Origin of the sequence: Cyanobacterium aponinum PCC 10605 (genome assembly GCF_000317675.1) — a bacterium.
In the GTDB taxonomy this organism is placed as follows: domain Bacteria; phylum Cyanobacteriota; class Cyanobacteriia; order Cyanobacteriales; family Cyanobacteriaceae; genus PCC-10605.
This window is the reverse complement of sequence record NC_019777.1, coordinates 1-57,671: the sequence shown is the minus strand read 5'-3', so window position 1 is coordinate 57,671 and position 57,671 is coordinate 1. Positions and strand designations below refer to the sequence as shown.

Sequence of the window (57,671 nt, the reverse complement as noted above, 5' to 3'; positions counted from 1 at the left end):
TTTACTTTTCTCTAAACAACATCATCAATAAGTGAAAACATTAATTCAAATAAAAAGTAAGAATATCCCTTCTACCCTTTGCCTTCTAATAAAAAAAAGCCCTCATAAGAGAGCTAATAGTCGAAAAATAATGTTCAAAATCAATATTTATAATCTTGAATAAATATCAAGAGCATTAATCATTAAAGTATCTAACTTTTCTAAATGTCGAACTTCAATAGGATCAAATAAATTAATTGAAACTGTCATATTTCCTTCTGTTAAAAACAACTGTCCTTGTGCTATACGATAAATCCGATTTGGCTTTTCCATTAACTCAGCACAACTTAAATTTAGTAAACGAAGTGTTTCCTCTCTATTATTTGTTGTTATCATTTTGTGACCTCTTTATTAAAAATATCATCTTCTTTAAGTGAAAACATTAATAATAAAAAAAGCTCTCCTATGAGAGCTAAAATTATGAAAATTTAATCAAAACCAATCATGTCAAACCAAAATGGTTGTTGTGCATCTTCGCTATCATTGATATACTCATAAAGATAATCAAATGCTTCCTGTGGTGTCTGATTGTTATTAAATAGATGCTCATAGCTACTGTTATATTTATCTAAAATACGTTGAGAAAAATATTTAGATAATTTTTTATTTACTGCGGCTTCCCATTGTAGATATTCCATTTGTCACTTCCTTAATAAGGGTATTTATAATTATTTCATCTTAAAAAATCATTTTGTACTAGTGAAAACATCAGATGAAATAGCCCTCCCGAAGGAGAGCATTCAGATTAAACAGTAATTACTTTAGTTTTCTTAATTCGCTCGATATTAGCTTTAGTACCTTTACTTTTGCCATCCCAAATAGCCAATCCATAATCAGCAATTTCAGACATCGCAATATCTTTGGCACTATAACTTCTACCTTTTACTTTGACAGTTTGGAAGCCGATATTATTTCGAGGTTTGTTGTTGATATGATAGACAGTTACATTCTGATAATTATGATTATATAAATATTCTTGTATTAATTTATCAACACCGGAACAATCACCGACTACAACATCAAAACCCAAGTCCATAATTTTATTTAAACTATCAAGAGCAGGAGATGGTAATTCACTAACAGAACGAGAACCAGAAATCATTACAATAGTCATAATTTAAACTGATAAACAACATACTCTCTTAACGAAAGTTTCCCTCACAAGTAAGATGTAAATATTAACAGTGAGGAATGATTTAAAATTTCTGTAATAATCTAAATTAACTCAGAATAATCTCGGAAATAAAGCCATTCTCCGTTATATCGAATTTTAAATCTTCTTAATAGATAATGAATCCTTTTTTCCACAAATTTTTCTGTTATCTTTCCGTGCGATCGCATAGTGCCACTTCTTGGTCAGCTACGCTGTGCCTTTGGCATCGATAATCAAAAGTTCTAATTAATTTCAGTGTTTGAGGATGACCAGTTTAAAGTTATTTTAAACGTTTATAAGGATTTTTACTAATTCCTATTTTGTATTTATCTCCATCAGATATTAAATAAATTGTCATAAAAAAAACTCCCCGTGTAGGAGAGTTAATAAGTTTAATTATTTTGACTAAATAATAATTTCAGCCAATCTTCTAGGAATATAAATATGATGATTAAACTTGTCGCAGAGTGCAATTTTGCCCAAAGTTTCCATTCCTTCCAGAGTAATAAAACCACCATCTTCATCTAAGGTTACATAAGGTTTTAAGTCGGGATGTAATAATATCCAATCGACATTGTTGCATCCACGAGCATCGAGATACCACGTGTTATTGTGAGATTTGTAGATATTAAGATTAATCATTTATTTTACCTCCGTTGAATAACAAAATAATTATTCAGAACATTACGAATATCTTTAATTCTTAAAGACACAAGATTAATACAAGAACGTCCATAACCTCGCCAAATTCCTGTTTGATAAAGATGTAAACAAGCATAAAATCCAAAACTTGGTAAGATTAATTGTTCATTACATTTAATTCCCGTTAAACAGCTTCGGTATTCTTTTACTGGTTTTCCTATTTGTGCGATCGAACTCTTATTAATTAACCAAAAATCAGCTTCAGGAAAGTTATTATTAATTTGAAATAGTTGCATAATTCATGACTGAATAAACATCATGAACTGCAAGTGAAAACATTAATTTCTCTTTTCTGTGAATAAAAAAAAGCCCTCATAAAGAGAGCTAAAAATTATTAATTACCAAGGAATATCATCAAGGAAAACTGGTGGATTATCGAATCGCCAATTAATATAATCGACAATTTCATTACCATAAAGCCAACTACCACTTTCGATATTCCATATTTGTTTGTCTTCTTTATCTTGTTCTAAAATTTCGATAATTTTGCCATTAATTACTAATTCAATTTTCATGATTTTGCTTTTAAAAACAACATAATTTTTTAACGAAAGTTCTCTTAACGAGTTGAATAAAAAAAGCCCTAATCTTATGACTAGAGCTAAACACAAATCAAAAACAACTAATTTAGAAAGGAATATTTCCTAACGCTTCTATTGGTTGCTGATTTTGATTATTATTATTTTGATTTCGATTACGATAATATTCACTACGAACCCCTGCTAAATCTGCTTGAGTATATCTAAGTTCCGCCATAAATTTATTTAATTCAGCTAAACTCATTTTATGAATTTCATGATTAACCCATTCTTCTTTGAAAAGCTCATATAAGTCTAAACCTTTCACTTCGGAATCACGATTTTCATTCTTGTACTCTTGCCAAGCAATGATACGAAGACCATCGATTAATTGGCTTAAGATTTTTGTGTTACGATTCGGAATATTAATAGCCATAATTATGACCTCAAAAAACAACACACTCTTTTGGCGAAAGCTCCCTCACCCATGTGTTTTGAGTTGGTTTTTCTGATATTTATAATTTATATGAGGTGTATAGCAAATTCAGAAAATAAAGAGATGATCCACATTGAATAAGTGCGATCGATTAAAAAGAAATAAAAAAAGCCCTAGTATGATACTAGAGCCGCAGTTCTTATTCGTTAATATATTCTGGTTCTATTTCGACTGGTAAACAATAGCTGGTTGCTTCAGTATTCCACCATGCAATAGGGAATCTTTCAAAAGTAAACCAATAATCAGTTTTGCAATTTTCTCTCTCATATTTAAGATATTCAAGATGTTCGAGATATTCAAGATCTTCGTCTTCGTAGATGGGTCGATCACCCTGATAAAATAATACTGAAGGCATAGTATTTTCCTTTTGAAAACAACACTCTCTCTTAACGAAAGTTCCTTGACCGATTCGCATTAAAAAAAGCCCTCAAATTGAGGACTAAAGTATCAGAAGTTAAACTATTAAATTTGAGTTGCAATTAAGTCTAAAACATGATCTGCATTGAGATTTCTTACTTTCATTTCATAACGAAATTTTCCCTTTACTCTCATCTTTGCTCTTTTTTCTTCATTTTCACGAACATAACCACCCATTTCATTTATTAACTCTAAATATTTCTGTTGGATGCGATCGCTGTTAAACCCTATATAGGTAATAAAACTTTTAAAACCAGACTCAGATTCGTGAATTTCTTGCCAATGAAATTGATTGCTAAAAGTACCAACAATAGAGATACGATTAGACAATTTAACGAGAAGATAATTTCCATGTTCAGATTGTTCGATAACTTCGCCTTTTATTCCAGCAAAAGTAATTTTATTCATGATAATTATTTTTTATTTTAAACAACATAATCTAAAGGTGAAAACATTTCCGATAAAATTGAAATTATTTAATTTTTCATTAATAGCTGTTGATATAATAAAAATATTATAAAAGATTAATATAAATAAAATAATGAATATTTATTTAGAAAAAGATATATTCAAGATAAATGATTTTATTCCTAGTTTAATTAAAGGGTCATCAAATTTTTTTTATAAGTTATCTCCCATTGCAATTATCCAAACATTACCACCGATAGCATTCCTTAATAGTGTTATGGAAAATGCTGATATAATTGATATATTAATTAATATACCTAGAATATTTTTAAAGTCAATACATAGTATAAATAGAGCATTTAATTCGGAAACTTATGATAATTTATATACGAGGGGTAGTCAATTATTAAATGGTTTAGAAGACGAAACTTCTTTATACCAAAATGTCGTAAAAGCCTATAATAATACCCTTGATATAAAATATCTGGAAACAGTAATTAACCAAACTCAACCACCAATAAATGGTAATTTGGGGCAAAGTCCTTCCCTATTAATGAACCAATGGCAAGAAGAATCTGTACAACTCCTCTTTGATACTTTTAATAGATTAAAAGATGCAATCTCCCAATTAAAAGGAAAGCTAAGAAGAACAGCTCAAAATGCGTTTTACAGAGTTAGAAAAACCCTAGAAAAAGTAAGTAGATTAATCGGATTTAGTTTTAATGGTAATAATAGTCGAGAGTTAAAAAACTTTATCCTTAATCCTTTACGAATTACGAACTATGAACTACAAACTACGAATTACGAATTAAGAAGTAGAAATGGATTAACGTTAACTAATCCGAGTATGGTGGCAATAGTAGATATTCTCAATGAAATAGCTCAGTTTTTCTTACAATCATTCCTTTTTGCTCCTGTTTCCCGCAATTTACTCCCTGCTTTATCCCATACTGTTACTTCTATCGTACTCAAGTATTTAGGAAGTGGAGGTGCGATCGCATCAAATTATTTTGCAGGTCATGTGTTAAGAGCGAATGCGGGGGTTTTACCAGTAGTATTTAGAGCAACGGGGATGGGTGGCATGGCATGGACTTTTTTATCAGCGTTTGCCCCTTGGATTATTATTGCGGCGGTAATTATTATCATCGGCATCAGAAGTAATCAAAAATTGGGAGAGCATTTATATTTATTCGGAATGGGGGGAGAAATGCCAGATATGAGTTATTTAATATTAGAGAATAGTAATAATAAAGAAATATATGAGACTATTGTTAATCAAGGAGAAAAGATGAAAATGGAAAGTGGGAAAAATTATCCCCATTTATACGGGTTTTCGGTGTATGAGGATAAAGTAGTCTATGGTGTAGATGTTGCAAATGAACAACGGATATTAACAAAATTAGAAACAGAAATGAATTTTTCCCCTTATGTAAGTCTAATAGATAATTTCTTTACAAACGATTAGAACAAAGCAAAGAAATAAAAAATAATTCATAGTTCATATTTAATACGATTTTTCCTCAATCCTAATTTATTAGCTTGAACATAAACACTACGAAGACTCCGATTTAATCTTTTTGCCAGTAGTTTTGCAGGAGTATGAAAATAGTTTGCCCTCAGAATTTCATTTTCTTTTTCTGTCCATCGAGAAGGCGGTAAATTATAGTAGTGGGTAAAGCAACGAATGGAATTATATGATCGACCTAATTTATTAGCAATTTCTGCCACCGTTTTATGTTGTTTTTTGAGACTAATGATTAATTCCATCTCCGCTATAGTGATTGATTTATGATGATTTTTCGGTATCACTTTAGTTCCAGTTCAAAATTAAAAGTTAAAAGTAAGATGAATTAACTTAAAAATAATTTTTTTTCAGCTTTTCTTCTCCTTTTCAATCCTTCTAATATCCTATTTCCGGCTCGATTCCATCTCAATAATTGATTGGCAGCTTCTTGATAATTTCCCTGATTTAAGACTCTCAATAAGGTACTACCCCTAAAAGCAGTCACCCCAACATTAAATGTGAAACTCACCAACGCACTGAATTGATTATCATTTACTGGTACTGTAATAAGACGATCACACTCTTTAGCAAAAGTATCAACAGTAATCTTAAATAATTCTTCAGCTTCAGAATGACTTATGGTATCCCCCAATTTAACTTTTCGCCCATCAGGATAAAAAGTATTACCATAACCTATTGTTGGCACACCAGCAGGACATAAATAAGCATTACGTCTAAAGACTTCAAACTCTTTAATTAATTCCATTCCCGCCTGATTAACTTGTCTCTGTTTCGGCTTAAATTGCAGTAGCTTTTTAATAGTAGTTTTTCCGATCAGATTAGGATGCTCTAAGTAATTTTGTTTCTTAAAACTATTGAAGGCTTTAGTAGTGCGATCGCCCAAAATACCATCAACAATTAAAGCGTAGCCACAATTATTCAATAAAAGTTGTAATTCTCTAATTTGTTCAGAAGATAATTCCGATAAATGTTTAGTAATTTTAAGCTGTTTTAAACTCATAATTTATTCTTTCAATTGTCGAATTAAATAACCTAAATAACCAGAGATAAATATTTTCAGAAGTTCTGCCACTAATGCTTGAGTTTCGATAGATTTCTCAAAGAGAATTGAAATTAATAAAATCGATAAAGCATAAAAAATAAGCCATTCAATTTTCATTTATCATGGGGAGATAAACTATCAACGGATTTTTGTAGATTGTCTAATTTTTGATGGAAGTTATCGTTACTATGATGACTATATTCATCAGAAATATTTATTTTTTCTTTTAATTCCTCATGTTCAGTTTCTAGTTCATTTAATTGTGTTTTTACATTTGCTATTTGTTCTAAAAATATCTGATTCATTGCCGCCATTTTTGTGTCGATTAAAATATTCTGATGGTCGTAATTATTTTTGATTAGATTAATCTCATTATTAATTTTGTTGAGGTTACTATTAATTTTTTCATAGAATATAGTCCTTGATTCCTCATTCTTTTTCATAAATCTATTCATGGAATCTTTAGTTGCAAGAAGAATCTCGTCTTTGAGAGAATCTAATTTTTTATTTAGTTGATTAACAAGAAACTTAATCATTGAATAAATCAGTGTAACTATAAAAGAAATAATAGCGATAATAGCTTCAATTTTATCTAGTTTCATAAATTATTCCGACAAATTTTAACTATTCATTATAGACAATAAAAAAAAATAAATAATTAATTACTATACTAAGATTAAGTACAACAAATTAACAATAAAATGAGTAAAGGAATTGCTTTACATATAGGCATAAACAAGGTAGATAATGAATATTATGGAGTAGAAATACCTCCATTATTAGCCTGTGAAAATGATGCAATAGAATGGGAAAAAATTAGCCAGTCAAAAGGCTTCAATTCTCAAGTATTATTATCATCATCAGCAACGGCGGATAACATTATTAAACAAATAAAAAATAGTGCTAAACAGTTAAAATCTGGAGATGTATTCTTTTTAACTTATAGTGGTCATGGTAGCCAAATTCCCGACTTAAATCATGATGAAGAAGATAGTTTAGATGAATGTTGGATAGCCTATGATAAACCAATATTAGATGATGAATTAGAAATATTATGGACTAAGTTTAATGAAGGAGTAAAAATAGTTTTAATTTCAGATTCTTGTCATTCTGGCACAATGGTAAAGTCATTGAAAAGAAGAAAAATATTACATCCTCGTAATTTATCATTTACTGTCAGAAATCAAATTTGGTCTGACCATAAAAAATATAATAAACTAATCAAAAAATTAGACAAATTAGCTGATAAAAAAGGTAATTTAGAATTAAAAGCAAATATTATTTGTTTATCTGCCTGTCAAGATTATCAATTGGCATTCGAGGGTGAAAATCACGGTTTATTCACAGAGTGTTTATTAAAGATAATTCATCAGAATGAAAAACCAAAATGGGGACAAAAACCAAAACGATTAACGGCCAATTATTTGATAAATACTGCAAAAAAAATGCTCAAGGGGAAACAAATTCCTATGTATTATAAATCAGATAATATCACTCGTACTTATTTATTACAAGAAATTTTTTCTTTAACAAACTAATGAGTAAATACGGAATTTTTACAGAAGAAAATGATAGTGAGTATTATTTTCAAATAGTAAAACCGAGTAATGGTGAAAAAAAAGAAATTATTACCATTGAAAAACTGGATATGCGTTATCCCCCCAAATTCCAAATTGAAGGCATATTGAAAGAGGGTTTGGGCGATTTACTTATCTTTATTCCTTTTCCATTTTAAACTCACCTCTTTTATGAACTAAGAACTATGCTGTGTCTAAAAAATTATCTCAATTTATTATCAAAGGAGAAAAATAGATGAATACATTATTAACAGCAGAAAATAAAACCGATATTAATATTATCAATAATGCTTATTTTAATAATCAATTACCTTTAGAAAAATATGGTCAAGAAGCAGATATTGTTCGATTTGATATTAATGGGTTATTGCTAATTAGTATTAATGTAAAAAATGCTAATAATCTAACTTTATTATTATTTGATAACCAAGAAATATCAGAAGTAAAAGTAAAAGAAGGGATTAATCAAATTTACTGTCAAATAAAGTCTAATTCGTGGGGCTTCATCCTTTTTCCTATTGAGACAAAAGATATTAGTACCGTCAATATTGAACAAATCAATATAATTCCTTCTCCTCCTCATCCTGTCAGTTATTGGACGATTGGGAATGTAAATATTGATATTATTAATCGTATTTTAACTCTGAGTACCAATAAAGGAAGACCGATTTCTGTTGTCGGTAATGAGTTATTTAATGATCGTGATTATCTGCGAGATTATGGAGTTGAAGCCAGTGCTTTTGTCTTAAATAATTTACCCATAGGAGTTTATAATTTCCGAGTAGATTTAGCAAGAAAAGACAGTAATGAAAATGATTTATTATTGGCTTATAACGGAGAAAAATTAGTTACTATTACGGATAGTAATACTGAGTCAAAAACTGTTGAGGTAGAGGTAATTTATGGTTATATTTATCTAATTGCGATCGACTCTAATAAACGGAGTGGAATTACAGAATTTATCATCAGTGAAGTAAACCGAGTCAAAGATTTAGACTTTATTCCCCCCCAACCACTGTCATTAATACCAGATGAATCCCTGGGTAGAGTAATAGCGAATCGTAGATCCGCTGTTATTTCTACTGGTACAAATAGTCGTAGTATTAGTACAATCATTTCTGATTTAAGTTTAGAAGAAAAAGAAGTACCTGCTTATATACAAGAAGAATTAACAGTATTAAAGAATTTATTAGTGTCGAACTTTACTGAAGGTAGTTATGCAGTATGGAATTTAGAACAAGGACAATATCGACTGAAATGGCGATTAAAAACCACGGATAAAACTAACTTTGATTCAGTATATCTCTATGATGGTGAAACATTGGAATTATTAACGACGACGACCAATGCCACTATTCAATACTCTGCCACTCAATGGACTAGCCCTGAAACAACTACGGATATAAATATTCAGGGGAATAAATTAGCAATTATTGTACTTGATGAGCAGAGTAAGACTAGCACCACTAATTTTGAAATCGTTAGCTTAGAAAAAATTGAAACCAGTAAATCCTTTCTCATTGATACTGCTCAAGGGATTAATAGTGGTGAGATTAATTTTTCATTGGGGGCTGATTTTACTGTTTTTCATACTCTTATTAAGTGCGATCGACCTCAAGAATTAACGATTGAGATAGATAAACCAGTAATTATAGAGATTACCAATAGTGATTTAGAAGTGGTTTGTAGCAGAGAATATGTGAGTGGATTAGTAATTTGTTTAGAAATGGGAGAATATGCCCTTAATCTTTATACAGAGTCAACAATAGAAGAAGATTATCAATTAAATATCAGTACGACGGATTTTAATGAATTTGAACCTATTTATAGTGAACCACCCTACCCCATCGCTCCAACGTTGAGAAATTTAGGAGATGATTTTGCCACTGCTTTTGATTTTGGTGTGCTAAAACCGTGGGAAACCGATGGAAATACGGGACAAACTTGGCAAATGGGTTATGTTTATGCTACCGCTCATTTAGGACATAGTACCATCGAAAATAACATCAAAAAAGGATTGATAGATGTTTGTACTTTTACCTTGGAAGAAACTAGCTATCTTAATTTATTTCATCGTGGGGTAATGGTCACGATTATTGATGAAAATGGTATTATTGCCCATAGTAATAACAATGAGACAGGACAACTACAAGCAACCTTAGAAACAGGAAAATATTATCTGCAATTTGCCACGAATAATCCTGAATTATCCAATTATAGTGTGTCTATTTATTTATCTAATTCTGACCCTAATTATGCTGATTAATTAATACCTGAGTTCAATTTATGACAACGAGATTTTCTAATGAACTATATTTTACCGATGGTAGTATCGGTGAGCTAAAAACCGTCACTACATGGAATGTTTGGGATTGTGCATCCATGCAATGGACAGGGAGTCCTCCTGTTGTTCTACGCAATATTTTATTAGCTGGATTGCATCCCCGTTTGTTAATGGCGATTGGAGAGATTCAAAAGACGGATACAAACCCAAATTTGCTAAATCCTTTTGTACCGTCTAATTATCCGAAACAATATTTGGACTTAGCCAGTAATTCTCGTACTCACGGACGTTTTACTTTCAATCAAAACCCCATTGGAAGTTATTATTATGGTGAAGATTGGAAACGCATTATTTATGGTTCAATCGTCCATACTGGGTGTAAGAAATTAATTTATAAAGACATTTATTATCTAGTGGTTGATGATGAAAACCGTGATGAAAATGGCGATTATATGGACGATCCTGTCAATAATTATCATTGGTTTACGGGTGATTCCCATGCCAAAGCTAGTGCTGAGTTAATGGAGTTATTAGGACTTCCTAGAGATAAAGATGGTGTTATTAATCATATTGGTGGTTTTGTTGATGTTCGCAAACCAATACAATTTCGTGCCGCTTTTTTTGGTAAATGGGTAGGAAAAGGAACGATCGCACATAATCCAGTTTTAGATATTACTTATGATGGGAGTATTATTCAGGGATTAGAAGAGGAAGCCAAAATTGATTTAGTCATACCATTATCATCATTGAAGGGGAATAAACCGAAGTTAGGGGTGCATAAAGGGAAAATATTGATGGGCTTGGTATTTGAAGCAGAGAAAAGGAAAGCAAAACCGGGGTGGATGTTATTTCATATCAAATCCGTTTAATTAGCCACACTAAAAGATATTAATTAGGCCACCAATAAAAATTGGCTATTCCTTTAACTATTTCTTTTTCTTCCATAATTTTTTTGCATCTACTAATAACTACCTCTTCTAACTCTTCTAAATTTTTAAATGTCCTATTAGCGATGGCCTCATTTATTAATGGCCACAAACGTTCTGCCGGTTGTAATTCTGGAGAGTGAGAAGGCATCAGCATAACGTGGATTCCCTCTGGTATTTCCGTCGTTTCTTTAATCGGATGCCAACCAGCTTGATCCATTGCTAAAATCACCCTTTTGTTTTTACCTATTTCATAGTGCTGTGCAAAATCTTTTAAGACTCGATTAAACAATTCAGTATTTACATATGGTAGTAGCCACCAATATGTCTCTCCTGTATTTGGTTCCACAAAGCCATATAACCACAACCATTGAAAACGCCAATTGACCGTAGCTATCGGTTGATAACCTTTTTCTACCCATACTCTTCTCAATACTGGTTTGAGTCCTAAACGATGCTCATCCTCAGCCCACACTTGAACGTCCGCGTCGGGATATTCTTGTTGAATCTTTTTTTTTTTTCTGCTAGTTGATTTTTCCATTCATTTTGTTCAAGGCAGCTAGAATTTTGATGATTTGGACGAGGACATCGGAGACGATATTCTAATCCTTTAAGATATTCCCATCCTCTTTGAGGAGAAATAGTACGATCTAGAAGTTGAGTGAGCCATTTTGCGACTTTGACACCATTCCAAAGTCCTTGATCATCGGGGGGTGATTGTAATCTTTGATATAGCAGAGCTAATTGTTGATCGTCTAATAACGGTTTTCTACCCCGATTATGTTGTCTTTGATCCCCCAACATTTTTGCACCCGAACGATTATAACTACGAACAAGTTCGTAAATCCAACTTAAGCTATATCCTGTAACGTGGGAAACATAAGAGGTTCGTTTCCCTTGTGCTAATAACCAAATCACTTGGTAGTGAATTTTTTCAATCCCTTGTTTGGCTTTTCGATACCCTTGTTCTAATTCTTGTAAACTTAAATGGGGTTCAATTTTGATTCTTGAAGGCATTGGTCAAAATCTACGACAACAAATATACATCCTCTTGATTATACCATGTGCAATTAAGCGGATTTGATATCAGTGGTTTAATTTTGAGGTTTTGCAAAAAGATAAAATTATCGAAAGAATGATTAAGAAAGCAGAAGAGTTAAACCAAGCCTATAACAACATTATTCGATTAGCAGAAGTATTGAGAATTGAACAGGAAGACGCAGAAGCAGAATTAGACGAAGGCGATGAGATTCAGTCCATTGCTGAATATGAAAATACTATGGTTCGTATTATTAGGGCAGATAAAAAAGGAGTTTTATTATTACATCCCTATGTAGTTAGGCGAGTCAAAGAAAGAATGCAATCGGTATGGTTAAATTTAGCAAAGTCGGCTGGAGTAAGATTTTTCTCAGTTATGACTCAACCTGATGAAAGTTTAGCTCATTATCATGTGGTACTCCCTAATGGACGGATTCAGGGTAGAAAGGTATTTTGTGCACCTGATTTTAGAGAAGGAGAATACATCGTCTTTTGTAACCCGATGAGGCATTGGGGGGATTGTCAATTATGGGAAAATCGTCATGAGGGTGATTTTGTTAATGCTGAAGGAATTATGGCGGCTCCCCGTTTACTATTACTTTCTCTTGGGAGAGATACCGATGGTGATTTTGTCCAATTAATTAAATCCTCTGCTTATCCTGCTATGAGAGAGGCGATCGCTCGTTTTGATGAATCACCAGTAGTGGAGAAGTTACCTAAAGTACCATTGAAAGGTGATTTAAGAGAAGTTGCGATTGGGAGTATGAATGATTTAACGGGAGTCGTCGCAAGTTTATTAGGAAGAGCAAGAGGTGCAGGAGTAGAATATCACATATTAGAAATTCCTAATTTACAGGGTAAAAAAGAAGAAAGAAGAATTATTGATTTTCTCTCCCAAGAATTACAAATAGCGGTAGATAGTATTAAATCAGCTTACCCAAATAATACAACAGGATTAGATGTAGTAAAAAAATATTTGGATATGATTAAAGCAGATATTCCGTGGCTATCTGATTTCAAAAATCCCGATTGTTATAAAATACGTTCTTGTGAAGTAATTGCCGAAGCAACGGATACCATTAGTCGATTAGTCAAAACCGTTAATAGTTATTGGACTGCTCCTGACTTACAAGTAGCATCTAAACCCAGAAATTATCGAGATGTATTATTTAATGATGTATCCGTTGATGATTTCCAAATGGATTATGCGATGAATATTAGAAAATTATATCGTCAACAAATAGCTCAAGCGGTACGTTGGAAGGATGAAAATGAGGGAGATACTACTCAAATTAGACAAGTAGCTGAGTCCACTAAAGCAATGAAACCGATAATTTTGGAAACAAAGGGAAAGAATGGGGAACTATTCTCAACTGAGTCATGGGTAGCCTCATTTTGGAGAGTAGCCCACGAAGCTGATACGGGAGATGCAGGATTAGTATTCATGTTATTTGCGGATGAAATTATTGATGCTCTAACAGATATTCAAGGAAAGTCAGCCGATATGATCATTGCCTATGGCTGTCAACATGGGAAATGGGTAACACCCGGATGGCGATGGGAAGGGCAAACAGTACAAGTAAGGGCTTATATTCTCAATCTTTCGGGAAAACAATATCTGTCTCTGGAAATGAGCAGTTCACTAGCAACTAATTTAGTTGGGTTTCATCATCTGGGTATTATCGGGGAAAAGTATCGGGGAAAAGTGGCGATAGGAGAAACAAAAACCATGAGGATATTCACGACAAAGATGAAAAATAATTTGATGAGTGAAGCAACATTATTTGACCCTGATGTTTATACCGATGATGATATTCAAAATGTGCTTGATCCTCAATGGTGGGTGAAACAGTAAATTAACCATTAACTAAAGTGGGTTCAATCCATCTTAATTTACGTTTTGGGTTCTCTTTCTTTCTTTTTTATAATGAGAACTTTTACCTATAATTAGAGGAGATCTCACCTAATAAAATATTAATAAACAGTTCATGGCAACCAATGTTTGAATATCCTACCCTATTCTAAATTGATCTGAATATTGGACTTCTCTACATAAAAAGGATTATATCTATCTGCCTCACTAGCATAACCAACATACCATATTTGACCAGACCTAGTTTTTACAAAACCGTGAAGAAAGATTGATTGATTATTTGTTAATTTTTGTCTGACAGGATAATTTGTTCCTGCTCCATCAAAAGCATTTGTTGCCCTGACAATATTTGCAGAACTATCCTGCGGGTTAATTTTGAGGTTATGTTTAGTATCTAATAAATAACCTACGTTATATTTTTCACCGTTAAATACCCATACAGGATTAATTCTTTCATTGGGAGAGGCACTAAGATCTTTCCAACCTCTGGTCGTAGTATTTCTTTCTGTTACCCCGTTCCCCGTAAAACTGAGTACTTCTCGCCATTTTCCATTAAGATAACTATAAACACTGGTTGCACACCCTGCACTACCACACCACTTACGGTTACTATTAACAACCAATATTTCTGGAATTTTATCGTTATTCAAATCTATTTTTCTTGTCCAGATGTTATCAGTAGAAGATTCAGGATAAAAATTGTCCTTAACAAACTTAGCATCTATGCCACCTTGTTTATATAGTGAAGGGGCTGGAAAAGATCTTGACGGTTCTGTAATAAAATTCAATCCTATAATTACCAAAAAAAGCAAATCACTTAACTTTATTGTATTTAACCACATATCTCAATGCTCGATTATTATAAGAACAATGCAATTAAATACTATCATAATACTGTGAATATTTACATGAGAAGTATTTACAGAGAGTTTCTGAGTTTATTGCCGAAGCATTGTAAAATAGTAGATTTAGGCGGTGGTTCAGGAAGAGATACTCCTTATTTTCTGAAGCAGGGTTATCAGGTAACAGCCGTTGATGGTTCAGCAGAGATGGTCAAACTAAGTTCTGAATTAACAGGACAATCAACTTTCTTAATGACTTTTGACGAATTAAACTATGATAACTATTTTGATGGTGTTTGGGCTTGTGCTTCTTTACTTCATGTTCCTCGTACTAAAATATCTACTATTCTCTCTCTGATTATCAATGCTCTCAAATTTCAGGGAATCCTATACTTATCCTTTAAGTACGGCACGGAGGAAAGAATCGAGGCTAATCGCTTTTTCTGTGATTATAATGAGCAATTATTAGCTGATTTACTCACAGACTTAGACATTATCAACATCTAGTTAACGGAAGATAACACTAGACCTCTACAATGGATTAATGGATTAGCTAGAAAACCTTAATCTACGATTACCTCCCCCCCTATTTCTTCTACTAACTGTTGAGCTAAAGATTTACTTTCCACTCTATACAACCCTTAATTTAATGATTATAAATAGTTTTCTTTTCTCTTATTTTTCTTTATTTTGTTTACTAAACCAATACGAAACACGACAATGAAGTTAACCTTAAAAAAATATTTATCATATTCTTTTTTTTCTATTATATTATTTTCTCTAGTTTTGTCTATATATAAATCATCTCCTAGATTTGTTTATGCTGAGGAAATTAGTTTTTTTCGTGCCTCTCCCCGTTTAGCAAGAACACATACGACTTTTACTTTACCTAATGTTATTTCAACCTATATTTTTGAAATTGAAATACCTCAAAATGCAGTAAATTCCTTGCAAAAGATTGTTATTAATCAGCAAACAAATATGGAAACTATAGATTTTTTCCCAGACCAAACAAAGGCTTTTATCATTAATAATAATCAACAAAAAATTAATGTTACAGCAATAAATAATCTTAGTGATAATAAAAATGAACTTATTATTGAATTAGAACCAAGTATTCCATCAGGAAATACATTAAAACTAGAAGTAAAAACTCGTAATCCTCTTTATGGGGGTATTTATCAATATGGTGTCACAACATATCCACAAGGGAACAATCCTCGTGGTTTATATCTGGGTATTGCAAGATTTCATTTTGACCAACCGGGGGGAAGATTTTAACAATTCATTAAATTAATGATTGATATGACGATTTCTATTTTATTTATACTATTCCTTTTGCCATAAATGTAAAATTAATGTTGATTGATCTACTTTTATATTAAATCCAAAATAAATTGTGACAATTGTGATACTTGAGTAAAAATGTAATCGGCATTAATATTTTGATTGACTTTTGTTAACCCCCAAGTGGCATACACAGATAAAATTCCTGCCTGACTAGATGCAATAATATCATCTTCTTGAACACCTACATAAATAACAGAATTTGCCTCACCTGATAATTGTTGTATTGCTTTATATAGTGACTCAGGATGTGGTTTATGATATACCGTATCATGATAAGCGACTATACTGTCTATCTGCCATCCCCAATAATTAATTACTTTTAAACAATAATTTTTAGGACTTGAGGTTACAATCCCTATTTTTAGATTATTTGACTTTAAATTATACAATAATTCATTGATACCGTTATAAGGTAATAATTGGGGGATTAAATCATACACTTTAGACCATTCTCTATTTTTACGATAAATTTCTGCTTGTCGAGAATCAATTAATGTTTGGTCAAAGTCAAATTTAAAAGTCTTGTCTAGTATGCTATCGAGGCTCACAACGCATTTACTTAATTTGAGGTCATTTTGGTTGAGGGTCGCAGTTATATGATGATTGATTTAGGGGGATTTGTCAGTTCCGAACTTTGCCCCCATATCTCCATCTGTTTCAAAGTATGAGCAGAAATTGGATAAAATCTCAAATTGTCTTCATTTTCTTTAAAAACTTTTTTTAATCTTTTTCTCAATTCTTTATATTGTTTTGCATTTAACACAGACTCAAACACACTATATTGAACTCTTGAGCCATAGCCTTCAAGAATATCTGCAATTTTTTTTCTTCTTTTGTCATCAGGAATATCATAACAAATTAGGTAAAATAGCATTATTTTTATCTTAATAAATAGGGTTCGTAGGTGTTAGCTGGACTATAAAAAAATTGTTTTATTTTTTTCACCTGTTGCATTAATAAATCCCATCTTGGTTCTTTATAGCCCTGTTCATTTGTGATCATTTCCTCCATTCTGGTCACAAATGCCTGTAAATATTTTCTTCTACCATTATCATTAAGATAACAACCACCATTGCGAAAAACAAAATCTTCCTCGGCATTAATGATATTTTTATTAACTAAATAAAGAATTAAAGAGTCAACAATTCCAGCCCTAAATTCTTCAATTAAATCTGATGTTAAAGCCGCATGGCGATCGCTACTTTGATGTAAACAACCGTAGTAAGGATCTAAGCCTTGTAATTCAATAAGGGCAAATAAATGATTCCATAATACTTGATAACCAAAACTAAGAAGAGCGTTAACTTGATTACCAGGAGGGCGACGAGAGCGAGAATAAAAGATAAAACTAGGGTTATTAAAACACTGCCCAAAGGCAGAGAAATAACTAGCGGCACTAGCACCTTCATAACCAAATAGTTTCTCAATACTATCGGCTTTTTCAGCCTGTTGGCAAAGATAATTTAAACTATCGATTGTTTGTTGTAATTCAAGATTTTCTTTTCTTCTTTGCTGTCTTTGCAGGATGGTTTTTGAGTTCTTAATTTTAGCAGAAACAATATTTCTTGCGACTATTAATTGATCGTAAAATTCCAGTTGTTGTTGATAACGAGATAATTGGCGATAACCTCTTTCAATAGCAATTATGCGTCCATAACAATAGCCCATTCGTGATAAATAGAGAATTGGTATATCTCGCCACAGACAACTTCTAATTAATTGAGTAGTGAGTTGAGACTTACCAAATATTAAAATTTGCTCTACTAACGGTAACTGAATTTGGTTGATTATATCTTTATTTTTTTTGACTAATATTAGTTCTTTTTCTAAGCATAAATAACATCCCTGTTGAGAAATATATACTGTTTTCATTTTGATACCTTCGAGTGACTTTTAGTGGTATATTTTGCCTGTACTTATTGCCGATCGCTTCTATCTAAATAATTAGGATCATTTTGTCTGGTTATTCCCCCCTGAAATTGTCCATCTAAAGGGCGATCTAAATATCGTGGATCTTGAGATTGTTGTAACCAAAACGCAATAGCATCGAAAACCATTGTGACCAAAAAAGTAGAAATCGTCACAGCGATGGTATTAAAAATAACGGCGGCTAATCCTAAAGGTGCGATTAAAAGTAGAGAAAGGGTAATTAAACCATTAATAAAGGCGGAAGCAATATTTTTCACAAGGCTTCCTTTGAATCGATTATTCATTTTTATTTATTATTAATAACTATTATTTTTGTAAATAAATTGATTTAATCTCTTTTCGATTTCTCCTAAATGCGGTGATTTAAGTCTTTTCTTCGGTGGTTTAGCTAAATTTTGAGCGGTTTCTGTTAATTGTAATTCTAAAATAATTCTCTCTAATTGTTGAGTATCAATGGGAATTTCATTATTGACGGTGATTGTTTCGGAAATAGGAGCTTTTTTCTCTTTATCCTCATTAATGATTTCCGCTTCTATCTTCACAGGTGGATTTTCTGGTGGAGGAACATTAGTAACATTCGTATTATTAATAGTGTTGTTGTCAGAGTTAATTTTCGTATAATTAGCGGAGAATTGAGAAGGATTAGGGGAAGGAGTGGTTTCTGGGGTGGGTTGAGAAGGGATTATTTCTCCTTCCTGATATTGATTAACTAAGGCTTGAATTGTCGGTAAATCAATTTTGCCATTCTTTTTCATTTCCTTCTGGTAAAGGGTGATTAATATTTCCTGTTCCCATGTCGTTAGGTTCATATTCATAGTGGTAGCTGTTTTCTAAAGATTGAATGGTTGGATCTAGTTCGGAGATAATATGGGTGTCGTTGGCTTGGGCTATCATTAAAGCCTGTCTCATTTCTTGAAAGTAGTCATCAATAATGATTTGTAATTGGGGATCGTACGAGTTTTGCACATCTTTACTGAGGGCGTGGGTTAATGCCATCACGCAGGAGGCTATACTGGTAATAGCTGATAAGATAAAGATGAAGTAAGAAAGACCTAATTCTGTCCATTTTCCCTTAGATAGTTTATTAAATACTTCGGTAGTGGCTAACCCCACAAGGATTGTTCCCGACTTGATCTCTCGTTGATTTGTAAAATGTTCGTTAAAGACTTGGAGGGCAAATTTTTCTAAAAAGACTAAATCTGATCCTGTTTGACTACGTTCGGTTAGGAGGTTTTGATAAGATAAAATCGCAGTTTCTAATTCTTGATTTTTTTCGTTTTCTAAACGGGTAACTTGACGACAAACGGGTAATTTTTCAAAGGGTAAATTGTTCCAGTTAGTATCTTTTTGGGCAAAAGCACCGTATAAACTCACATATAAAGCATCTCGGTTAGGATGCCTAGGGGGAAGGGTATTAAATTGAGTTGTGCCGACATCGCATCTTTCTTTAACATTAAGGTAGATGGGGTTTTCTGATTGTTGTAGGTAGGTAATTTGATTTTCTTTATCGGTTAAATAATTATTGGCGATTTTAGTTGCATAGATGCGGTTCAATTCAGAGCGGTTATTCATCATTTCTACACCGATACCAGTAGCCCCTGTTTGTATGACGTTTAAGCCTACTAAAGCCAGTAAACCACCCCATAATGACCAACTACGATTACCTTTGCGACATTTCGCCACACTTGCACCAAAGGTGTTACCAATGCCTAAAACCGCTCCTGTGGCTAATATCGCTCCCATTCCTCCAACAATAGGTAAAAATGTAGTTTCCACTAAAAAGAAAAAGAGGGGAAAGTTAGAGATGCCATTAATCCAGTTAGCAATGGTGATGGAACTAGCGGTGAGGTGCGATCGAGATTCCACATTATCGGTTACATATACTTTACCATGTAAATCATTAGGATTAACAATAATTAAATTAAGGAAACAACGGAGAAATTTTTTATCATTATTATCAAGAGTATTGTCTTGGTTAGGATCGTATTTACCTTGGGCGATTAGTTTAGCCTTTGCCACCAAATCAGGGCGAGTGGAGATAAGCCAAGTAATATCAGAGCGAACCTTATCAAAATTATCGGATAGATTCATAGATAATCAATACAATATGAAGGGATATGATTTGTAGATTTGTAGATGCTTACTGCAAAGGGGTTTACTGGTGTTGGGTTACGCTATCGCACTTCCCAACCTACGAAAGCGATTTTAGAATGATTGATTTCTTGGTATTAATTTTCTAAGTTTGCCTCAACAGTCACTATTGTTACCCATTCCTAAACAAATAACTCTCATAAGCTAATATTCATTAAAAGATTTTTTTTTCTCAAAACTTCTTATTTATAAATCTTTTATCAGATATGAACTAAAATGATTAATATTAAATTTTTCAAAATTCTATGGCAAAAAAACCAACTCTACATCCCCATAGCGATTTAAAATCCTTTCAACGATTAATGTTATTAATCCTCACTATCATTAATCATCCCAACCTCGGCACAGAAGAAGACTCCAACACCAACGTTATCCATCAACTGCAAGAAAAAATCATCTCCATTGCCCAACAATATCATATTGACATTCCTCCTCCAGCCATTGCCACTCTCAGAAAAGATTTAGAAACTCTCCGAGAATACAATATTTTAGAAAGAAGAATGTATCGTTGGGGTTACTATTTCGGTACTGGCGTTATGACTAAACCCGAATTTAAAACCGCTTTTGATGCTTTAGAGTCTATGGCAAATTATCAAGGAGATGCCACAGCCAAAAAAATTTATCAACAATTAGAAAAAAGAATTAGAGGATTAGAGTTAAAGACAAAGGATGATTTTTTCTATCCCATCAAAAGAAATTATAACCGAGCCGTTAACTATACAGATCCTAAAGAAATGATTTTAAAGGGAAATAATCAAAAGACTTTATATCATCATATACCATCTTTAGAAGAAGCAATTATTAAAGGACAGACTATCGAAATTAGTCGCAAAAAAGATTTTTATAATCAAGGAAATATCGGCATAGAAATCGTCATTCCTATACAGTTAATTTATTACAATATTGCTTGGTATTTAGTATATGAAAACTGTGCTAATGGTCATTTAATTATAGGAAGATTAAACCGTTTTAGTGATTATTTTCAATTATTATCCCCGGCGGGTAGAAATATTCAAGCTCAAAAAGAATGTCTGAAAAATGTTGAACAGTTATTAACTAATGGTTGGGGATTAAACTTAGGTAATTTAGAGGAACAACAATTAGAATTAAAAGGAAAACTGACACTGGAAAAAATTAAAGTCAGGTTTTATCCTCCTATTTCTAATTTTATTTTGGAAGGAGATTTAAGACACTCTAAACAAAGAATAAAAGTTACTAAAGATAACTATAATAATCAAATTTTATTTCTCGATTATTTTATAAGTCTTCCTCCCCGTTCTCTTAATGAATTTTTATTTTGGTTACAGAGTTATGGTAGTTGTGTCGAAGTTATTTACCCTGAAGATTTACGGGATAGACATAAAGAAGGTGCGATCGCACTCTCCCAACGCTACCAAAAACTAGACAAAACATCGTAGTTTCCCCCATTAAGGGAGAGATAATTACATAGCGTGTTATCGTTATAATCCCAAGTTTCCATTCAATTAGTTTCTCCCATTAAGGGAGAGTGCGTTAACGAAAAAGCTTCGTCTAAAACCATCGAAGCCTTGTTTCCATTCAATTAGTTTCTCCCATTAAGGGAGAGTTCTTTTTTATGTACTTTATTTAGTTCATAGATATGAACGGTTTCCATTCAATTAGTTTCTCCCATTAAGGGAGAGCTTAAATAATAATAAACTGATGATCATCTCTCAATAAAGTTTCCATTCAATTAGTTTCTCCCATTAAGGGAGAGCCTTTCATTGTTAAACAAAACAACGATACCAATATTGAGTTTCCATTCAATTAGTTTCTCCCATTAAGGGAGAGGGCAGGTAGTACAGGTGCTCATGCTTGGATTTGTTTCTGGGTACGTTTCCATTCAATTAGTTTCTCCCATTAAGGGAGAGTGATTATGTAGTAACTGTTAGCTACGATGAAATAAAGTTTCCATTCAATTAGTTTCTCCCATTAAGGGAGAGCCGAGGACGAATATACTCGAACTGAAAAGATTTATTTGTTTCCATTCAATTAGTTTCTCCCATTAAGGGAGAGGTTAATGGCACGAACACAGTAAATCCCTTAACTTCTTTTTCAACCTGTTTCCATTCAATTAGTTTCTCCCATTAAGGGAGAGCCTGAAAAATATTCCGACTTAGCAGATGACGCTGCCATGTGCGTTTCCATTCAATTAGTTTCTCCCATTAAGGGAGAGAATAGACCGTTCTCTCCAGTGACGGCAACGTTAGCCATGTGTTTCCATTCAATTAGTTTCTCCCATTAAGGGAGAGTCTTATTCTCGAGGAGATGGCAACTCAGGAGGACGACCTGTTTCCATTCAATTAGTTTCTCCCATTAAGGGAGAGGTAGTGTTGCTGGAGATTATGAAACCGCATTATCTTTAGTTTCCATTCAATTAGTTTCTCCCATTAAGGGAGAGTTTTTCTTTTTCTTGGCAAGCTATCCTCAACTCGTCTAAGGTTTCCATTCAATTAGTTTCTCCCATTAAGGGAGAGTCTAGTTCCCACGAGACTGTACAGCTTTATATGACTGCGTTTCCATTCAATTAGTTTCTCCCATTAAGGGAGAGTGGTTAATAATTCAGCCTCCTCGAAAGAGGAGCTATGGGTTTCCATTCAATTAGTTTCTCCCATTAAGGGAGAGCGGTAAATCTGCTATTGTTAATTCTACTATTACTTCTAAAGTTTCCATTCAATTAGTTTCTCCCATTAAGGGAGAGAAATCTATGCGTCCAGATGAATTGTATCACCTAGATCTAAGTTTCCATTCAATTAGTTTCTCCCATTAAGGGAGAGATTGGTTACATGCTAATTGCCCAGAGACTGTTGGATTGTTTCCATTCAATTAGTTTCTCCCATTAAGGGAGAGAACTGGGCTGATTTAACTCAAGAAGAAAAGGGTATGAAGGTTTCCATTCAATTAGTTTCTCCCATTAAGGGAGAGATTAATGCTGATGTTATTAAAGGTGGGGATATACCTCGTTTCCATTCAATTAGTTTCTCCCATTAAGGGAGAGGATAAAGTAGCCGAGGCAGAGCAGAAAACTGAAGAAGAGATTGTTTCCATTCAATTAGTTTCTCCCATTAAGGGAGAGGGCTGCTTCTGGCGGATATCCCACTATATTCTTAAATTCAGTTTCCATTCAATTAGTTTCTCCCATTAAGGGAGAGCAGTTGCTACCTATCTATTCTCCAGAACTCTGTTACGATATTTGTTTCCATTCAATTAGTTTCTCCCATTAAGGGAGAGCCTGCCTCCACCTTAAAGACAACAGAGCGCAATGTTGAGTTTCCATTCAATTAGTTTCTCCCATTAAGGGAGAGAGTAAATTTAAGCCCGTACCTTCTGAATGGGCAAGTTGTTTCCATTCAATTAGTTTCTCCCATTAAGGGAGAGTTTAAACGTCAAATCAATATTGTTGATTAACTTGGAGGTTTCCATTCAATTAGTTTCTCCCATTAAGGGAGAGTCTCACCCAAGGGATGACTTTCGATGAGGACGCGGATATGGTTTCCATTCAATTAGTTTCTCCCATTAAGGGAGAGTTTAATTTGTCAACCAATTCAGGGTTTGCATCTAATTGCGTTTCCATTCAATTAGTTTCTCCCATTAAGGGAGAGCGAATGCCTTTATCATAGGTAGTAATAAAAACTTAGGTTTCCATTCAATTAGTTTCTCCCATTAAGGGAGAGATAAACTTTTCTTGCCAAGATACAAGTTGGTATGAAGTTTCCATTCAATTAGTTTCTCCCATTAAGGGAGAGCCCGGCTATAGCAGAGCTAGTTCAGCAACACCAAGCCTTCTTGTTTCCATTCAATTAGTTTCTCCCATTAAGGGAGAGCTCATTAAACTCTTCGCGAGATACTGAATTTGCTAATTGGGCTTTTAAGTTTCCATTCAATTAGTTTCTCCCATTAAGGGAGAGATGGGATAAGCTGAAGATGTCACGATTGCCTTCTAGTTTCCATTCAATTAGTTTCTCCCATTAAGGGAGAGGCAGTGATTGAGATGAACGTGTATAGTGATCGCATATCAGTTTCCATTCAATTAGTTTCTCCCATTAAGGGAGAGGATACTATCAATGCTGTTCGCCAAGGTAATGATATTCCGATGCAGGTTTCCATTCAATTAGTTTCTCCCATTAAGGGAGAGCTGTACAGCATTTAGCTAGTGATATCTTAACTAGCGTGTTTGGTTTCCATTCAATTAGTTTCTCCCATTAAGGGAGAGGAGTTTCTTTCCTTTTTATGAAGCTATAACAGGGGCTATGTTTCCATTCAATTAGTTTCTCCCATTAAGGGAGAGAGAAGTTTTTTGCTATCGAGGGTCTACGCGGTCAGGTCAGTTTCCATTCAATTAGTTTCTCCCATTAAGGGAGAGATCTTGATAAACTCCCACCAAAGTTACATTATGTGCTTGTTTCCATTCAATTAGTTTCTCCCATTAAGGGAGAGTGTTTACCGTTTAGCACTAAAGAGAACAAACCCTCTTTACGGTTTCCATTCAATTAGTTTCTCCCATTAAGGGAGAGCTAACTCAGGAAACCGCCCGTGTTGAGGCTGAAAAACTAGTTTCCATTCAATTAGTTTCTCCCATTAAGGGAGAGACTGTTTAATAATCGCAGGGAGATATAGATATATATCGTTTCCATTCAATTAGTTTCTCCCATTAAGGGAGAGCTAATTCATTGGGGGATTAGTAAAACAAAACTTAGTTTCCATTCAATTAGTTTCTCCCATTAAGGGAGAGCGCCAGTTTTAAAACGCTTATCTGATAATAATTCCAGAGGCGGTTTGCGACCGATAGCAAAATTATAATCAATTTAACCTATTTTTGTCAAAGAAAAATCTCTGAAATCCTTATCTAACAATACATCGAGGGATAAAACGAGAGAATAAGTATTTAAGTTCATTTCTGCTATCCGTCGCTATTGATTAGTTTTGCCATAATCTTTTTATTTAATACAGCAAAACAGCTTTCCTTAATAAAAGAATCAGGAAACAAGTCACTTAGAATACTCTGAATTTTATTAACCATATCATTCAACTCAGTTTCCGTAATATCGGACTCAGAGACTCCCTCAAACTGATGTACTAATTCATTGCGTTTGTCACAATAAGATTCTAAATGAAGTAAATTATCGATTAAAGATTTAGGGCAAGAAAAAGAAGGATACTGAATAATTCTTAACATCACAATTCGACTCATCTTGTCTATTTGTAGAGTTTGATTATATTGTCTATATTTCTGAACATATTTTCTCAATTCACCATGTTCATAATTATTACAAGCATTAATGACTGATTGTTTAAGATTTTGATTCCAAGATTTATTTAATAAATCAGGAGAAATAAATTTTCTCACCAAAAACTTTAATACGAACTCTTGAAAACCAAAAACTAAAATTAAAAACTGAGAATATTCTTTCGTTTTTAAATGAGCTAAAATATGATAATAAAGTTCAATTAAAATGCTCTCTTGATTTTTACTAGCTAATCTGTTGATTTCTTTGGTTAATCTTTCCTCAAAAAAAGAACGAAAATCTCGAATATATTCACTAGCATCCTTAAAATTAAAAGCAAGGCGATAAGCCCCATATTGTAAAAAATAACCAATTCCATTATCAACCAGTGAGCTATTAGATAAAGTTTTTAAAGCACCATTATAGTTATAGTTACTAACCTGTTCTTTAATTACTTTAATATCAAATTCTTGTTTTAAAATATCCACATTAGTCTTAAATACTCTTGCTTGTCCTTCTCTCATTTCACGGGGATTTCTCACCTGCCAAATATTACTTTTAGGGAGATAACCAGCACCCTGTAAAACCCCTAAAGATGCTTTCATTGTAGGAGTACCAGAAGAAGAATTTAACTCTAAAATATCATCACCTTTTTGAATTTCCTGAATTTTCTTAATTTGTGTTTTTACTTCTTCAATAACTAAAGATAAATTAACAGGATCAGTTGATAACTTTTCTTGTACTTGAATTAAGCTAAAATCTTCAGGTTTAAAAGGAGAATTTTCTAAAATATCGAGTAACCATTCTTGAGTTTCTTTTGCCCCTTTTGCCGTAGTTTCAGTATATAAAAGAATAATTTTTTTGATGGTTTTTTGTTGAGCTAATAAATATCTAACTAGAGTAACGATTGATCCTTCCTCATTAGTGTTGTGAGAAACAGGATCTTGATTTCCAACAAAAGAAAATAAAATACTAGCCATAATAATATTGAAATACTAAGATAAAATATCTACTGTGGATTGGGAGCTATTAAACCAAATAAATTGCGACTACCATTAATTCGGGCTAAATCTCGTAAAAATCTCGCTCTTAAATGGTTAGGGTGATTAACAGGGATTCCCCCCATGAAAATACAGACAACCTCCTGACAAAAAGAATTTTTAATTTCAGGATGATGCGCATTAACCCGTTTAATGCTAACCCATGAACAGTAAGCACCACCGCTTCCTGCATTGCCTCCCACATCCTGCTTTCTTTTGTAAGTAGGTTGATAAATCAAGTCCATTCCTTCTCCACGAGTATCTTCTACATAATCAAAATCACCCCATGTATTATTATCTAAAGGATCTTCTTTTGGATAAGGTACAACGTAAACAGAGCAAGTATGAGGAGAAAATACCTCCGCCTGAGAATTATTGTTAGCATTAAGACGTATTCGAGAACCCCAAATTTCCCTCACAGAATTTAGCCAATTATCATAAGTCGTTTGCCAAGTTTGCGGTTGATTAGGAAATAAACCAAAGAGTTTAGTTTTTAGTTCTTCGGTGGTTTTATCTTTAACTTTATGATGCAGAATTAAATGACAACCCCTTGCTGATTCTCTACCATTGTTCATTGTAAAGATATGTAAAGGTCTTCGCCACCCTCTACCCACACCACCAACACTGACGGCAAACTTAACAATGGGTAAAATAATTTTATTGAGAATATTTGTGGGTGCAGTTAGTTTTAAATTTCCTTTCCAGAGGTAAAAATCAGGGCTATCATCCGATTCAAGATACCATTCTTTTTTACCAAGTTTTTGTAAGTTCATTTCTAGCCGTAAACAACCCATTTGAGAGCTATTATCATTCTCAGCGTTGATAGTACCCATTAACTCCCCGATAGTTCTTTCTGCATCTTGCCTCGACATCACCCCTAATAAAAATCGTAACACCCATGATCGCAACCAACCTCGCCAATGGGAAGGGCGTAACTGTATATCTTTAACACTAGCACCACCGCAACCCTGACTATAAAGACTAAAGGTAAAAGTTTTCGTTTTATGATTAGGTTGCGATCGCAATTTGAGTTTACTATTAGCTTGAATTGCTCCATAACCAGAAGCAGTACGACTGCCCACACCATATAAACTCAGGGCTTGTTCTACCCATTTCCATACTTGGGCTACTTCTTCAGAGGTTACTTTTCCTTCAATGCCTCGAATAGCTACTTTTACTCTAATTTTATTGTTGCCATTACCGAGGGTATAAAAAGATAAAGGGGTACTTTGCCCATTATGATAAACTTGAAAATCTTGCTGTGGGTTAACAATATCGAGAGTGACTTTTGTTTCTTTTTCAGGATATGCGTCTAAAAATTCGATTTTTCCAGCGTTAATAGTATCATCCTCTTGTTTACCTAATAATCGCTCCATTTCTGACTTAATTTCGCCACCTTGTTTTGTTGCCCATGCCCTCACTAAACCTCGAATACTAGAAGCAGGAAGATAACCTCGATAGGGTAACTCACGAAAATATTGATAATTTTCTCCCACATTTCTTTTTGCTTCAGGACGTGCTATATTACGAGGACAACCATTGTTAGGTGTCCATGTGCCACAAGGTTCACTGGCAGGAATCATGGTTTCTAAGTCAGGATGAGGATGAGAACCACATTTTGCCCTCCATTGAATGGTAAAAATTCCCTGTTTAAATAAATCAGCTTTTCCTCTGTTTTGATGCTGTTTTTCTAATAATTCAATCAGTTTTGGTGCAGTATATAACATATATTTATTAATAAATTGAGAATAAGCAAATAAATTATTAAGCCGAAACTAACTCAAATCTGACAGCCATTTTTAGAGCATTAGCAATTAAACTTAACATTAAAAAAGAATCTCCCTCATAATCTCCATTTTCCAGAGAATCTATAGTTAATGGATCAGTATTAATGAGTTTAGCTAAGTCTTGATTTGAGAGATTATATAGTTTTTTTACTTTGGTTATTTCTCTAGAAACTTGGTCATCTAAACGCATTTTTTCAAGTTCTAATTGACGCTCTAAATTATCTTTATAGTAACGATTATATAAAATTTGTAAACCGTCATTTGTCATATTAGGATTATTCATGATAATTCTTGATAATAAGTATGTAATTCAGGATTTTGTTCAAATTTATTTTTGTTAGTTATAGCTTTGTCGATTTCAAGAGGAGGCACTCTTTTCTCTTTAGTTAAACCATGAGAGACAATAATAGCTTGATTTTTATAAAAGAAATATAAAATTCGGTAATTTATAACTTGAAAACCAATCCTCAACTCATAAATATTATCTCTTAATAAATCAGCTTCTGGTCTTCTTAATTCATGACCTAATTGTGACAATCTTTCTAACTTCACAAAGCATTTAGTTTGTACTTTATTGGGAAGTCTATCTAACCATTCTAATAGGGGAACTTTGCCATTTTGTTCTTGGTAGAAAATTATTTTTATTTGTGGCATTATCTACACAATATATCTCTAAAAATTTTATAAAATCTGTTGGCTAAAAAACCCTATTATTTAATCATTTTGTGTATAAGCCCTCCCCCAAAAGTTCCAGTATTGCGACAAAATTAAGGATTTTCGCCACATCATCATATATTCTGTTGAGTTATTTCTTGCCATATTTTGTACTGTTTCCATTAATTCTCTGGCTTGAGGAGGGTTTTCTGGGTTTATCAGTTGCCCTAAGAGCGATCTCCATACGGGTATTGTACGCTGTCTGACTTCCCCTTGTTGGTCATTACTTTGATTAATATAACCAACAGCAGAAAGTAAACCAAAGACTCTTAAATGGGTAGATAATCTGAGTATAGCAGTTAAGTCTTTTTCCTCTAAAGAGGGGCGATTCTTAGATTGTAAATAAATTTGAATCTGTTGATGGGCTGTTAAGCTCATTTGTTCAGGTTGTACCATAATTGTTCGAGTTGATTGAGTTAGTAATTGAGTGGAATTATTGGGTTGTGTAAATTGATTGTTAGTAGAATTACTAGATTGATTAACGGTTGATAATGTAGTAGTCGTTTTTGGTTGATTAGGAGAATGATTCAGGCGAATTGGTGGAGGTGTTAACTTTGATTGAGGATTATTTGATTTTTGGTGAGTTTTGTTTTTTTTAGCCATAATTTTATTTTTATTAACTTGTAGGGTGGGCAATGCCCACATTTGTCAATAATTTAGACTTCCCCAGAAATGGGGCTAGAAGCCCGAAATACGGTGTAAAAACGATAATTTTTGGAGAACTCTATTTAGTTTCGTAGGGGCATAATACATTATGCCCGTAGAAGACTTTAGCCCTTTCTTCTCAAAGGTTTTAAACTCCTAGAGAGGTGACAACAAACTTTTTTAAGTACATATTAACTGTTAATATTTGCAGTTTGTTTTGCTTGACTATCATCTACAGGAGAAGCAGAATTAGCTACCCAACTTTGCACCCAACCACGCCCCACATTAGCCTGTCCTCCCACTTGTATTAACCCTTGTATAATTTCCATTAATTTATCGTGATATTCGCTAGTAATTTGATGATTAGTTTTTAATTTATAACCCCATGAATAATAGAAAATTGTATCTCTGGGAATACAAACATCAGTCCAAAATACTTCGGCACTCCCTGCTTGATCACCTGAATCTTGAATTTTGTTTCTTACTTGTGTCCATAGTGAATGTTCCATTAAAATTTGAAAGTCAGCATCAGGTAAAATTAAGTGACTGTTTTCCCATGCCGTTTTGACTGAATCCCCCAGAGATGGACTCCAATCACCACTGAGTGTGATTGCACCCTTTTGAGCATCAGATAAAGTTGAGATAGGAGTAACATTAATTTGAGCATCTGCCACATGATAAGTCCCCCCAGAAGTACCCACGGCACAATTAGGCAAAGAAACGGGAGGTAAATGAGCAATTAAAGCATGATCTCGTATTAAACTATGACAACTTACCCATGTAAAAACGTCCTGATTATTATGAGACATGGTACGCATCGGAATCCATAAAATACGGGCATCACCAAACCAAACTTGATGTACTCCCATTTGTCCATTATCGTCTAACTTTCTGCCAAATAATTTCTCCGCAATAGTTTCATCAATGCTTTCTAACTCATCCCGAATATTACCTCGCAAAGTTGAACCGGGTATATAAGGGAAATTAGTATGAACTTCTCTGGCAATTTCTAAAATATTACCTAAATCTCCCTCACCACCACAATGTACAGGCGATAAGCTGTATAAATAACCCACACGAAAATCAGACATAGTAAAAATCTCCTTAATATTTAAACCAAAGTAATTGTGAATAACCCAAACTCCGCCACTTTTTAGCCACTTCTAAGCCCTTTGTCGGTGGACTTTGAGGATTTTCTGCATAGAGATATTCAGGTTGATTGAGATAGTAAACACTACCTGCTGTTGCCCCGAATACTTGCGGTGCAGGAATACTGGTATTTTTTTCTCTATCTTGAATACGACAACTAATCGGTACAGGTTTAGCAGTTGCCACACTAACTAAATTACCGATCGTTTGATTACCGTTAACCCGATGGGCTAATTTCCATTCCCAAGGCCATGCTTGACAGTAAACCTTGTTATTTTGATATTTACGCTCGAATATTCCCGTTGTTGTCAAATAAGCTAGGGATTTACTCTTATTAGCTTGATTTTCCTCAAAATTACCTTGACTTAGTTTTGTCAATTCTTGCCATTGTTGAGCTAAATCTGGACATTCTTCGATAATCACTCGATGCCCTTCACCTCCTAATTGCATAATGTTAGGAGTCGGTAATTTAAAATCTAATGCGATCGCCAAACTCCAACCTTGTTTAAGTCTAATGGCATTTTCCACAAAATAACCATCACTTTCTTTTACTTGCCCTGTTTGAGAATTAATAGCATTATGGGATCTAGTTTCTGAGAAATAAGGCTCAGATTCTACAGGATTTTCTAGCTCTAATTCTACTTTATTATGATGTTCATTAACTGCTTTTGTCAATAAATTTTTTAATTGATTAAAACTTATATATTTGCCTGTTTTTTCTTCACTTTTACTGGTTTTTGGCTCTCGCTCTTTAAGTTGTTTTAATAGTAAAGGTGCAGGTTGTAATCTATCCCATAATATTTTTTGTAAAGGATAATCACTTTCTAACCAAGGTAAAGGATATAAGAGATTTTTTCCCACATAATTTAAGGGGCGAGGAAAATATAATTGATCTCCATAAGTGAGAAAAGAACCTATTAAATTAAAATTGGTTTTTTTCCCTAATAATCCTCGAATTGCACCCGCTAAAGTATGTCCATTAGGAGGAAAAACACTTGCCGCCCAAGCTCTTTCACCAGGACTAAAAGGTTTTCCATCTCTTAATAATAAAACATCAATAGGTGTTAATTTGTACCAAAACATGATTGATTAATGAGTAATAAATAATTTAAAGCGTAGATATTTAATACAAAACAAAACTTGGTAGATTATTTTGTACTTAAATCACCAGTTTTTATTTTTCTGCTCCTAATAATAAAAGCCCCTAATCTCAACCAATTACTAATTTCTTGATTTAAAAATTCAGGTTGATTTGTTACCCACATTCTTTGTATAAATTCCGTTAATTGTTTTTTAAATTTTCTTAATTTTTCCTCCTTTAAATTTGTTCTTCTTTCACTAAAAGCCTTCACCCAAGGCATAATTGCATTGTATTCAGGTATCGGAAATTGTTTTATATATTCTCCAGCTACCTCAAAAAGACTGCTAGTTAAATCTAATTCGGAATTAATGAGTGTTTGCCATGTTGGAAATACATCAAATTTAGCTGTAGCCGTTAAAATATTACCGTTACCATAGATAACTCTTACTTGAACTGCATCTTTGGCTATTTTTGCTCCATTTTCTTGATATTCGTGTTCTTTTGCTTTTTCTTCCGCTTCCCATAAATTCTCAAGGGCGATCGCAAGGGGTACAGAATGATGAGAGATCGTAATACCAAAACTAATACTAGCAGAACTACCCATGGTAAACAAGGGGCGAGAAGATAGAGATTCGGATTGATTATTACCACATTGCCAGTAATCACCCTTACTGATAAACTCCTTTTGCGGATCATCTGCACCCTTGAAACATTGACGTAAATCCCATAACCAGTTATCCCATTCCCATAAATTGGTATAGGCTAAAACATCGTCACCACCACCATAAATTAATCTTCCTGCGTATCTTGATTCCGTTAAATAAGGAACAAGTTGATTAGAAAAATCGAGTAAGGCACGGCTTAAAGCACTATGAGTAGCTGGACCCATTCTTTTTGGCACTTCTAGGAATTTTTTGAGAGAAGAACGATATTTTTCGGGCATTTGTTCTATTTTAGTTTTCAATGCTTCGGGAATATAATCAGCATAGGGCTTTAATTTTGTTCCTTTTAGCCATTCTCCCATGCCGTCTCCATCTCCTGCGGCTAAAATATACCAATCAGTAGGATTTTCCCCCGTAGGATAAAATTTGGCTATTTCTGTTCTTAATTTGCTTAATTCTTCTTGTTTTTGTTGTTTTACTGTTTCTATATCTTCTGAGGTAGAGTTAAAATCATCCATTAACCAACCTGCATTTAACAAACGAGGATTTTGCCAATCAGGGTGATGTTTCGCTATCCAAGGAATACCCCAAGGGAGATTGGCGGGGGCATCTTTACCTTTATTTACCCACGGAAATTTAGTGCTTATATTCTTACAAGCCTGATGATAATAATTAATCGCCTCTATATCGCCTTGTTTGGCTAAATTGCGTAAATAACCTGCTACACCTGAGCTTAAGTCAGGATAAAGCACAGATACTTTGGTTTGCTCTGATTGACTAGCTATACCTAATTGTGACAATAAAATCTGATGTAATCCCCGTTTCAAAACCTCCGTTGCATTTAATTCTTCAATGCCATCGAATAAGCCAAGATTATTTGCCCAAAATTGAGCGGTTTCCCCCTCTGTTATCCATTCAGGTTTAGATTCGTCTATGATGGGATGCACCACTGAACCTAAACCTGATATGGTTGATCTAGGTCCAAAAGCTGTAGGTATTCGCCAATTACGGGCATTTTTCACCGCATTTAAACTATAACGTAATTGGTCAAATGTACTAGCCCACCATGAACCTACATTTAAGTTAGGTTGTTTATAACGAAATGTTTTATTACTATCGGATTCAGTTTCGTCTTGATTGAGGTTAAAAATTGCCGCTAAAAAATCTCGTTCGGAATCTGAAAATAAATATGGTTGAGGATTAGCATAGTCATTTTGTTGGTTTATCCACTTATCATATTCTCTATCTTCTGGTGATTTTTCTTGCTCGCCTTTTTTCGGGCGAGGTGACATACTCAATTCTTCTATATTCGGGCTTCCTAATGGTAAAGATACCCAATAATGTTGCCATTGAGCTTTAAGCCAATTATCATAAGTGTGCAGATTAATATTTTCCCATTTTTTACCTTCGTGTCTATTTTGAATAAACTCCAGAACTTCTTTTCCTATATTCTGCCATTCTTGTTTTAATGTGTTGTTTGCATATTCCATCGCTGATCGCACTGGATTATCTTTTATAGTTTCTTCATCTTTTCCATTGTTGGGTAAAATCATCACCAAAACGTTAGGAAAACCTGCGGTTAACAAAGATTCTGTGGACGGTTGTTTAATCCACTCCTTCAAATCTGGATATTTTTGTAATAGCCAATGATCTATTAAGGGTTGTTGATAAAGACAAGGATATAATAATGTGTCTGCTCCATATTTAGATGCGATTGCCCATGCAACTTTAGCTGATAGATAATGTAATAACCATGAACCTGCCCAAAAGTCTCGCATCTTACGACTAGCTTTAATTAATTCTTGTACAGGAGTAAAACTAAAAGTAGTTAAATAAGGACGAGAACGTTGTTTAAAATGTTCTCCTTTCCGAGGATATTGGCTATCATCAGTATAATAACCTGCTAATCCTCCTGCGATCGCCGAAGTAATGCTAGTATGACTCCACAAAGAAGCATCAGGTAAACGAGTTTCGGCAGGTAACAGATTAGTATTTTGATTTTGTTGAGCGATAACTTCAGGGTAACAACGCCATAGCCACCAATGGACCTTTTCCGCATCTTCCCAATTTAAAATCGGTTGTAAGGCTTCAACTTCAATATTTTCTAAAAACTCTTTTCTTTTGCCATTATTTAACTGAGAATGCCAATTATCAACAATAATTTGTTGCGGTTTTCCTGATAATAAGTGATGAACATTTAAACCCTCTTCCCTGTAAGTTATACTACTATGTTCAGGAGGTAATCTACCGATGGTAGTGCGATCACTTGCTGAGGCAATTAAATCACATAAATTAATTCTTTTTAACCATTCTCGATGGAAGTTTTCTTGGGAGGATGAATCTTTAGGAGAGTGCCAACCTTCCATACATTTTAATAAATCCCATCTACCTTCTCTGCTTAAATCCCTACTTGAAGATAATGCTTTTAAAATAGGATCATGAAGTAGTCCCCAAATTTTGGATTGCCAATATGGTCGTGCCATTATGGTTTTTTCCTTTTTTCTTTAATATTTTTATAGTTTAGCTAACTAACTCAAGCCCTATACATCAGATAAAGATATTGACAGCTTTTATAGTTAAACGCTTTAAAATTCAATTATAAAGACTATTTCGGACTACTGATTACTTATATAATAAATATTATTTGTTTGTAACTTTTCTTTATATTTTTTTTTGATTATTAATTTAATTATGTTATGTCACTTTTTAATCGGTGTTCCTGCTTCTGGTAAATCAACATTTGCTCAACTTTTAGCCAAAACTGGTAATTATCAAATTATCTCTACTGATACTATTCGTCAACAACTATATGGAGACGAAGTTATACAGGGTAATTGGTTAAAAATTGAAGATGAAGTTATTAATCAAATGAAAGAAGCGATTGCACTCAAGCAAGGGATTATTTACGATGCAACCAATGCTCAAAGGGCATGGAGAATGGACTTATTATCGAAAATACAGAAGCAAATCGGTAAAATTGATTGGTTGGGATGGTATCTTAATTTAGATCTCAAAATTGCTCAAACATGGAATAGTCAGCGAGAACGTACCGTGCCTGATAATATAATAGAGAGGATGAGTGATTCATTACAACAATTTCCACCTCATGTAGCCGAAGGTTTTATTAATATTGTAGAAATTAAACAACCCCAACAGTGCAATTTATCGTTTATTGAAGAAAAATTAAATGGTTTAGAACGTTGTATAATTAACAGAAATAATCGTACAAAAATAGAGAATATTATCCTCCATCGTTATTCTAAATTATTAGATTTTGACAGGTTAATGCACCTAATATCTTTGTTAATTGCTTATCCTGAGTTGGGTAATTTACAATATGCCTATCCCGATATTTTAGAGCAAATATTTGGTAATCCTGTTACCTTTGATGATTCTCTTAGTGAAATTAGTGCTGTTATGGCAAAATTAAAAGGTAATATTTATGCTGACAAATTAGCTATTGAAAAAGATTTACAATTTCTTATTAATTATGGATTAATCAAACATAATATTACAGAACCTAAATATGAATCATCATTGACAGAAATTAACGATAATTTAGATGATATTATTACTCATTATGCGTCCGATAAATACACTTTTGAGAGAATTTTAAACACGATTAAGACTATTGCTGACTATCCTTTTCTACCTAATGTTAAAGCTGACTTTCTCAATCAATTATGTCCTAATGAGCAAAGTGTCAAAGATAGTAGCAAATCTAATCTTTCTGGACATTTGACTAATTTAACCTATAAGTTGATGAAGCTGGAAAAATGTCCTGATAAACACTTAAAAGCAAGACGAGATTTACTTAGAAAAGATATTCAATTTATTCTCAAACCTTATCAAATTTTACCTAAGACTATGCGTAATGGTTACTTCCTCGGCACTGGAATCCTTTCTGAAAGAGAACTAATTGAGACATTTCGTCTACTGCAAACTCAAGCTAAAAATATTGATGATCCCCTCGCTTTAAATCTATATAATCGATTTAAAGATAAGATGAAATGGGCTAATTTTTATGATCATTATACTTATCCTGTAAGGGTGATCGCTAATCGTTCAATGATTGATATAAAATCCTTAGACTCGAAAACATTAAGTAATCAAACCCAGAGAATACAGGAAATTATTGAACAGGGGAAATTAGTAACGCTGAATAAATTTGCTAATCGTGGAAGCTATGAAGGGGAAGAAAAAGGAGCTTTTTGTGCGTGGTTATTACAGATAGTTTTTTATAATTTTGCATGGTATTTAGGATTTGAACAAGAGGGAGGAGAAAATCATAAATTATTTCGTTTTGAGCGGTTGGATAGACTTTATATTCAAAAGGAAACAGACAAAACCAGAACTATAACAGAACAGAAAAAGGCATTAAATAAATTAACTAAATTACTATCTGCCAGTTACGGTCTTTATTTAGGAAATGATGTTGAACAACAAAAATTATTTTTGAGTAGTGATAAACAAAAAGCACAGGAAACTGTTGAACTTTGGTTTACTGAAAAAATATTTGGTTTTATTGCAGAGGGTACAAAAAGATTCCCTACCCAACAAATGAAAATGACTAAACCCCCTCGTTCATTATCAAATAGTAATTCATCTTTATTTTCCTTAAGTAAAAGTAAAAATCCACAATACCCCTATCGTTTTCAGGTCACATTACCTATATGGTCACTAGATGAATTTGATTTTATTCGGTGGATATTAGGATTCGGTGGAGAAGTTAAAGTACATAAACCCAAAAAACTACAGGAAAAAATTATCACACTATCAAGTAATACTATAGATGTCTATCAACAACAAAAAATTGAGAGTGTACTGTAAATATTCGCACACTTAATAATTTCCATAGGATATGAGAAGCATAGGATAGATGGATGCAATTTGACTCTCAGAATTATCGATACCATAATATTAATCATCAGTATCTATTTCATAGACAACTTCCTCAATAGTAGTTTTTGTATATTTGACTGATTTGATTTTTTTGTCTTTAATATTTATATCTATATCTCCAGTCAAATTAGTTTGAACATTTTTTTTGACTAATTTACTTTTATTACTGGTGTTTACAGTCATTTCTATTTCGGTTTTTGGAGAATCTTTTTTGACTAAATTAGAAGATTTTTGTTTAGGTTTGATTGTTTTGGACGCAGAGGGGTGATCGATCGCATCCGCCTTCATATCAATAGTATAAAAGGGAGTGTTAGCATCATTACTGTTAAATTTCGTAGTCATAGGGCGGTAAGAGGAAGTATTGCGTCCACCAAAAACACTATGGCAAATAGATGTGATGATCTTAAAAAGAACCCAAAATACAAAAATTACGAATACAAAAGCTAAAACTAATTGCCAGTAAGATACAAGTAATCCTACTACAAATAATGCAATAATCAAAGATAAACATCCTGCACAGCCATTTTCATTTTGATTAGTCATAACTTATCCTTGCCCCTGTGTTGAGTTTCCTTGTTAATTAGCGGTACAGGTTAATCATTTACCTGATATTTACTAATTTAAGGGGAAAGTTATCAACTAACAACTCTCTCATGCGAACAACTAATTACTAAAAGATAAAATATAATCGACATTTAATAAAGAAAAAAATTCATCAACTTAATTTATTTTTCTAAATATTAAAAAATTTTGAGGAAGAGTTAACCTAATATGAATTTATTTTATTGTATTTTATATTTCAATTTAGCAACGTCTAAATAAAGATGTGGCAAATATTCAGTAGTTATAAATAGTTTAATTAAAGGGTTAAATTATTGAAGATGGATGTTTTACCATCAATGATTTTGATTACCCTCAAGTCCTGTGACGATACCATCTTTGTGCAAGTAATTTACTACGGGCTTCGAAAACAAACACCTTGTTAAGTCTTTTATACTGCCAATCATCATGGGGATAGTGTAAATATTTACAGCATTGGTAATGCTAAACTGAAATCAACAGCATAACCTAAAGTCTCAATTAAAACCCTGAACAACCCATGACTATTTTATATGAAGATGAATATATTATTTGTGACGATGATGCTTTAACTATTCTCTATTACTATTTTCCTTTCGGAGATAAACGTATTCCCTACAAAAAAATAAATCAGGTTAGCACACAAGAAATGACATGGTGGACTGGAAAGGCTAGAATATGGGGCGGTTCATTAAGCTATTGGCTAAATTTAGACCCTAAACGTCCATGTAAAGATAAGTTAATCATTATTGATGAAGGGGAGTTAACAAAACCCGTTATTACTCCTGATAACCCTGAACAGGTTTACCAAATTCTTCTAAGTGAAGTATATAGTTAAGTCAGGATGCTTCCAAATCTTTAGGTGAAGGTAAGGAAAAGGAAACAAGTAAATGTTCTAATCATTTTTAATAATCAATAAAATTAAAGTTAATTGCGTCTCAGTTTATGAAAATAGATAAGTGCGATCGCTGTCAGTTTTATAGTAATAGTCCACATCTAGTCTGTGCTGTCCATCCTTCTGGGGTAGATAAAGATTGTTTAGACTATCGGTTAAACCCTAGCTACATCTTTGAGGAACAATGGTGTCCAGACGGCTATGTTTATTATGATGGAGAACTAATTAAATTACCAGATAAACCAAACAAAGAGAGACAGTTATGGTTATTGAATAATCACCCTGCTTTTATATCAAATCCGCTTAATTGCACATGGTATAATCAAGAGGATGTATATTTGTTGTCGTAGATTTTGACCAATGCCTTCAAGAATCAAAATTGAACCCCATTTAAGTTTACAAGAATTAGAACAAGGGTATCGAAAAGCCAAACAAGGGATTGAAAAAATTCACTACCAAGTGATTTGGTTATTAGCACAAGGGAAACGAACCTCTTATGTTTCCCACGTTACAGGATATAGCTTAAGTTGGATTTACGAACTTGTTCGTAGTTATAATCGTTCGGGTGCAAAAATGTTGGGGGATCAAAGACAACATAATCGGGGTAGAAAACCGTTATTAGACGATCAACAATTAGCTCTGCTATATCAAAGATTACAATCACCCCCCGATGATCAAGGACTTTGGAATGGTGTCAAAGTCGCAAAATGGCTCACTCAACTTCTAGATCGTACTATTTCTCCTCAAAGAGGATGGGAATATCTTAAAGGATTAGAATATCGTCTCCGATGTCCTCGTCCAAATCATCAAAATTCTAGCTGCCTTGAACAAAATGAATGGAAAAATCAACTAGCAGAAAAAAAAAAAAGATTCAACAAGAATATCCCGACGCGGACGTTCAAGTGTGGGCTGAGGATGAGCATCGTTTAGGACTCAAACCAGTATTAAGAAGAGTATGGGTAGAAAAAGGTTATCAACCGATAGCTACGGTCAATTGGGGTTTTCAATGGTTGTGGTTATATGGCTTTGTGGAACCAAATACAGGAGAGACATATTGGTGGCTACTACCATATGTAAATACTGAATTGTTTAATCGAGTCTTAAAAGATTTTGCACAGCATTATGAAATAGGTAAAAACAAAAGGGTGATTTTGGCAATGGATCAAGCTGGTTGGCATCCGATTAAAGAAACGACGGAAATACCAGAGGGAATCCACGTTATGCTGATGCCTTCTCACTCTCCAGAATTACAACCGGCAGAACGTTTGTGGCCATTAATAAATGAGGCCATCGCTAATAGGACATTTAAAAATTTAGAAGAGTTAGAAGAGGTAGTTATTAGTAGATGCAAAAAAATTATGGAAGAAAAAGAAATAGTTAAAGGAATAGCCAATTTTTATTGGTGGCCTAATTAATATCTTTTAGTGTGGCTAATTAAACGGATTTGATATAACATGATAAAAATAATAGATGAAAAGTGAAAGTGCCGACAGTAAAAAATTGTAATTAGCTATGTTTTTCAGTAAATCCCATTAAATTATGATTAATCTGATGTTCTTGAATAAGCTCAATTAATTGTTTGTACCAAGAATTATTAGGACTAACAAAATTCAACAAATAATTTAACATTACTAAAGTATTATATAAACGACGTTTCTCATTTTGATTCATTTTTTCAGCTAAATATGTTGGGTTTTTAGGAATAGTTAAAGTGACAGTAAACTTTCTATTCCATAGTCTGCTATGATGCGCACAAATATTTCTCACTTCTGTTAAATGTCTTAAAAAACTAGCTAAAATTTCATGGTCTAAATTATATTGATTAGCTATCTTTTTTCTAGTTGCCATTGGTTTTAAATTAGTAAACCAACGGGAGAATAACCCTAATGACATTACCTCTGAGACTGCCCAAATTGGTGGTAAATCTGGTTGAGTATATTTATTTTTATAATGCTCAATAAATACCTCTTTAGAGCGTTTAACCTCATTTTCCAATGATTGAAGATTACTTACCCAATAACTTTCTTTACGAGCTAACGTAGAATCTAAATAACTATGAGAACCGTGATTATGTGCCATGAAATAAGCCCACTGAGTTCGACAAGATACTTCTATTCTTTCAATGGCATCTAAAACAAGTAATCGTAATTTACGGTCAAATATATACAGATTAAGAACATCATCAAAATAAGTTCCCGATCTAAAAATATGATTTTCATGGTCTTGTTCAAAAGGTAGCCAATAAGCACCTAAACGATAATAATTGACATGAGTTAAAACATCATGAACTTTAGGATGATCTGTGATAATCATTCCTCTGGAAATTAGAAGTTCTATTTGTTCATCAATAGTTTTAGGGGATTTATTAAACAGCATTACTCAGAGTGTAGAGAAAGAGTAACCCACCTCTTTGCAGATACCGTAGTAGAGCTGTGGCGGGTTTTATTATCCCCATTATAATCTATTAGGGTAAATAGTTGGATCGCACCTAAGATGATAAAAATAATAGATGGTTTAATGGAAGTGCCGACAGTGAATGATTACACCTCAGCACTCAGGAAAATAGAGATGACAGAGTTACAGACAGAACTGTTAAGGATACAGTATTCTGCTCCTCACCACCAAATAAAACTTGAGGATTTAGCTATAGCTGTCTCAAAACCCATTGAAACGATTAATGCTGTTTACGGTAACTTAGCTCATAAAATCAAGGACTTATTAGCAGTAGAGATTATAGGAGAAGGATATTGGAAAGTATTAAGTATAGGCTATGAACAAGATAACCGCTATTATTGGCAAATGCGTAACCAAGTTGTTTATGCTCTTAGAGAATTAAACTGGTTTTAGCTTAAACAATGACTCAAAGACGTAAATTTCTCAGATTATTGGCTGTTTCTTTCATTGCGATCGCCTGTGGAAATCAATATCCTGTGGTTTCACAACAAAATTTATCAGATGATTACCTATGGTCAAAGTTACAAGAAAAAGGAAAAGTTTATGTTGTGTTGTTTCGACACGCCTTCGCACCAGGTACGGGAGATCCCCCAAACTTCAGTCTGAATGATTGCTCAACTCAACGAAATTTATCCTCTGAAGGAAAAGCCCAAGCTATCCGCATGGGAGAAGCATTTAAAAGCCGTCAAATCAATGTAACAAAGATTTTATCAAGTCAGTGGTGTCGTTGTTTAGACACAGCAAATCTAATGAATGTGGGAAAAGTACAATCGTTTCCTCCTTTAAATTCATTTTTTAGTACACCCAGTCGTTTAGAAGAACAAACAAATCAATTACGAAAATTTCTGTTAGAAGAAACTCATCAAGACGGGGTGATAGTTCTGGTTTCTCATCAGGTCAACATTACCGCAATCAGCGATATTTTTCCCCGTTCTGGTGAAGGAGTGGTGTTGCACATTGACTCAAACAATAATCAAATTAAAGTATTAGGACGAATATTTCCTTAATAAATAAATATGTACCGCTAACCATAAACAATCATTAGAAATAGTGAGGACTTGATGGGGAATCATAGCAGAAATAAAAATATAATCCCCTGCTTTCAGGTTAACAATATCATCGTTAATTCTTAGCTGTGCCTCTCCTTTAACCAAGATTACCTATTTGTCTTGTTCCTGATTATAAACCTTATTATCGGATTTGTCGCTACTAACAATTCTCTCAATGACAACGTTACGGCAGTTGAGTAGTTCAGAGAAATCCTCCCCCTCAACTAAAGAAGGAATATTGTCGAATAAATTTTCAGGGTTAATCATTGGATGTTTAGTATTTTTTATCAATAATAGTCTCAGGGAATTTAATCAGCATCGCAACCAATAAATTAAGGAAAATTAAAGATTAGGTGACGACGACCCTCAACCAAAATGACCTCAAATTAAGTAAATGCGTTGTGAGCCTCGATAGCATACTAGGCAGGACTTTTAACTATGTACATCAAGGTATATAGAAAGCAATCTGAAGACAATTTAGCTAAGGTTCGCAAACCGTTTCTAGACATCAGACAGGGTAAGTGGTTAAAATTAGTTAATTGCTACTCTTATGGGTAGTGGAATTAATGGAAACCCTTTGGTGGGAGTTAATCAAGATGACGTCATCTTCACATTGCTACTCTTATGGGTAGTGGAATTAATGGAAACCGGCATTTACTTTATTCACACGCCGCTTTGATGATATGGATTGCTACTCTTATGGGTAGTGGAATTAATGGAAACCTCTTGCCTAAACTATTCCCAGCTGTAATCATTAATGGCAATTGCTACTCTTATGGGTAGTGGAATTAATGGAAACCTTGGTACAAGGAACTGTATCAGACTCAAACTGAAGGAATTGCTACTCTTATGGGTAGTGGAATTAATGGAAACGTTAAGCATTTATAGACATACGAGGGATCAAGATAAGTTCTTTTACCTATCGCTATCCTTCGGGGTAGTGGAAATATAGATAAAAGGTGATCGCACCATTATGAGGAAATAGGGATTGCTTTAGTTAGTAAGATGCAAAGATTGTAGAGAAAGAGCAGTAACAAAAAATCCTCGGCAATAACTGACGAGACAATTTATTGCCTACCAAACATCAATAATTTATACGACGAGAAGTAATAGAGCCAAATTAATTATATTTTTAAGTGATTACAGGAATCATAAGGGTAAACCAATTTTTGCATTCCCCTTAACTGTATTTTGACCTGTTTTCTACTGCTTAATTGCTTCAAACAAAGATTAATCATACTAACAGGACGATTGATACTATAACTGAGTTGTTTGATAGTTAATCCTAATCCTTGAGGATGTTGGTTAATTACACCCAATAACTGCTCACTCGTAGTCAAGCCACCACGAGCTTCTATAAATATTAAATTCATTTCCTCACACACAAATTTTGAATAATTATTAAGTAATTATAGTGTAAGGGTTTGATAACGAGAAAATATACTTTATTATTATTTGATATTAAAGATTCTAATTCTGTTAAGTCGAAAAGGCAGTTAACGAAGAAACAGAAATTAGGACTAGAGAAAGGCAGGATAAAACGAGAAATTAAGCAATTCCTTAATCATGAGTACGATCGAATATTAGACTATAATAGAGCCGTAAAGTGGGCGAATAAATGGCGAAATGATAAATTCCTTATCCTTGACACGGAAACAACGGGGTTGGAAAATACTGAAATAATTGAAATTGCCGTTATTAACCAAGATAAACAAATATTGATTAATACTCTAGTAAAACCTGCCTGTTTTATTCCTTATGAAGTAATCAAAATACACAGCATTACCAATGAAATGGTAGCTGATGCTCCTTGTTTTACTAATATTTATGACCGATTAAAGGAAATTCTGAGTAACCAAAATGTGTTAATTTACAACACCAGTTTTGACCATCCGATTATAAATAGTGAGTGTAGGAGAAATGAATTACCAAGAATTAACTTTAATTCCCATTGTTTGATGGAAATGTACGCTATATTTATGGGGGAATATTCTGGTTACTACGATGATTATAAATGGCAACCTCTTAATGGCGGTCATAGGGCATTAGATGATTGTCTGAGAGCTTTTGAAGTATTAGAAGAAATGGCTGATTCTACTATCGATATTGTTGAATATCTTTATGATATTTTTTCTGATTCAATATTAACCAAAGAAGAAATCTGTCACTGTTACCAAGAATGACTTAATCAGAAATAAATTTTCCATCCACACTTTGACTGTTTATATTATAATCTAGTTAACTAGACTATTATTCAGAAATAGTCATGCTTGATATTGATAAACTAGAAAAAGCTGAACATCAGATAGAACAACTGTTAATTACCCCTGAATCCAGTTGGCGAGAAGTTGCTAAAATAGCTATTGTCGTTCGACAAAAGGAATTATTTAAACAGTCTGGACAAACATCTTTTACCGCATGGGTTCACCATATTGCCAAGAAATGTGATCGTCAACCCTCCTTAATTTGGAGATATATTAAAGCGGGGAAATACTATCTTTACACTGTAGGAAGTAAGGAAATTGAGGAAATTGATCATGCGGTAGCATCCCCCGAAGCTCTGGAAAATTTAGAGAAAGTAGAACGAAATGCACCAGCTCCTGTCTATGAGAAACTCAAACAACAAGTTTTAGAAGGTAATATCACTGTTAAAGAAACAAGGGCGATTGAACAACAGTACAGACCTCTCAATGCTAAAACTAATAGGGGAAGACCGACAAAAGGAAACGAAGGCAAATATGAACATTTAGGATTAATCGGCGAAAAAACCATTGATAATGAGACAAAGCAAATATCAACACAACAAATAGCCCCTAGTATCGTTCGCTCTTTAAAAATAAATCTAGTTGACTGGACTAAAAAATGTAGTCAAATGCGTTATCCCCCAAAACATTATCAAGACCATACAGAAGTAAGAATAAACTTTGAGGGGAAAAGATTAAGGATAGATTTTATGACGGTAATCCGATGGAGTTATAAGCGTCCGAAAGATGTTTTTATTGTTGAAATAAAGTCTAGTCAGCAAGATTTTATTTCAGATCATAAATGGCATAAATATCTTAATTTCTGTCACTACTTCTGTTTTGCCATTCCATCTCAGAATCTGAGTTTGATCAAAATGATAGAAGAAACAACAAATAGCGAAGTGGGCATATTACTGATTGATTTGATGGCAGAAGTTAATGAACACCTCAGCTATCCTGTCGAAATATATCGTTATCCAAAAAAACTAACCCCATCATCAGTCAGTTTCATTTATGAGACTTTATATGAAAGAGTATTGAATTGGTCTGGCTCTGATGAACAAGATATTTGCATAAACGACGAAAATGACACTGATAGTTAATTAGAACCAATTATTGTGTAAACAATGGACAAATTAATTACTAATATAGCTAGTCTCGGAGTATCTGGGTTAATTCTCTTATTTCTAATGTTCTTTTCTGGTTATACGGGAGCGGCGGCGATTACTACTGCTTTAGCTACTTTAGGTGGTCCACTAGGAATGTTAGGAGGTATAGGAGTATTGTTGCTATTAACAAAAATATCTGAAGGAATAGCAGAATATGGGTTTGAGAATATAGCAAAGGGAGTGGTGACAGAAATGAGGAATAAAGGGAAAACAAAATTAGAGATAGTTTTGGAAATTGAGCAGTTCCCTCTTATTTCTGTGGAGTTAAAACAAAAGTTAATCAAATTTGCCAAAGAATATTTCTAAATTCTGCATAAATCAGAAAAATGACACTGATATATAAGTAAGAACTTAAAAGATAATTTATGACTGGATAAATTCCTGATACCTTCATTTATAACGAAGATAAATTCGAGTTAGTCTATCTAAAAGGTGGAGACTTAATTATTCCCCAAGATTATGGCATGAATCCTCAAATGCTCCATACCGCTTGTTATCGAGGTTTTTATTCTACTTACGAAATTAAAGACAATCAATTATTATTACAAGAAATGGTAGTGGGGGAAATAAAAGGACAATATCCTGAGATTAATGGAGTAGAACCTAAACAACAAGATTATGGAGTTTATTATGAAAACCTTCGTTTACTTACTGATTTTACGGGAGTAATCAGGATTGCTAAAGAACTAATTGATACTCTCTATATTCACATGGGTTATCAAAAGGGAACAGCATATAACACATTATTAGAATTAAAATTTCAACATGGAAATTTAATTGATATTAGAGACTTATCAAAACAAAATACAAGAAAAAGAGGAGCGTTTAAGAAAAGTATAGAAAAGACTTCTCCTTTAAATATTATTGATAATAGTTTTGACCTCACTTTTGATGACTTGCTTGAAGAAAATTAATAGAAATTATTATTTTTTTTCTCACCAATAGAACTGTAAATATTTACAGCCTTCTCCCTTTCCTAGTACTGATAAATTAAATTGTCTGATGAAGCTAGATAAAATTAACTTTCAGACAGTTCAGATAATTGTTATTCTAATTGGTGGCGTATTGGTCGCTTCTCCATTTATTGCCAGAATCATAGAGCGATCGCATTATCAAGTATTAGGGACAGAGATAGTGAGTTATATTGATGGGATTAGGGAGAAAGGGGGAAACTGTACGGTAATAGAGAGGAGGAAATTAGTTCTGATTGTGGGGATAGAATGATCTTACCAAACCATATCAGGACTGGTTATTATGATGGTCAATGCCGTACTTTTGAATATGAATAAAAAATATTTAATTATAATTATCACTTTTTTTATATCTTTCATTCCTAATTTTATTGTTTTAGCCAATAATCAAAATCAGGAAATTATACAAGAAGTATATAAAAATAGAAAGAAAATTAATTTATGTCCAGATGCCCTTGTTTGGGATTATGCACAAACAGTATCAGAAGTTATTAAATTCAATCAACAGGAATATATTGTTATTTTTTATTGTTTTTTAGCTGCCTATCAGACTAATTTTTCTTTTGTTAAGTATGTCAAAACCAATTCAGGTAATCAAATAGAGCTCTTAAAATTAGACGGGTTTCAAGAAAATGAATTAGGTAAATTAGAAAGAACTAATGTTGATAATTTCGCCGGATTCATTTATCGTGACGAGAAAAACCCCTCGATTCTTAAAATCCATACTATTTCTGGATGTGCAAAAAATATAGGAGCATTAGCTACCTATAAAATCAATGGTTCAAATTTTACATTATTAGAATATCGAGCAAAAACTGATTGTACCGATGTTTTCGTTGAACCTGAAAATTATCCTCTTATTTATCGAGCGAAATAAATTCCTAAGAAAAAAACTTTTAATCTTCTAACAATAAATTAATCTTTTCCAATAGTTTCTCTACCTTCTCCCACTTCTTCGGTTCTGTTTCCCATAATTTCTTTTTCTTCATCTGTTTTACCGTTATATCTATTTTTATCGAAGGGGTATCTTTTGTTTCTCTTTTATTTAATTCTTTTATCCTTGCCTTTATCTGTCTGACCGATAAATTAAGCTCGATTGCATCTTTCAATAACTTTTCCCGTTGTTGTTCATCTTTTATTTTACTAAGTGCGATCGCTTTTGTATAAGCTATTTTCCCTTGTCTGAGAACCGATAAAATATCTGATGGTAATTTCAGTAAAGGTAATCTCGTTTCCACAAAAGACTTAGCCGTAATTCCTACCGTTTGAAAGACCGTCTCCACTATTTCTGAGTTAGGTGAAACGTTTCGCTTAAATTCTTCCTTCCCTTCATTTCTTAAACGATAAAGCAAAGAGATTACTTCTTGCACATCTTGATTTAATTTTCCTGAAAGTAACTTTAAAATAGCTTCTGTTTCTTCAATGGGATTAAGATTTTCTCGTTGTAAATTCTCTAAAATGGCGATTTCTAGGGCTTCATCATCAGTCAAATTAAGAATAATTACAGGTACTTCCGTTAAAGATAAAAGTTGAACTGCTCGATAACGTCTTCCTCCTGCCACCACTTCATATTTACCTTCGCCAGCGGGACGCACTAATAAAGGTTCTAAGATACCATGAACTTTGATACTTTCTGCTAATTGAGAGATACTTTCCGAATCAAAATATTGCCGGGGTTGATATTCGGGTAATATTAATACATCAATTGCCATAGTCTTAGGTCTTTGAGAAGATTGTAAATCTTGATTATCCCCCCCAAATAAAGCATCGATACGATTATTTAAACTGGTTTTTAACGGTGTTTTCTTACTAGCCATTGATAATTAAGATAGGTGATAAGTTTATTAAAAAGCGAGAAAAAGATAAGTGTTTAACAGTTCAAACCATTAGGCGAAACGTTTCACCTAAGATAACCAATATTAATTGAGTTAGAAGTAAAATCTTCGATAGTGATAAAAATTCAAAACCTTTCCGAATCAAATATTCTCATATATCATTCATTTATTCAGTTGTAGTAAATGTTTAGCAATATCATTAAAAACTTTCACTGCTGGATGTTTGGGTTTATATAAAGCTAAAGGTAATCTTTCCTCAGTGCTATCTGGAAAAACAGTGGAGTCAGGAATAGGTGTAAATACAGTACCTAATTTAGTCAATTCTTCTTTCATTTGCTCATAAGTCCGAAGATGTTGAGAACGTCTTTTATCAAATTTCATCGGTACAAAACCAGCAAAATCTAAATCAGGATTAACATGACGACGAATACGAGCTACCGTATCCAATAATAACCCAGTACCAAAATAACTTTTAAATTCAGTTTCAATCGGAACTAATAAATGAGTCGCCGCCGTTAAAGCTAAAATCGATAAAATACCCAAACTAGGAGGGCAATCAATCAGAATAAAATCGTAATTAGGCAATATAGGGAAAAGAACTTGTTTTAAACGTTGCTCTCGATTTAAAGCTGATACTAATTCCATTTCCGCTAAACTAAGATTAATGTTTGTTGGAGCTAAATCCAAACCATGTATCTTATTTTTAATGTTTAGGTGAAACGTTTCGACTAGAGCATCATAAACAGTAATATCTAACTCATGGGGTTCAATACCCATAAAAGTAGTAAGAGAGGCTTGAGGATCTAAATCCAATAGTAAAACCTTCTTTTTTTTCTTGGCAAGGGCATAACCCAAATTCATGGTAAGAGTAGATTTGCCTACCCCCCCCGCTTGATTAAATAAAGCAATTACATTAGTTTTCATTTTTATCTCTATTAAAATCCATAATTAATATCAGCACCGAAAATATTATCATCATTGAGATTTAACTCAACTTCACGATGTTCATCATTGCCATTCGTGTAAGGTACAAGATAAAGATTTTTTTTACTCCTAGTAAAAGCAACATAGGTAAGATTCTCTTCCTGTTGGGTTTCTTTAGAAGTTAATTCTCGGTTAGTCGGAATATAAGGTAAAAGATTATCACCTAAGATGACTACATGATCAGATTCTGTTCCTTTTGCCCGATGAATACTACCGAATTTGATTACTCCCTCTGAAATAATAACCGAGTTTAATACATTCTCTAAATCATTGATAGTAGATGGTTCAATATAACGCCAAGTGGACATTAAACATTTGCAATAATCGGCTTTGCTACTATCCATCTGTTCTGAATAATATTCAACATAACCATTGAGAATTTGATTAATTTTACTAAAATCTGTAAAACGACTAGGTAATATTTGACGAGCTAGTTTCACTAATTCTCCAGCCAAATCTTTACCCAACAAAGAAACCTTAATTTTATCCCCAAAAGCACACTGACAAAGTACATCAAAGAAAATATAATTGAGTCGAGAAATTAATAAGATTTCTGTTCCTGTCTGATAACAACCTTTGACTAAATCTCGAACTTCTGTAATGGTTAACTGTTTAATTAGTCCATCTTCTTGTTTAAAGGCTTCTATCTGGGGATTATATTCTTTGGCTAATTTCAGATGATTAGGCGGACATCGATAACATAAAGATAAAGGATATTTATTACAATTAAAATACTTTTTAATTAAACTCATACAATCTGGTTTTGCACCGTTAAACAAATAAATACTTTGTTTTGAGTCTCCGACAAAGATATAGGTACTGCTTGATTTTCCCAATACTTTAATTAGTCTTGCCTGATTTAAGTTTAAATCTTGAGATTCATCAACAATAATCCAATCATATTTAGTAATGGGGAATAATCCCATTGTTAGAGGTAGCCACAGTTGGTCGCTAAAGTCGATCGTACTTTCATTGAGGTAACTATTGATGCCGTACTCAAGAGCTTTATTGATAGCTTCAACGGCGATGGTTTGATGTAATTCTTTCTTTTTGAGATAATCTGATATTTCAAGAGGATATTCCGCCATCAGATTCTGTAAGTCCTCGATGGACAAGAAATGTTTTGAATATTCTTTACGACAGGTATTGACTACTTGGACAAAATCATTAAATTCATCGAAAACATAAGGATAATCAGACTTTCTTCGAGCTTTTAATCTCTCAAAACCAATTACCCCGTTCTTTTTTCCTTTATATTCTGCATTTACTAACCCTTTCAACTTTAATTCGAATAAATAAGAAGGAGAAAAATAATCGATTACTTGTTCACATATTGAATAATATTTATTGGTATTTATTTTGATTTGTCGAGGGTAACTATGTCGCACTAAAATACCGTGTCCGATCGCATTTAGGGTTTTAGAGACAAATTTAGTTCCTTTTATTTTCTGGGATAGTGTTACTTCGATGTGTTTATTAAAAGCACAGACTAATCCATTGCCATTATTTCGAGACACTAATCCTTTTTTTTTCAAGAGTTTAACAATTTCTATAATCGTAGTAGTTTTACCACTACCTGCTACTGCTTCAATCAGCATATTATGACTCGGGGCGATCGACTCAAATATTTTTTGTTGATAATTACTCCATTTCATTTGTTATCATGATAGTTGCATTTTAGGTTGATAGCAAGTCAAGAAAGAACAAATTTCATCTTGATTTTTGCTATCTTATTTTATTTATTATATCATTTATTTTCTGGTTTATTCTCTTATTAAATCTTCGCAATTTTTAGAGTAATAGTGACAATTTTTATTAATATATTTATTTATTTTAATAAATAATTAAACTTTTTATTTTCATACTATTAATTTTGCTTAACGCTTCAAAATGAGTAACATTAAAATAAATAGAAATAACTCCTATTTTTTTGAGAATATTTGAATGTTAGCATCCTATTCTCCAGAAAATCTGAGAGTTGATGATAAAGTATAAATAATTGTGAGTGATTTATTTATCATTATTTTTGTCGATATTCAATTACTTTAGAAAGAGGTACTTTAATCCATTTTGTCATTCCTGATTCTTTACCAATTAGATAGCTTTTTTCTTGTCTTAAATTGACTAAAATTTGGCTTTTTGCATATTCCACCGGTACAATCGCATATAATCCCTCATATTTATCTCCACCGTCAAATCTGGGTTTTGGATTAATAGAAGATTGAGATAGATTAGTATTTTGGTGTTGATGAGATAGAGAAGAATTTTTGGTCGTTTTTGGTTTACTGTCTGACTTCAATGAGGGAGATTGAGGGGCTAAAGGCTCACTTTTTAGTTCTGATCCCTGAGTGGGTTTGTCTTGAAGAATATCAGAAGGACTAGATGGTTCATAAAATGAGTTAGAGGAAAGAATTGAATCACTATCCTCAATATTTACGGTAGTTGATAACTGAGTATGAGGATTAGGGATGATTTCTGACTTATTGTTATTTAACTCATTCTTGAGCAGTTCGGATTTTTCGGTTTTAATTTCTCTGTTTGAATAATTGTCAACATTGTCAATATTTATGGGGATAACTGACTTAACTTTATTATTTTCAGTATTTTGAGGCTGATTTTGATTGTCAACAAATTCGTCAACATTGTCAACATTAAAGGTTAAAGAATGATAGTTTGAATTGTGAGTTATAAGTTCTGAGTTTGGAGGTGATGGTTGGTAAGCATAACTATATGGTTCAGGTTTATTAGATGTTAAATTCTGAGTTACTCGCTTCTGTTCGCCTTTCTTTAAATTATGTAGGCTTTCAGTTTCTGAGTTCGAGAAGCACCATTCCATTGCCTTGCCGACTCCCCTAATTACTCCGAATCCTAAATCAATTAAGTTTTGAAAATGATGACGAATCTCCACCGTAGTTAATTTCCGAAAATAACGATCGCCCTGTTTTAAATCCCGTGCTTTTAACCAACCTTTACGCTGAGATAACATAATGATACGAGAATAAATTGGGGATAAATTCTTTTCATCGCTACCTTCATGACGAAGATAAATAGCTTTTATTTCAGAGATATAACGTTTAGCTAATTCCACTCCCATCGCTACAAACTCAGGGTCAATATAGGTAATTTCATTATTCTCATCATCTATGTGATAAAAGGCTTTATGGAGAGATTGAAGTAAAAGAGCTATTTCTCCGGCCACTCGTTTAAATTTTGCGTAAACAGTTCTCATAGCTTGATTTGGCTCGTTAATCTTATTATCTTCCATCTCATTGAAGAAATCCTCATAAATATTTACCCCTAATGGACATAAATGATATTGATAAGCAGGTAAACGTTCTAAATTCTCGTATAAGCTACATAACATTGGATAAATATCAATATTCAACTCATTATCAGGGAATTTACACTTTTTCATCGGTAAATAAGAGTAACAAAATCTTGCCCAGTATCCCGATTCATCCTGACAAGTTCCCATTTGCTGACGCAAAATATCAGGGGTAATTGCTCCTAAAATCGAATAAGTAGAACGACTATTATGGAAGCGATCTCCCCCTTTACGATTAACCTTCCAACCAGTGCCATCACGTCCTGAGAGTATTTTTTCTTGGTCTGCCCCTCGTCCGCCACGATAAGCATTATTCTGTTTAATTAAACCTGATAATTCATCATAATACATAAGAAATCCCTTATGGGGTTGCTCATTGATAATTTGAGCTAAACATTCAGAAGTTACATCGGAAACATAATATTCAATGGCGTTAGGTTTGGGAGGTTTATTATCAATGGATTTATCAGCTTTTATAGCTTCATACTCAGCTAATTGATGCTGATAAACATTTTCGGCTTTTCCTTGCATATATTGGGTAAGAGGATCAGTAAAAATTTTGATGGTAGGGGATTTAGCACAACCACTTTCACCGACAACCGCCGAGTAAAAAATAGGACGGGCATAAAATTTACTACTTTTGACCAGAGTTAATTTCGTATCTGGATTAATGATAGAAGCCACAACAGGTAATAATGCAGTTAATTGGCTAAGACTATTTGAACCAAGAATTTCTGCTATATGATTTAAAGGTTTAACCATTTCTATCGGTAAATAATCCCCTAAATCCAGATGAGTTGATTCTAGTGTCAACAACTGTTTAATTTCCTGTTTGACAATAGGGCGATCATTCTCTTTTTCAATATCTGCAATTAAATCTTGGTATAATTTTCGGATTTCATTAACAGAACGTCCAGTGGACTTTGATAATTGGAAGAATAAGACGGTGATGGTGGACTTAGAAGGAGCTATATCGATAATTTCATGTAGTTTAGCGATTAATTCAGCTTCATTCATTTGTTGACACTGTTGATGATTGTTGATGGAGGTGCTGACAGATTTGTTGACAGAGGAATTACCTACCCCAACTGAGTTTGAGGATAATGTGTTGACATTGTTGACAGATAAAGATTGATTAAATAAATCTGTATTCAGTTCTGAGTTCAAATTTCTGTAGTTTTCAATGGAACTGTAAATAGTCTTGACAATTTGGTTATCAGAAAGGCGATAACTGTGTTTTAATTCATCAATCCAGTCCTCAATATCTAAACCATTACTATGGGGTAAAGAAACGTTCCACAAGGGTGATAAAGGGAAAGCATAGAGCCATTGGGCATGAGGGAAATCTTGATAAATTCTCTCCGTATGTTCTACCCCCGGTTTATCCCTGTCTGGACAAAGCACTATTGAGGGGACGGCTGATCGCTCTCTACTCCCTTCTAACAAGTCTTGAGTATGAGAAGAACGCCATTTTTTCGAGCCACCGATATTAGTAGTAGCTGGAATACCTAACTCCCATAATTTATCGGCACAACTTTCGCCTTCCACAATGAAGATGGTTTTATTTTCGGATATTGCCTTTTGAATCTCGTGGTAACGGTATATGGGGATATGTTGACGTTTTTCTTCTTTCAGTTGATTAAATAATTCCCATTGGGCTTGGGTACATTTGCCCTTGTCATAATCTTTTTGGGATAATTTCACCCAGTATCCCTCCGTTCTGAATTTGGCTAAGTCTGGGTGTTCTAACCAGTATTCCTGCCAGATAATTTTTTGAGGATCTATCCTTACCACTCTGACTAATTTATTTCCTGTGGGATCTAAATATTCCCATGTCCTTGTGTTCGATTGTTTGGGTTGTTTTTCAGGTAAATCATGAATGGGGGCATAATAAAAATGACCATCTCGATCTGTTTTATTGGTTTGATACCAACCATCAGCCGGGGGATTATCACGATTACAGACGGAAAGGTTACCGATGGAATAACACCAGTCTGGTTTACCGCAGTGGGGACAGGGATTTTGTTTCGTTACTTCTTTAATCGGTTTCATAAATTTTTAAGTAAAGATTTAAGTTAAAGATTATTACTTATTACTTGATTACAAATACTTTTAAGTTCTGATGTCTAACTTATGACTTCGAGAAGAATTCTTATTTTTACGGATAAATAAGAGAATTTCAGAAATAGATTTATCTCGGTCAATCATGTATCTAACGAATTTAACGAGACAAGGAGGAACACGAATAGAGTTAGTTCTCCACAAATCGGTAAGCTCGTCTTTTTCTGCCCATTGATAAAACCAGGTAAACCAGTGAGGATAATCTTCGGGACAATCTAATTTTCGAGCCTGTCTTTCTTGTAAATCAACTCCACTAATTGCTGGATAAGCCTTTCCGTTCTTAAATTCAATGACTGGGGCGAGGTGTCCACTGGGGGGAATTTTTTGTTTTCCTCTCGGTATTATTCTGGGACTATCGATAAAATGAAATTTTTGTGACATAATGAAGAAGTTACCTGATTAATAAAATAAAAGGTAAAAAATAATTTTTTTTTGCTTTTTTCTTCGCCGCTTTTAGTGGCTTTTTTTATCAATATGTTAAAATACATTATATATGCACTTATCATTTTTATCAATTACTAAAGGTAATAAATTTTATTTAGATTCAATGAATTATGAAGACTCATGAATGTTTAGATATAGTGTTAACTGAATATAAAGATTTTTTTTGTGCGAGAGATCTTGCAAGAATTTCAGGAGTACCAGAAGTAACCTTGAGTTTATTTAGAAATGGGGAGAAAAATACAGGAGTGAAAATATTTGATAAAATCAGAGAGGGGCTAAAAAAACTATCACCTGAAGCCTATCAGCGTTTTATAGAATTATTAGCAGAGGCTGAACTAGAACCGCCAAAACCAGACTTAGTAAAACTTATCGCCGAAGCTCCATTTTCTGTTCAGGCGGAAGTATTGAAAACCATTGCTTCTAATGGTGTGTTTACTTTATTATCGGAATTGGCTCAAGAAAAAAGATTAATTCATTGAAGTCTTTATTTATTTCAATGTCTTTGTTATATTTTTATGTACTAAAAAGTAATAATATTGTTAACAAAGAAATATTTAATGCTTAATCAGGATATTTTAGGAACAAAAGAATTATTTGCAGAGTCAACACAGGTAGTTGTAAAAGAGGAAAAAGTCAAGATGAAATCGATTAGTAATGAAGAACAAGAAAAGGATAAAAGTCATCCAATTTTGATTATTGGATCAAATAATGTGGTTGGGAAAAATGTCTTTCTTATTAATACAGGTTCTGACCAAGAGACGATACAAGAGGCTTTGCAAATCTTTCCTCCTGAAATTTTGGATAAATTCATGTTTGGTTTAGGGACGGAGATACAGAAAAAAAGTAGTGAAATTAATTAATACTTTCTCGTTATAAAAAAATATCTTTTTCGTAAGAAAAAAGGCTTGATTAAAAACCTAAATTTTCTACGGCATTACGTCTAATCTCATCATCACGGCGATCATAACTAGCAGTAGTTATAGGAGAGGCATGACCGGCTAATTTTTGCACGGTGACAATGTCCACTCCTGCCGACAATAAATCACCGCAGAAAGTACGTCTTAAATCATGGGGACAGCAAGATTTAAGATTCGCCATTTTTGCTCGTTTTTGAAGCATACGCCAGATAGAATCAGAGTGCATTTTTCCCATTTTCAGATGTCCACCCCGATGAATACGACAGAATAGATAACCATCTTCATAACCTCGTAACTGTAGCCATTGTTTAACAAATTCCAAAGCCGATGAAGGAATATAAACATGACGAGTTTTATGTCCTTTTCCCTGACGAATAATTAATTTACCAGTATCTAACTCTAAATCTCGTAATTCCAAATTAATTAATTCCCCTCGTCGTAAACCACCACCGCGCAAAATACCGATAATTGCCCGATCACGAATATCAGTAGGACTATTGCCATCACAAGTAGCAATGATTTGCCCAATCTCCTTTTTACTTAATGCCCGTCCTTTTGGCTCTGCTGTACCAACAACTTTTTTAAAATCAACAGTTTTTTGATAAACCTCAAACTCCATCAATCCCAGTTTCTGAGTTTCTCCTAATACCCTTTTAAAGGCTGTCAACATCGAATTAATCGTAGTCGGATGATATTTATCTATTAATGCCGAACGTAAAGCCATAGTATGATGATAACGTATTTTACTCCAATCAATAGTTATACAATCACATTGTCCTTGAGAGAGAATTTTCGCTACAGTATCAAGACAATAACGAATGCTACGATAAGAATTATTCCTTAAACCAGAAAGATAAACTGCCGCCGGATGGAGAGTGAGGGGAATAGGAGCTGATAATTGTAGAGACTCAGGATTATTGGTTTGTGAGAGCATAATTTGACTCGTTCAGATAATAGTTATCACGTTCCATCTTACCCTTTTTTCTTACGAAAGTTTATTGCCAATTTTGTTCCTGTTCATCAATAAACAAAATCAGAGAACTATCTGAGTCTTCAGGGTCTATTTTTATCTCTGTCTTTATTTCAACTGGACAATACCTTCCCCAAACAAAACAAGTTATTAAACTTAATATTCTTAATTGCATAAATGAAGGATTAGACACTGATAATTCATTAGACCATTATTTTAAAT

At 33.4% G+C, this 57,671-nt stretch carries 60 protein-coding genes, 2 pseudogenes and 2 CRISPR repeat arrays; of the genes and pseudogenes, 22 read left to right on the top strand and 40 right to left on the bottom strand.

The genetic code is table 11. The features are described 5' to 3' along the window. Positions 1-147: 147 nt before the first annotated feature. The 9 genes from CYAN10605_RS17615 to CYAN10605_RS17580 all read right to left on the bottom strand — a co-directional run bounded on the left by CYAN10605_RS17615 (position 148) and on the right by CYAN10605_RS17580 (position 3,733). Positions 148-375 carry a hypothetical protein gene (locus CYAN10605_RS17615; RefSeq protein WP_015221296.1) on the bottom strand — a complete coding sequence of 76 codons (228 nt, stop codon included), beginning with the start codon at positions 373-375 and terminating at the stop codon, positions 148-150. Between the two features lie 92 nt (positions 376-467). Further along, positions 468-677, bottom strand: coding sequence for a hypothetical protein (locus CYAN10605_RS17610; protein ID WP_015221295.1), 210 nt, complete (start codon positions 675-677; stop codon positions 468-470). A 107-nt stretch (positions 678-784) separates the two neighbouring features. Continuing rightward, a complete protein-coding gene (locus CYAN10605_RS17605) occupies positions 785-1,153 on the bottom strand; it encodes a hypothetical protein (protein ID WP_015221294.1) in 369 nt (122 codons plus the stop codon). A 444-nt stretch (positions 1,154-1,597) separates the two neighbouring features. Then, on the bottom strand, positions 1,598-1,834 hold the full coding sequence (locus CYAN10605_RS17600; protein WP_015221293.1) for a hypothetical protein: 237 nt from the start codon (positions 1,832-1,834) through the stop codon (positions 1,598-1,600). Between the two features lie 5 nt (positions 1,835-1,839). Beyond that, complete coding sequence (locus tag CYAN10605_RS17595) at positions 1,840-2,130, bottom strand: hypothetical protein (protein WP_015221292.1); 291 nt, start codon at positions 2,128-2,130, stop codon at positions 1,840-1,842. Positions 2,131-2,232: 102 nt separating this feature from the next. Next, on the bottom strand, positions 2,233-2,409 hold the full coding sequence (locus CYAN10605_RS18970) for a hypothetical protein (RefSeq protein WP_015221291.1): 177 nt from the start codon (positions 2,407-2,409) through the stop codon (positions 2,233-2,235). 112 nt (positions 2,410-2,521) lie between these two features. After that, entirely contained in the window at positions 2,522-2,848 is a 327-nt protein-coding gene (locus tag CYAN10605_RS17590) for a hypothetical protein (RefSeq protein WP_015221290.1), read from the bottom strand. A 199-nt stretch (positions 2,849-3,047) separates the two neighbouring features. Further along, entirely contained in the window at positions 3,048-3,263 is a 216-nt protein-coding gene (locus CYAN10605_RS17585; protein WP_150109020.1) for a hypothetical protein, read from the bottom strand. Between the two features lie 107 nt (positions 3,264-3,370). Next, on the bottom strand, positions 3,371-3,733 hold the full coding sequence (locus tag CYAN10605_RS17580) for a hypothetical protein (RefSeq protein ID WP_015221288.1): 363 nt from the start codon (positions 3,731-3,733) through the stop codon (positions 3,371-3,373). 133 nt (positions 3,734-3,866) lie between these two features. On the opposite strand from CYAN10605_RS17580, the gene CYAN10605_RS17575 reads away from it, so the two are divergent. Next, positions 3,867-5,198: a hypothetical protein gene (locus tag CYAN10605_RS17575; protein WP_015221287.1), complete on the top strand. Its 1,332-nt coding sequence runs from the start codon at positions 3,867-3,869 to the stop codon at positions 5,196-5,198. A gap of 26 nt (positions 5,199-5,224) precedes the next feature. Here the strand turns inward: CYAN10605_RS17575 and CYAN10605_RS17570 are convergent, their stop codons facing one another. Genes CYAN10605_RS17570 through CYAN10605_RS17560 form a run of 4 tightly spaced genes read right to left on the bottom strand, consistent with a single transcriptional unit; the run spans position 5,225 to position 6,902 of the window. Beyond that, on the bottom strand, positions 5,225-5,542 hold the full coding sequence (locus CYAN10605_RS17570) for a hypothetical protein (protein WP_150109019.1): 318 nt from the start codon (positions 5,540-5,542) through the stop codon (positions 5,225-5,227). 41 nt (positions 5,543-5,583) lie between these two features. Continuing rightward, complete coding sequence (locus CYAN10605_RS19250; protein ID WP_015221285.1) at positions 5,584-6,258, bottom strand: glycoside hydrolase family protein; 675 nt, start codon at positions 6,256-6,258, stop codon at positions 5,584-5,586. Between the two features lie 3 nt (positions 6,259-6,261). Next, positions 6,262-6,417 carry a hypothetical protein gene (locus CYAN10605_RS18965; protein WP_015221284.1) on the bottom strand — a complete coding sequence of 52 codons (156 nt, stop codon included), beginning with the start codon at positions 6,415-6,417 and terminating at the stop codon, positions 6,262-6,264. Continuing rightward, the gene (locus CYAN10605_RS17560; protein ID WP_015221283.1) at positions 6,414-6,902 is read right to left on the bottom strand and encodes a hypothetical protein; all 489 of its coding nucleotides are present in this window, start codon (positions 6,900-6,902) and stop codon (positions 6,414-6,416) included. Before CYAN10605_RS17560 ends, CYAN10605_RS18965 begins: the two co-directional genes overlap by 4 nt. Before the next feature lie 99 nt (positions 6,903-7,001). Between CYAN10605_RS17560 and CYAN10605_RS17555 the strand changes: the two genes are divergently transcribed. From CYAN10605_RS17555 to CYAN10605_RS17540, 4 genes are all read left to right on the top strand, one after another. After that, positions 7,002-7,838, top strand: a complete 837-nt coding sequence (locus CYAN10605_RS17555; protein ID WP_015221282.1) for a caspase family protein — start codon at positions 7,002-7,004, stop codon at positions 7,836-7,838. Next, positions 7,838-8,035: a hypothetical protein gene (locus CYAN10605_RS17550; RefSeq protein WP_015221281.1), complete on the top strand. Its 198-nt coding sequence runs from the start codon at positions 7,838-7,840 to the stop codon at positions 8,033-8,035. The genes CYAN10605_RS17555 and CYAN10605_RS17550 overlap by 1 nt, the downstream gene beginning before the upstream one ends. Before the next feature lie 77 nt (positions 8,036-8,112). Beyond that, the gene (locus CYAN10605_RS17545) at positions 8,113-10,143 is read left to right on the top strand and encodes a hypothetical protein (protein WP_015221280.1); all 2,031 of its coding nucleotides are present in this window, start codon (positions 8,113-8,115) and stop codon (positions 10,141-10,143) included. Positions 10,144-10,163: 20 nt separating this feature from the next. Beyond that, positions 10,164-11,030, top strand: coding sequence for a hypothetical protein (locus tag CYAN10605_RS17540; RefSeq protein WP_015221279.1), 867 nt, complete (start codon positions 10,164-10,166; stop codon positions 11,028-11,030). 19 nt (positions 11,031-11,049) lie between these two features. On the opposite strand, the pseudogene CYAN10605_RS18445 reads toward CYAN10605_RS17540, so the two are convergent. Further along, positions 11,050-12,104 (bottom strand): annotated as a pseudogene (locus CYAN10605_RS18445) (IS630 family transposase). A 118-nt stretch (positions 12,105-12,222) separates the two neighbouring features. Here CYAN10605_RS18445 and CYAN10605_RS17525 point away from each other — a divergent pair. Further along, positions 12,223-13,980: a hypothetical protein gene (locus tag CYAN10605_RS17525; RefSeq protein WP_015221278.1), complete on the top strand. Its 1,758-nt coding sequence runs from the start codon at positions 12,223-12,225 to the stop codon at positions 13,978-13,980. A 161-nt stretch (positions 13,981-14,141) separates the two neighbouring features. On the opposite strand, the gene CYAN10605_RS18005 is transcribed toward CYAN10605_RS17525, so the two are convergent. Beyond that, on the bottom strand, positions 14,142-14,840 hold the full coding sequence (locus CYAN10605_RS18005; RefSeq protein WP_015221277.1) for a hypothetical protein: 699 nt from the start codon (positions 14,838-14,840) through the stop codon (positions 14,142-14,144). 66 nt (positions 14,841-14,906) lie between these two features. On the opposite strand from CYAN10605_RS18005, the gene CYAN10605_RS17515 reads away from it, so the two are divergent. Together CYAN10605_RS17515 and CYAN10605_RS17510 are read left to right on the top strand one after the other, a co-directional pair. After that, positions 14,907-15,347: a class I SAM-dependent methyltransferase gene (locus CYAN10605_RS17515; protein ID WP_241212847.1), complete on the top strand. Its 441-nt coding sequence runs from the start codon at positions 14,907-14,909 to the stop codon at positions 15,345-15,347. Between the two features lie 279 nt (positions 15,348-15,626). Then, complete coding sequence (locus tag CYAN10605_RS17510; RefSeq protein ID WP_190275037.1) at positions 15,627-16,121, top strand: DUF2808 domain-containing protein; 495 nt, start codon at positions 15,627-15,629, stop codon at positions 16,119-16,121. Between the two features lie 95 nt (positions 16,122-16,216). Here CYAN10605_RS17510 and CYAN10605_RS17505 read toward each other — a convergent pair whose 3' ends face one another. From CYAN10605_RS17505 to CYAN10605_RS17480, 6 genes are read right to left on the bottom strand one after another with little or no spacing between them, the layout of a single operon-like run. After that, complete coding sequence (locus tag CYAN10605_RS17505; protein ID WP_015221274.1) at positions 16,217-16,738, bottom strand: HAD family hydrolase; 522 nt, start codon at positions 16,736-16,738, stop codon at positions 16,217-16,219. Positions 16,739-16,782: 44 nt separating this feature from the next. Beyond that, complete coding sequence (gene cas2 / locus CYAN10605_RS17500; protein ID WP_015221273.1) at positions 16,783-17,064, bottom strand: CRISPR-associated endonuclease Cas2, Ssr7093 family; 282 nt, start codon at positions 17,062-17,064, stop codon at positions 16,783-16,785. A 5-nt stretch (positions 17,065-17,069) separates the two neighbouring features. Beyond that, positions 17,070-18,062: a CRISPR-associated endonuclease Cas1, Slr7092 subtype gene (locus tag CYAN10605_RS17495; protein ID WP_015221272.1), complete on the bottom strand. Its 993-nt coding sequence runs from the start codon at positions 18,060-18,062 to the stop codon at positions 17,070-17,072. Positions 18,063-18,106: 44 nt separating this feature from the next. Continuing rightward, the gene (gene csx18, locus CYAN10605_RS17490; protein ID WP_015221271.1) at positions 18,107-18,403 is read right to left on the bottom strand and encodes a CRISPR-associated protein Csx18; all 297 of its coding nucleotides are present in this window, start codon (positions 18,401-18,403) and stop codon (positions 18,107-18,109) included. Positions 18,404-18,415: 12 nt separating this feature from the next. Further along, entirely contained in the window at positions 18,416-18,874 is a 459-nt protein-coding gene (locus tag CYAN10605_RS17485) for a hypothetical protein (protein ID WP_015221270.1), read from the bottom strand. After that, the gene (locus CYAN10605_RS17480) at positions 18,852-20,210 is read right to left on the bottom strand and encodes a hypothetical protein (protein WP_015221269.1); all 1,359 of its coding nucleotides are present in this window, start codon (positions 20,208-20,210) and stop codon (positions 18,852-18,854) included. The genes CYAN10605_RS17485 and CYAN10605_RS17480 overlap by 23 nt, the downstream gene beginning before the upstream one ends. A 305-nt stretch (positions 20,211-20,515) precedes the next feature. Between CYAN10605_RS17480 and CYAN10605_RS19245 the strand changes: the two genes are divergently transcribed. Beyond that, a complete protein-coding gene (locus CYAN10605_RS19245; protein WP_015221268.1) occupies positions 20,516-21,688 on the top strand; it encodes a helix-turn-helix transcriptional regulator in 1,173 nt (390 codons plus the stop codon). A 54-nt stretch (positions 21,689-21,742) separates the two neighbouring features. Then, positions 21,743-25,020: direct repeats of the CRISPR family, unit length 36 nt; unit sequence GTTTCCATTCAATTAGTTTCTCCCATTAAGGGAGAG. 168 nt (positions 25,021-25,188) lie between these two features. Here the strand turns inward: CYAN10605_RS19245 and CYAN10605_RS17475 are convergent. From CYAN10605_RS17475 to cas10, 8 genes are all read right to left on the bottom strand, one after another. Beyond that, complete coding sequence (locus tag CYAN10605_RS17475) at positions 25,189-26,493, bottom strand: hypothetical protein (protein ID WP_015221267.1); 1,305 nt, start codon at positions 26,491-26,493, stop codon at positions 25,189-25,191. A gap of 29 nt (positions 26,494-26,522) precedes the next feature. After that, complete coding sequence (locus CYAN10605_RS17470; RefSeq protein WP_015221266.1) at positions 26,523-28,280, bottom strand: RAMP superfamily CRISPR-associated protein; 1,758 nt, start codon at positions 28,278-28,280, stop codon at positions 26,523-26,525. Between the two features lie 37 nt (positions 28,281-28,317). Next, positions 28,318-28,623 (bottom strand): hypothetical protein, encoded by a 306-nt coding sequence (locus CYAN10605_RS17465; protein WP_041923006.1) that lies wholly within the window; start codon positions 28,621-28,623, stop codon positions 28,318-28,320. Beyond that, positions 28,620-28,994, bottom strand: a complete 375-nt coding sequence (locus CYAN10605_RS17460) for a type II toxin-antitoxin system RelE/ParE family toxin (protein WP_015221264.1) — start codon at positions 28,992-28,994, stop codon at positions 28,620-28,622. Before CYAN10605_RS17460 ends, CYAN10605_RS17465 begins: the two co-directional genes overlap by 4 nt. A 60-nt stretch (positions 28,995-29,054) precedes the next feature. Then, entirely contained in the window at positions 29,055-29,657 is a 603-nt protein-coding gene (locus CYAN10605_RS18725) for a hypothetical protein (protein ID WP_241212848.1), read from the bottom strand. A 233-nt stretch (positions 29,658-29,890) separates the two neighbouring features. Further along, positions 29,891-30,790 (bottom strand): type III-B CRISPR module RAMP protein Cmr4, encoded by a 900-nt coding sequence (cmr4, locus tag CYAN10605_RS17450; RefSeq protein WP_015221262.1) that lies wholly within the window; start codon positions 30,788-30,790, stop codon positions 29,891-29,893. Positions 30,791-30,803: 13 nt separating this feature from the next. Beyond that, complete coding sequence (locus CYAN10605_RS17445; RefSeq protein WP_015221261.1) at positions 30,804-31,931, bottom strand: type III-B CRISPR module-associated Cmr3 family protein; 1,128 nt, start codon at positions 31,929-31,931, stop codon at positions 30,804-30,806. A gap of 65 nt (positions 31,932-31,996) precedes the next feature. Next, positions 31,997-35,074 (bottom strand): type III-B CRISPR-associated protein Cas10/Cmr2, encoded by a 3,078-nt coding sequence (cas10, locus tag CYAN10605_RS17440; protein ID WP_015221260.1) that lies wholly within the window; start codon positions 35,072-35,074, stop codon positions 31,997-31,999. Between the two features lie 208 nt (positions 35,075-35,282). On the opposite strand from cas10, the gene CYAN10605_RS17435 reads away from it, so the two are divergent. Further along, entirely contained in the window at positions 35,283-37,421 is a 2,139-nt protein-coding gene (locus CYAN10605_RS17435; RefSeq protein WP_015221259.1) for a WYL domain-containing protein, read from the top strand. Between the two features lie 90 nt (positions 37,422-37,511). Here the strand turns inward: CYAN10605_RS17435 and CYAN10605_RS17430 are convergent, their stop codons facing one another. Further along, positions 37,512-38,036, bottom strand: coding sequence for a hypothetical protein (locus CYAN10605_RS17430; protein ID WP_015221258.1), 525 nt, complete (start codon positions 38,034-38,036; stop codon positions 37,512-37,514). Positions 38,037-38,592: 556 nt separating this feature from the next. Between CYAN10605_RS17430 and CYAN10605_RS17425 the strand changes: the two genes are divergently transcribed. From CYAN10605_RS17425 to CYAN10605_RS18435, 3 genes and pseudogenes are all read left to right on the top strand, one after another. Continuing rightward, positions 38,593-38,910 carry a hypothetical protein gene (locus CYAN10605_RS17425; protein WP_015221257.1) on the top strand — a complete coding sequence of 106 codons (318 nt, stop codon included), beginning with the start codon at positions 38,593-38,595 and terminating at the stop codon, positions 38,908-38,910. A gap of 107 nt (positions 38,911-39,017) precedes the next feature. Next, positions 39,018-39,317 carry a hypothetical protein gene (locus tag CYAN10605_RS17420; protein WP_015221256.1) on the top strand — a complete coding sequence of 100 codons (300 nt, stop codon included), beginning with the start codon at positions 39,018-39,020 and terminating at the stop codon, positions 39,315-39,317. A 10-nt stretch (positions 39,318-39,327) separates the two neighbouring features. Then, positions 39,328-40,382 (top strand): annotated as a pseudogene (locus tag CYAN10605_RS18435) (IS630 family transposase). 91 nt (positions 40,383-40,473) lie between these two features. Here CYAN10605_RS18435 and CYAN10605_RS17405 read toward each other — a convergent pair. Continuing rightward, on the bottom strand, positions 40,474-41,343 hold the full coding sequence (locus CYAN10605_RS17405; protein WP_015221254.1) for an Abi family protein: 870 nt from the start codon (positions 41,341-41,343) through the stop codon (positions 40,474-40,476). A 117-nt stretch (positions 41,344-41,460) separates the two neighbouring features. On the opposite strand from CYAN10605_RS17405, the gene CYAN10605_RS17400 reads away from it, so the two are divergent. Beyond that, positions 41,461-41,814 carry a hypothetical protein gene (locus CYAN10605_RS17400; protein ID WP_041923005.1) on the top strand — a complete coding sequence of 118 codons (354 nt, stop codon included), beginning with the start codon at positions 41,461-41,463 and terminating at the stop codon, positions 41,812-41,814. Between the two features lie 8 nt (positions 41,815-41,822). After that, on the top strand, positions 41,823-42,428 hold the full coding sequence (locus CYAN10605_RS17395) for a histidine phosphatase family protein (RefSeq protein WP_015221252.1): 606 nt from the start codon (positions 41,823-41,825) through the stop codon (positions 42,426-42,428). Here CYAN10605_RS17395 and CYAN10605_RS19410 read toward each other — a convergent pair. The 3 genes from CYAN10605_RS19410 to CYAN10605_RS17385 form a co-directional block, all read right to left on the bottom strand. Then, positions 42,408-42,575 carry a cupin domain-containing protein gene (locus CYAN10605_RS19410; RefSeq protein ID WP_306302783.1) on the bottom strand — a complete coding sequence of 56 codons (168 nt, stop codon included), beginning with the start codon at positions 42,573-42,575 and terminating at the stop codon, positions 42,408-42,410. The two genes, CYAN10605_RS17395 and CYAN10605_RS19410, sit on opposite strands and share 21 nt — an antisense overlap. A gap of 6 nt (positions 42,576-42,581) precedes the next feature. Continuing rightward, positions 42,582-42,737, bottom strand: a complete 156-nt coding sequence (locus tag CYAN10605_RS19405) for a cupin domain-containing protein (RefSeq protein WP_306302782.1) — start codon at positions 42,735-42,737, stop codon at positions 42,582-42,584. A gap of 271 nt (positions 42,738-43,008) precedes the next feature. Continuing rightward, positions 43,009-43,344: direct repeats of the CRISPR family, unit length 37 nt; unit sequence ATTGCTACTCTTATGGGTAGTGGAATTAATGGAAACC. A 250-nt stretch (positions 43,345-43,594) separates the two neighbouring features. Beyond that, entirely contained in the window at positions 43,595-43,843 is a 249-nt protein-coding gene (locus CYAN10605_RS17385; protein WP_015221251.1) for a hypothetical protein, read from the bottom strand. 51 nt (positions 43,844-43,894) lie between these two features. On the opposite strand from CYAN10605_RS17385, the gene CYAN10605_RS17380 reads away from it, so the two are divergent. From CYAN10605_RS17380 to CYAN10605_RS17355, 5 genes are all read left to right on the top strand, one after another. Then, on the top strand, positions 43,895-44,653 hold the full coding sequence (locus CYAN10605_RS17380) for a 3'-5' exonuclease (RefSeq protein WP_015221250.1): 759 nt from the start codon (positions 43,895-43,897) through the stop codon (positions 44,651-44,653). Between the two features lie 83 nt (positions 44,654-44,736). Next, positions 44,737-45,816: an MmcB family DNA repair protein gene (locus CYAN10605_RS17375; RefSeq protein WP_015221249.1), complete on the top strand. Its 1,080-nt coding sequence runs from the start codon at positions 44,737-44,739 to the stop codon at positions 45,814-45,816. A gap of 24 nt (positions 45,817-45,840) precedes the next feature. Then, positions 45,841-46,188: a hypothetical protein gene (locus CYAN10605_RS17370; RefSeq protein ID WP_015221248.1), complete on the top strand. Its 348-nt coding sequence runs from the start codon at positions 45,841-45,843 to the stop codon at positions 46,186-46,188. A gap of 158 nt (positions 46,189-46,346) precedes the next feature. After that, the gene (locus tag CYAN10605_RS17365) at positions 46,347-46,796 is read left to right on the top strand and encodes a hypothetical protein (protein WP_041923004.1); all 450 of its coding nucleotides are present in this window, start codon (positions 46,347-46,349) and stop codon (positions 46,794-46,796) included. A 367-nt stretch (positions 46,797-47,163) separates the two neighbouring features. Next, the gene (locus CYAN10605_RS17355) at positions 47,164-47,730 is read left to right on the top strand and encodes a hypothetical protein (RefSeq protein ID WP_041923002.1); all 567 of its coding nucleotides are present in this window, start codon (positions 47,164-47,166) and stop codon (positions 47,728-47,730) included. 19 nt (positions 47,731-47,749) lie between these two features. On the opposite strand, the gene CYAN10605_RS17350 is transcribed toward CYAN10605_RS17355, so the two are convergent. The 5 genes from CYAN10605_RS17350 to CYAN10605_RS17330 form a co-directional block, all read right to left on the bottom strand. Beyond that, on the bottom strand, positions 47,750-48,670 hold the full coding sequence (locus CYAN10605_RS17350; RefSeq protein WP_015221246.1) for a ParB/RepB/Spo0J family partition protein: 921 nt from the start codon (positions 48,668-48,670) through the stop codon (positions 47,750-47,752). A gap of 180 nt (positions 48,671-48,850) precedes the next feature. Then, entirely contained in the window at positions 48,851-49,612 is a 762-nt protein-coding gene (locus CYAN10605_RS17345; protein WP_015221245.1) for a ParA family protein, read from the bottom strand. Positions 49,613-49,623: 11 nt separating this feature from the next. Continuing rightward, positions 49,624-51,327, bottom strand: coding sequence for a UvrD-helicase domain-containing protein (locus CYAN10605_RS17340; protein WP_015221244.1), 1,704 nt, complete (start codon positions 51,325-51,327; stop codon positions 49,624-49,626). A gap of 365 nt (positions 51,328-51,692) precedes the next feature. Further along, the gene (locus CYAN10605_RS17335; protein ID WP_015221243.1) at positions 51,693-55,049 is read right to left on the bottom strand and encodes a DUF3987 domain-containing protein; all 3,357 of its coding nucleotides are present in this window, start codon (positions 55,047-55,049) and stop codon (positions 51,693-51,695) included. Positions 55,050-55,109: 60 nt separating this feature from the next. Then, positions 55,110-55,499, bottom strand: coding sequence for a hypothetical protein (locus tag CYAN10605_RS17330; RefSeq protein WP_015221242.1), 390 nt, complete (start codon positions 55,497-55,499; stop codon positions 55,110-55,112). Positions 55,500-55,672: 173 nt separating this feature from the next. On the opposite strand from CYAN10605_RS17330, the gene CYAN10605_RS17325 reads away from it, so the two are divergent. Then, positions 55,673-56,041 carry a hypothetical protein gene (locus tag CYAN10605_RS17325; RefSeq protein ID WP_015221241.1) on the top strand — a complete coding sequence of 123 codons (369 nt, stop codon included), beginning with the start codon at positions 55,673-55,675 and terminating at the stop codon, positions 56,039-56,041. Positions 56,042-56,119: 78 nt separating this feature from the next. Next, entirely contained in the window at positions 56,120-56,422 is a 303-nt protein-coding gene (locus tag CYAN10605_RS17320) for a hypothetical protein (protein WP_015221240.1), read from the top strand. Between the two features lie 49 nt (positions 56,423-56,471). Here the strand turns inward: CYAN10605_RS17320 and CYAN10605_RS17315 are convergent, their stop codons facing one another. Next, positions 56,472-57,413 (bottom strand): tyrosine-type recombinase/integrase, encoded by a 942-nt coding sequence (locus CYAN10605_RS17315; protein WP_015221239.1) that lies wholly within the window; start codon positions 57,411-57,413, stop codon positions 56,472-56,474. Positions 57,414-57,671: the final 258 nt, after the last annotated feature.

Coding starts and splice junctions, on each gene's coding strand:
- CYAN10605_RS17595 (WP_015221292.1), bottom strand. CDS start 2,130: ATGCAACTATTTCAAATTAATAATAACTTTCCTGAAGCTGATTTTTGG.
- CYAN10605_RS19405 (WP_306302782.1), bottom strand. CDS start 42,737: ATGATTAACCCTGAAAATTTATTCGACAATATTCCTTCTTTAGTTGAG.
- CYAN10605_RS18965 (WP_015221284.1), bottom strand. CDS start 6,417: ATGAAAATTGAATGGCTTATTTTTTATGCTTTATCGATTTTATTAATT.
- CYAN10605_RS17465 (WP_041923006.1), bottom strand. CDS start 28,623: ATGAATAATCCTAATATGACAAATGACGGTTTACAAATTTTATATAAT.
- CYAN10605_RS17555 (WP_015221282.1), top strand. CDS start 7,002: ATGAGTAAAGGAATTGCTTTACATATAGGCATAAACAAGGTAGATAAT.
- CYAN10605_RS17335 (WP_015221243.1), bottom strand. CDS start 55,049: ATGAAACCGATTAAAGAAGTAACGAAACAAAATCCCTGTCCCCACTGC.
- CYAN10605_RS17370 (WP_015221248.1), top strand. CDS start 45,841: ATGGACAAATTAATTACTAATATAGCTAGTCTCGGAGTATCTGGGTTA.
- CYAN10605_RS17585 (WP_150109020.1), bottom strand. CDS start 3,263: ATGCCTTCAGTATTATTTTATCAGGGTGATCGACCCATCTACGAAGAC.
- CYAN10605_RS17525 (WP_015221278.1), top strand. CDS start 12,223: ATGATTAAGAAAGCAGAAGAGTTAAACCAAGCCTATAACAACATTATT.
- CYAN10605_RS17350 (WP_015221246.1), bottom strand. CDS start 48,670: ATGGCTAGTAAGAAAACACCGTTAAAAACCAGTTTAAATAATCGTATC.
- CYAN10605_RS17495 (WP_015221272.1), bottom strand. CDS start 18,062: ATGAAAACAGTATATATTTCTCAACAGGGATGTTATTTATGCTTAGAA.
- CYAN10605_RS17435 (WP_015221259.1), top strand. CDS start 35,283: ATGTTATGTCACTTTTTAATCGGTGTTCCTGCTTCTGGTAAATCAACA.
- cmr4 (WP_015221262.1), bottom strand. CDS start 30,790: ATGTCTGATTTTCGTGTGGGTTATTTATACAGCTTATCGCCTGTACAT.
- CYAN10605_RS17550 (WP_015221281.1), top strand. CDS start 7,838: ATGAGTAAATACGGAATTTTTACAGAAGAAAATGATAGTGAGTATTAT.
- CYAN10605_RS17395 (WP_015221252.1), top strand. CDS start 41,823: ATGACTCAAAGACGTAAATTTCTCAGATTATTGGCTGTTTCTTTCATT.
- CYAN10605_RS19250 (WP_015221285.1), bottom strand. CDS start 6,258: ATGAGTTTAAAACAGCTTAAAATTACTAAACATTTATCGGAATTATCT.
- CYAN10605_RS17540 (WP_015221279.1), top strand. CDS start 10,164: ATGACAACGAGATTTTCTAATGAACTATATTTTACCGATGGTAGTATC.
- CYAN10605_RS17590 (WP_015221290.1), bottom strand. CDS start 2,848: ATGGCTATTAATATTCCGAATCGTAACACAAAAATCTTAAGCCAATTA.
- CYAN10605_RS17605 (WP_015221294.1), bottom strand. CDS start 1,153: ATGACTATTGTAATGATTTCTGGTTCTCGTTCTGTTAGTGAATTACCA.
- CYAN10605_RS17615 (WP_015221296.1), bottom strand. CDS start 375: ATGATAACAACAAATAATAGAGAGGAAACACTTCGTTTACTAAATTTA.
- csx18 (WP_015221271.1), bottom strand. CDS start 18,403: ATGAATAATCGATTCAAAGGAAGCCTTGTGAAAAATATTGCTTCCGCC.
- CYAN10605_RS17340 (WP_015221244.1), bottom strand. CDS start 51,327: ATGAAATGGAGTAATTATCAACAAAAAATATTTGAGTCGATCGCCCCG.
- CYAN10605_RS17445 (WP_015221261.1), bottom strand. CDS start 31,931: ATGTTTTGGTACAAATTAACACCTATTGATGTTTTATTATTAAGAGAT.
- CYAN10605_RS17400 (WP_041923005.1), top strand. CDS start 41,461: ATGATAAAAATAATAGATGGTTTAATGGAAGTGCCGACAGTGAATGAT.
- CYAN10605_RS19245 (WP_015221268.1), top strand. CDS start 20,516: ATGGCAAAAAAACCAACTCTACATCCCCATAGCGATTTAAAATCCTTT.
- CYAN10605_RS17575 (WP_015221287.1), top strand. CDS start 3,867: ATGAATATTTATTTAGAAAAAGATATATTCAAGATAAATGATTTTATT.
- CYAN10605_RS17485 (WP_015221270.1), bottom strand. CDS start 18,874: ATGAAAAAGAATGGCAAAATTGATTTACCGACAATTCAAGCCTTAGTT.
- CYAN10605_RS17560 (WP_015221283.1), bottom strand. CDS start 6,902: ATGAAACTAGATAAAATTGAAGCTATTATCGCTATTATTTCTTTTATA.
- CYAN10605_RS17320 (WP_015221240.1), top strand. CDS start 56,120: ATGCTTAATCAGGATATTTTAGGAACAAAAGAATTATTTGCAGAGTCA.
- CYAN10605_RS17355 (WP_041923002.1), top strand. CDS start 47,164: ATGAATAAAAAATATTTAATTATAATTATCACTTTTTTTATATCTTTC.
- cas2 (WP_015221273.1), bottom strand. CDS start 17,064: ATGCTATTTTACCTAATTTGTTATGATATTCCTGATGACAAAAGAAGA.
- CYAN10605_RS17425 (WP_015221257.1), top strand. CDS start 38,593: ATGACTATTTTATATGAAGATGAATATATTATTTGTGACGATGATGCT.
- CYAN10605_RS17610 (WP_015221295.1), bottom strand. CDS start 677: ATGGAATATCTACAATGGGAAGCCGCAGTAAATAAAAAATTATCTAAA.
- CYAN10605_RS17545 (WP_015221280.1), top strand. CDS start 8,113: ATGAATACATTATTAACAGCAGAAAATAAAACCGATATTAATATTATC.
- CYAN10605_RS18970 (WP_015221291.1), bottom strand. CDS start 2,409: ATGAAAATTGAATTAGTAATTAATGGCAAAATTATCGAAATTTTAGAA.
- CYAN10605_RS18725 (WP_241212848.1), bottom strand. CDS start 29,657: ATGGCTAAAAAAAACAAAACTCACCAAAAATCAAATAATCCTCAATCA.
- CYAN10605_RS17325 (WP_015221241.1), top strand. CDS start 55,673: ATGAAGACTCATGAATGTTTAGATATAGTGTTAACTGAATATAAAGAT.
- CYAN10605_RS17375 (WP_015221249.1), top strand. CDS start 44,737: ATGCTTGATATTGATAAACTAGAAAAAGCTGAACATCAGATAGAACAA.
- CYAN10605_RS17515 (WP_241212847.1), top strand. CDS start 14,907: ATGAGAAGTATTTACAGAGAGTTTCTGAGTTTATTGCCGAAGCATTGT.
- CYAN10605_RS17430 (WP_015221258.1), bottom strand. CDS start 38,036: ATGACTAATCAAAATGAAAATGGCTGTGCAGGATGTTTATCTTTGATT.
- CYAN10605_RS17475 (WP_015221267.1), bottom strand. CDS start 26,493: ATGGCTAGTATTTTATTTTCTTTTGTTGGAAATCAAGATCCTGTTTCT.
- CYAN10605_RS17315 (WP_015221239.1), bottom strand. CDS start 57,413: ATGCTCTCACAAACCAATAATCCTGAGTCTCTACAATTATCAGCTCCT.
- CYAN10605_RS17460 (WP_015221264.1), bottom strand. CDS start 28,994: ATGCCACAAATAAAAATAATTTTCTACCAAGAACAAAATGGCAAAGTT.
- CYAN10605_RS17405 (WP_015221254.1), bottom strand. CDS start 41,343: ATGCTGTTTAATAAATCCCCTAAAACTATTGATGAACAAATAGAACTT.
- CYAN10605_RS17580 (WP_015221288.1), bottom strand. CDS start 3,733: ATGAATAAAATTACTTTTGCTGGAATAAAAGGCGAAGTTATCGAACAA.
- CYAN10605_RS17480 (WP_015221269.1), bottom strand. CDS start 20,210: ATGAATCTATCCGATAATTTTGATAAGGTTCGCTCTGATATTACTTGG.
- CYAN10605_RS17420 (WP_015221256.1), top strand. CDS start 39,018: ATGAAAATAGATAAGTGCGATCGCTGTCAGTTTTATAGTAATAGTCCA.
- CYAN10605_RS17470 (WP_015221266.1), bottom strand. CDS start 28,280: ATGTTATATACTGCACCAAAACTGATTGAATTATTAGAAAAACAGCAT.
- CYAN10605_RS18005 (WP_015221277.1), bottom strand. CDS start 14,840: ATGTGGTTAAATACAATAAAGTTAAGTGATTTGCTTTTTTTGGTAATT.
- CYAN10605_RS17365 (WP_041923004.1), top strand. CDS start 46,347: ATGAATCCTCAAATGCTCCATACCGCTTGTTATCGAGGTTTTTATTCT.
- CYAN10605_RS17385 (WP_015221251.1), bottom strand. CDS start 43,843: ATGAATTTAATATTTATAGAAGCTCGTGGTGGCTTGACTACGAGTGAG.
- CYAN10605_RS17600 (WP_015221293.1), bottom strand. CDS start 1,834: ATGATTAATCTTAATATCTACAAATCTCACAATAACACGTGGTATCTC.
- CYAN10605_RS17330 (WP_015221242.1), bottom strand. CDS start 55,499: ATGTCACAAAAATTTCATTTTATCGATAGTCCCAGAATAATACCGAGA.
- cas10 (WP_015221260.1), bottom strand. CDS start 35,074: ATGGCACGACCATATTGGCAATCCAAAATTTGGGGACTACTTCATGAT.
- CYAN10605_RS17345 (WP_015221245.1), bottom strand. CDS start 49,612: ATGAAAACTAATGTAATTGCTTTATTTAATCAAGCGGGGGGGGTAGGC.